This window comes from Micromonospora sp. NPDC048905 (assembly GCF_040649655.1).
In the GTDB taxonomy this organism is placed as follows: domain Bacteria; phylum Actinomycetota; class Actinomycetes; order Mycobacteriales; family Micromonosporaceae; genus Micromonospora.
The window spans coordinates 55930-113600 of the sequence record NZ_JBEZFV010000006.1; the positions used below are offsets into that span (position 1 = coordinate 55930).

Consider the following 57671-nt stretch of genomic DNA (forward strand, 5'->3'; position numbering starts at 1 on the left):
GCGGCCGTTCGGTGCTCACCACCAGAGCGACGCCGGCGACGATCACCGCACCGCCGAGCAGCACCTGCGCGGTGATCGGCTCGGCCACCAGCAGCGCGCCGAGCGCGACCGCGACCGCCGGGTTGACGTAGGCGTACGTCGACACCAGCGAGATGGGCGCGTTGTGCAGCAGCCAGACGTACGCGGTGAAGGCCACCAGCGAGCCGGCCACCATGAGGTAGCCCAGTGCCAGCCAGGACCGGGTGCTGACCGCCGCCGGGTGGAAGTCGGCCAACTCGCCCCGACCGGCGGCGACGACGGCCAGCACCAGCGCGCCGGCCACCATCTCGTACACCGTGGCCACGAACGGGTCGGCGGGCATCCGGATCCGGCCGGACAGGAACGACCCGACCGACCAGGCGACGGCCCCCACGACCACTGTCAACGCCCCGAGCAGCGGCACCGCGTCCGCGCTGCCGGCGGGCAGCACCAGCAGGACCAAGCCGACGAAGCCCAGGGTGACCCCGGCGAACGTCCAGATCGGCGGCCGGTCCCCGGTGCCGGTGCGCAACAGCACCACGAGCAGTGGCACGGTCGCCACCAGCAGCGCGGCGATCCCGGACGGCACCGCCACTCCGGGCGGCCCGGATTCGGCGAGCACCACCAGGCCGTTGCCGCCGGCGAGCAGGAGCACCCCGACCAACGCCGCCGAGCCGAGTTGCCGCAGGTCCACACGCAGTGCGCCTGGGCCTCGGCGCAGCCGCAGCACCACCGCCAGGATCAGGCCGGCTACGGCGAACCGCAGTGCGGCCGACAGCAGCGCCGGCAGCGTCTCCACGGCGATCCGAATGGCCAGGTAGGTGGAACCCCAGAGCAGGTAGACCACGATCAACGCGGTCCAGATCAGGGTCGGCGTGACGTTTGCGCGGCGGCCGACGACGCCTGCCGCGCTCGGTGGAGGTGAGCTCATCAGTGGACCACGCTACGGTGACGTCGGAGTCGGCGTCGCGTACCGGTGGCGGGACTCACCACTCGTGCAGGAGGGCGGCATGACCAACTACGGACCACCCGGGGGCGGCAATCCGGGACCGTGGCGCGGGCAGCGACCGGACGAGACGCCGGGCCGGCCGGTGCAGCAGCCCTACCCGCCGGCGCCCGAGCCCTATCCGCCGGCGGTCCCGTCGTACCCGCCGGGTCCGCCGTACCCGCAGGCGCCACAGGGACGACCCGGGCCGTACGGCCCACCGACCGCGCCCCACGAAGGCGGTCCGGGTACGCCCTACGGCGGCGCCCCCGGGGCGCCCTACGGCGGCGGGTACCAGCCCACCGGGGCGCATCCGGGGTACGACCGGCAGCCGTACCGGCCCGACGAGACCCCGTACGGCCCGGACCCCACACCGGCACCGGGCCGGCGCGGCCGGGGGCCGCTGATCGCCGTGCTGGCGGTGGTACTGCTGCTGGTGGTGGCTGCCGGGGGTGCGTTCTGGTTCGTTCGCGGGCAGGACGACCCGGCTCCGGTGACCGCACCGGCCAACTCGACCACCGCCGCGGAGCCCAGCGCGGACGCTGACGGGGCCGAGCCGCCACCGAGCGCCCCGGCCCCGGAGTCGTCGGCCGATCCCCGGTTCGCCAAGGTGGGTCAGTGCGTCCGCAACGACGCCGCGGCGGGCGGCAAGCCCAAGCTGCTGATCACCGAGTGCGCCGCGAAGTCGTACGAGGTGTTGAGCCGGATCGACGGGGCGACCAGCGGCGAACGCGACGCCGAGGCCAAGTGCGACAAGGTCCCGGGTTACACCAACTGGTACTTCTTCGACAGTGAGCTGGACACTCTCGACTTCGTCCTCTGCCTGAAGCAACGCTGAGACCACCCACCCCGGGAATTCCTGCGGAAGCGGCAGCTCCGATTGCCAAAACTAGGGCTGTCTAGCGTGGACGCTAGACAGCCTTAGTTTCTTGTCGACGGCTCCGACACGCCGGTAGCCCCATCTATCCATGTCTAGCCTCGCAGCTAGACGGCCCGATACTCTGCAATGCGTGGATCCGGTCCGCAACCCGTACGCGCCGGGCGCCGGCCAGCGTCCGCCCGAACTCGCCGGGCGGGGGCGGGAGCTGGACGTCTTCGACATCGTGCTCGAACGCATCGCACGGGGACGACCCGAACGCAGCCTGATGCTCACCGGGCTGCGTGGCGTCGGCAAGACGGTTCTGCTCAACACCCTCCGGTCGCAGGCGATCAACCATCTCTGGGGCAGCGGCAAGATCGAGGCACGACCGGATCAGTCGTTGCGCCGTCCGGTCGCCGCCGCGCTGCACATGGCGGTCCGGGAGCTGGCCCCCCGCCACCGTGCACCCGACCGGATCGACGCGTTCCTCGGCGTTCTCAAGGCGTTCGCCCAACGGTCCGCCCCGACCGGCCGGGCCGGTGCCGCCCCGAAGCTGCGCGACAGGTGGCAACCCGGCATCGACGTGCCAGCCGCGAGCGGCCGGGCCGACTCCGGCGACATCGAGATCGACCTGGTCGAGTTGCTCAGTGACGCCGCCGCGGTGGCCAGTGACGTCGGGACCGGCATCGCCATCTTCATCGACGAGATGCAGGATCTCGGCCCGGAGGACGTGTCGGCGCTCTGCGCGGCCTGCCACGAGCTGTCCCAACTCGGCGCGCCGCTGATCGTCGTCGGCGCCGGCCTCCCGCACCTGCCGGCGGTGCTCAGCGCGGCCAAGTCGTACTCCGAACGGCTGTTCCGCTACCAGCGCATCGACCGCCTCGACCGGATCGCCGCCGACCAGGCGCTCTGCGCGCCGGCCGAGCGCGAGGACGTCGAGTACGAGCAGAAGGCCCTCGACCTGCTCTACGAGAAGTCCGGTGGCTATCCCTACTTCGTCCAGGCGTACGGCAAGGCGACCTGGGACCACGCGCCGCGCTCGCCGATCACCGCCGCGGACGTGCGCGTCGCCGCACCCGAGGCGGAGGCCGAGCTGGCGGTCGGGTTCTTCGGTTCCCGGTTCGAGCGAGCCACCCCCGCCGAACGCGAGTACATGCGGGCGATGGCCATGATGTCCGCGGTCGGGGACGAGTCCGGGGCGGTGACCCGCGACGACATGGACGCCGCGGTGCCCACGGCCGAGATCGCCCGAGCACTCGGCCGCAAGCCCGCCAGCCTCTCCCCGGCGCGGGACGCGCTGATCAAGAAGGGGCTGATCTACTCCGGCGAGCGGGGCACCGTCGCCTTCACGGTGCCGCACTTCGGCAGGTACCTGCGCACCCAGCCAGCCTGACCGCCGATCGGGGTGACGACGCCCGTCAGACCTTCGACCAGGGCGGCGGAAAAAGCACCTCACCGCGCGGCGGGGGGCCTTCCTCGCTCGTCGACGGCGGCAGCACCAACGCCTGCCAGGGCTCACCGAGACCGGCCCACGGGCTGGTCAGGCCCAGCTCCGTCGCGGGGCTGAAGCCGAACCGTTGGTAGAAGGCCGGGTCGCCGAGAACCACGACCAGCCGCTCGCCCAGCTCGGTGGACGCGTCCAGGGCCGCCTGCACGACCGCCGTGCCGTGCCCGACGCGCTGTCGGTGTGGCGCGACCGCCACCGGACCGAGCGCCAGGGCGGGCACGTCCGAGCCCTGATCCGGCCGCACCCGCACCCGGGTGAGCAGCGCGTACCCGACCACCTCACCGCCATACTCGGCGATCATTGCCAGCCGCGGCAGCCAGGCGGCCGTGCCGCGCAGCTCGTCGACCAGGCTCACCTCCGGCGGCGTCGCCACGTCGGGGCGAGCGAAGGCGGTGGCCAGCACGCGGCGTACCGGACCGGCGTCGGCCGGGTCCTCGGGGCGTAGCCGCAGCGTGGTCACCCGCGCGACGTTACCCGTCGAGGCCGGTCCATCCGTGACGGTCGCTCGAATCGGCGTGGCGCACGTGTATGAACACCGATCCGATCCGACGGTTGCCGGGGTAGCAAACGCCGCGAGGGGGTATGACTGATCCATGACGCCCGTACGCTCCCTCGCCCGCGCCATGTTGAGCGGCATCTTCGTGGTCAGCGGGTATCGCAACATCCGCAACCCGGCACGGCTGGCGCAGGCCGCCGCGCCGGTCACCGACAAGATCGCGCCGCTGTTGAAGAAGGCGCACCCGAGCTTCCCCACCGAGACCGAGACGTTGATCCGACTCAACGCGGCGGTGCAGGTCAGCGCCGGACTGATGCTGGCCACCGGGCGGTTCAGTCGACCCGCCGCCCTGGTCCTCGCCGGCACGCTGGTGCCGGTGACCATCGCCGGCCATCCCTTCTGGAACAACGACGATCCGATCGCCAAGAACAACAACCAGATTCACGCCCTCAAGAACCTCGGTCTCCTCGGCGGTCTGCTGCTGGCCGCGGCCGACACCGGCGGCAAGCCGGGTCTGCGCTGGCGGACCGGCCATCGCATCGGCCACTCTCGACGTTCCATGCAGCGCGCCGTCCGTACCGCCCGACGGGAAGCCCGGATCGCCGTCCGATCCGCGTCCACCGCACGTCGACTGCCCGGCTGAACTGCATCGATGCCTCTCCGCGCCACCCCCACCCCCCGCTAAGGCCGCGAATTACCTGAACCACCCGGTAGGCGTTAACGCGGTGGAAATGTCAAAAACATGTGTGGGATCGGACACGGTCGCATAACGCGGGAGGCACTGACGTGAGGCGCCGTTCTAGGCTCCGTGCAGGACCTGGACGGGTAGGACGACCTTGGTATGGGGGTGGCCACGCCATGCCGACGGCTGTCGGTAGTCGGGCGGACCGCCTCGCCCCAATCCAACGCGTGACACGCGGCATCGACCGCGTGTCACGTCGGATCGATCGCAAGAACGTCATACGGGGCGCCATCGTGGCCGCCGTCGTCTACGCCGCATGGCTCGCCATCGGTGCTTTCGGGCGGCCGTACAACTTCTTCGACATGAAGATCTACCACGGCGCCGTGGTGTGGTGGGCGAGCGGGCATGAGCTCTACGAGTTCATCGCGCCCGGCACCACCCTCGGTTTCACCTACCCGCCGTTCGCCGGGCTGGTCATGCTGCCGATGGCGCAGCTTCCGATCGACACCGCCGGCATGGTCAACGCCGCCGCCAGCATCGCCGCGCTGGCGCTGGTGCTGGCCGGGCTGCTCCGCCCCATCGTGGACCGGCTGGGCTGGCCACTGTGGTTCACCGTGGCCGTGGCGGTGCCGCTCGCGGTCGCCATCGAGCCAGGTCGGGAGACTCTCGGCTACGGCCAGGTCAACATCCTGCTGTTCGCGTTGATCATGGCTGACCTGATCGGCCTGCGCTGGCGCTCCCGCCGGGGCACCCACTACGCCGCGACCGACGGCCCCCTGCTGCGCTTCCTCTACGGCGGAGCGTGGGCCGGCGCCGGCATCGGCCTGGCCACCGCGGTCAAGCTCACCCCGGCCCTCTTCATCGCCTACCTGCTGATCACCCGTCAGTGGCGGGTGGCGGCCACCGCGATCGGCACCGCGATCGGCGTGACGGTGGCGACCTTCGGGATCGTCGGTGACGAGTCGCGGACGTACTTCGGCAGCGTGCTCTGGCAGACCGAGCGGGTCGGTGCGGCGGACATGACGCCGAACCAGTCACTCGCCGGCCTGCTCGCCCGCCTGTACGACTCGATCGAGACCCCCGGGCTGCTCTGGCTGGCCTTCTCGGTGCTGATCCTGGCGCTGGGCCTGTCCCGGGCGGCCAGCTCCCGCGCCGACGGTGACGAGTTGACCGCGTTCACACTTGTCGGCCTCACCGCGAACGTGATCAGCCCGATCTCCTGGACGCACCACCTGGTCTGGGTGATCCCGGCGATCATCGTGCTGGCCGACGCCGCCGTACGTCGCCGGGAGGCGAGCCGGACGATGCCCTCGCGCACCGGCCAGGGAGCCGTGTTCGGCGGGTTGCCCGGGGTCAACGGGCTCCGCCCGCCGATCTGGTATCCAACGCTGACCGGGCTCCGGCACGGCGGTGCCGCGATCGGGCTCTACCTGCTCTTCCTGATCTCCCCGATCTGGCCGTACGAGCACCAACTGCCGGAGATGTCGCACTACCAGGACGGTCTCTTCGGAGCCCTGATGGAAAACTCGCTCGCGCTCGCGCTCATCGTGCTGGTCGCCGCACTGCCCTGGCGTCCCGGTGCCGAGCCGGCGTTTTACGGCGACCGGCTCGCCCGCACAGCGGCGGTCAACAGTCGCCGCTGAGCGGTCAGGGGCAGTTGACCCATTCCTCGGTGCCATCGGCGAAGACCTGCCGCTTCCAGATCGGCAGGCGCGCCTTCGCCTCGTCGACGAGCCGGGCGCAGGCCGCGAAGGCCGCCGCCCGGTGCGCGGTGCTCACCGCGGCGACGAGCGCCACGTCACCGATCGCCAGAGGGCCGACCCGGTGGGAGACCGCCACCGCGTACACGTCGGGCTCCGCGGCGATCTCGGCGGCCACCTCGCGCAGCACCTCCGCGGCACTCGGGTGCCCCTCGTACTCCAGGCTCGTGACCTGCCGGCCGTGATCGTGGTCGCGGACCACGCCCTGGAAGGAGACCACGGCACCGGCCCTGCGGTCGGCGACCGCCGCCTCGTGGGTGGCGAGGTCGAGTGGCTGGTCGGTGATCTCACCGAAGGTGATCGTCGGCGCGGTCATGACGAACGCTCCCCAGGAAGTAGTGGCAACGGCACGATCGGCACCCGGTCGCCCGGCCCGCCCCTGGTACCGGGCCGGATGACGGCGAACCCGTCCGCGCCGGCCAGGCCACGCAGCATCGCCGAACCGACGTGTCGCACCGGGTACGCCGTTCCGGCCTCCCGGTCCAGCCGGACCAGGGCCAGGTGGGTGTGGTCACCGCGACCGGGCACCGCCTCGGCCAACGTGGCGTGCGGCAGCACCGGCATCGAGCGGCCCTGCAGGCCGGCAAGCAGCGGCGCGACAAGCGAGACCAGCGCGACGATGGCGGACTGGGGGTTGCCCGGCAGCCCCGCCACGAACCGGATCCGCCCGTCGTGGCCGGCCAGCCGGGCCAGCAGCATCGGGAAACCCGGGCGAACCGCCACCGTGTTGACCACGTAGTCGGCACCGAGCGCTTCCAGGGTCGGGTGCAGGTGGTCGACCGGGCCGTTCATCGTACCACCGGTGGTGCAGACCAGGTCGGCACTTGTCAGCGCCGAACGCAGGGCCGCCACGTGCGCGGGCAGTGTGTCGGCCACCGGGCCGACCACGTCCGACGGGCGGACCTGGCAGCCGTAGCGCCGCAGCCACGCCGGCACCGCAGGACCCAGCGCGTCGCGGACCCGACCGGCCGCCGGTGGTCCCGCGGTCAGCAACTCGTCGCCGAAGACCAGCAGCGCGGCGCGCGGCGCCCGCCGGACCCGCAGCGTGTCGTGCCCGCAGGAGGCGGCCAGGCCGATCACCGCCGGGTCGACAGGCGTGCCGACCGGCAACAGCTCCTCATCGGCGTACGCCTCCTCGCCAGGCTCGCGCCACTCCGGCGTCTGCCGGGGGGTGCCGCGAACCAGACCGTCGACGGTCGTGGACTCCTCCACGCGCAGCACGGCGGTGGCACCCTCGGGCACCATGGCCCCGGTCGCGATCTCAACGGTCGTGCCGTCAGCGGTGAGCGGCGCGGGGGTGCTGCCGGCCAACACCCGGCCGACGATGCGCCACGGACCGGTGCCGCGCACCGCCCAGCCGTCCACGCTGGAGGTGGGGAAGGCGGGCAGGTCGGTGCGGGTGGTCAACGGCTCGGCCAGGGTCGACCCGTCGATGTCGGCAAGTGGCCGGGCGCCGGCGGGCAGCGCGGCGGCCAGACCGACCGCGTAGACCCGCGACCGCGCCTCCTCCCAGCCGGCAGGCGGAGGTGCGGTGACCCGATCCGCGGTGGGTGCGGTTTCCGTGCTCACCAACCGAGCCTATCGGCCCGGACCAACACCCGTCGGTGCGTGGCGTGGACCGATCGGCGGTCGCCGCGGCAGCTTCAGTGGTCGCCGCGGCAACGTCAGTGGTCGCCGCCGCGCAACTGGTCGACGGTGTGCCCGAGGATCGGCCCGAGCACGGCCAGGCCGTCCCGGGCACCGCCGGTCGAGCCGGGAAGGTTGACCACCAGCATCCGGCCGACCACCCCGGCCAGACCCCGGGACAGCACCGACGTGGGCACCCGTTCGCGGCTGTGCGCACGGATCGCCTCGGCGATGCCGGGAATCTCGTAATCCAACAGCTCCCGGGTGACGTCCGGTGTCCGATCCGTCGGCGTCACTCCGGTGCCACCGCTGGTCAGCACCACGTCGACACCGTCGGCGTGGGCGGCTCGCACGGCGGCGCCGACCGGCTCACCATCGGGCACCACGACCGGCTCGTCGACCTGGCACCCCAACTCGCCCAGCCCGGCGACGAGCAGCGGCCCGCTGGTGTCGGCGTAGACACCGGCCGCGGCCCGGTTGGACGCGACGATCACCCGGGCCCGGATCACGGTCGATCCTCCGGCCGGACCCACTCGCCGGTCTTGCCGCCCTCCTTGCGCAAAACCCGGACCGCCTCCACCGAGGCCGCCGGATCGACCGCCTTGACCATGTCGACCAGAGCGAGACCGGCGACGGCAACCGCGGTCAGCGCCTCCATCTCCACGCCCGTCCGGTCGGCTGTGCGGGCGGTGACTGTGATCTCCACGGTGTCAGCGGTCAGGTGCAGGTCGACCGTGACGCCGTGCAGGGCGATCGGGTGGCACAGCGGGATCAGATCGGGGGTGCGCTTCGCCCCCATGATCCCGGCCAGCCGACCGACCGCCAGCGCGTCACCCTTGGGTAGACCGTCACGATGCAGCAGGTCGATGACCTCGGGCGTGGTCCGCAGACGGCCGGCCGCGACGGCCAGCCGGCCCGTCACTGCCTTGGCGGAGACGTCGACCATGCGGGCCGCGCCAGCGCGGTCGACGTGGCTGAGCTGGGCGGGTTCGGTCACGGTCGTGAGCCTATCGGTGCGGTACGACGGCGATTGGAAGGAGCGGCGTCGCGCTGACCGCCACGCCGGGGTGCTGCCGGCGCTGCGGTCGGACGCCGCTCCTTCCTCACCGCCCCGCCGCCGAGGTCGCTGGGGGGACCTGACGGCGGGTACGTCTCGGCGACCTGGTTCTGCCCGCGGGCAGGACCTCCCCCGTTCGCCGATACGGCGGAAAAGCTACCGGGCCTGCCGATAAGAAATCGATAAGCGACGTTCGGGCTGGTCAGTGCTCCGCGACCGGGGTCACGGTCAACTCGGAGAGGCGGCGTTCGGCCTCGAAGCGTTCCGGCACGCCCATCCGTCGGAAGATCGCCAACGCCCGCTCCCAGTGCCGGCGGGCCTCGGCCGGGTCGGTGCGGGCGAAGTGTTCGGCGAGCCCGGCGAGGGCTCGACCCTGCTCGTGCGGGTGTGCGATCCGGGTGGCCAACCGCAACGCCTCCTGGTGCGCCTCGAACGCCTCGTCACCCCGCGCCTGTGCCAGCAGGGTGCGCCCGAGCTCGTTCAGCGCAGCCGCCTCGACGTGGCGTTCCCCCGAACCGATCGACAGGTTCCGGGCCAGCTCGTGTTCCCGCTGTGCCTCCATCAGACGACCCAGACTGCGGTAGGCGATCCCGAGGTCGTTGCGCACCTCGGCCTCGGCGTACCGGTGGCCGGTGCGATCCCGTAGCGCGAGTGAAGCCATCAGGATCCGGATCCCCTGTGGAAGATCACCCATGCGAACCCGCACTCCGCCGATGTGGCTTAGTGCGTTCAGCGTGTGGAACTCGTCGGAGTTCGTCCGGGCCCAGGCCAGGTGCAGGCGGTGTATCCGCAACGCTTCCTCGTAACGCCCGAGGGCCGTCAGCGCCAACCCGAGGTTCGGCAGCAGGAAGGGGCCGCCGACATTCGCGTAGACATTGTCCCGCAGACACTCGAGGCCGAGCTCCACCGACTCGGACAGGTGGCCGCTCCACCAGTAGACGGCGGCGAGGTTCGCGCGGTACCGGGCGGAGTTCAGTACGTCCCGCGAGTTGCGGGAAAGGTCGACCGAACGTGTCAGGTGATCGAGCGCCCCTTGCTTGTTGCCGGTACGGACGTAGGCGGAGGCCAGGTAGTTGTTCATGAGAGCCAGCGCGTCAGCGTCTCCGACAGTCTCCGCAGCCTGGAGCCCGTGGCGGTGGATCAGAATGATGTCCTCGAAGTACCCGCGGATGTAGCAGAATCGCCAGAGGCCACGGGCCAATTGCCAGCAGTGCCGGTAGAACCCTGACTCGAGCGCCGACACCACCATCGTCACCAGGTCCGTGCGCTCGGCCTCCAGCCAGTCAGCCGTCGGCTCTCCGACGGCCTCGACGAGCTCACGCTGCGCGGACGGGCTGTTCGGGATCTGGGATCTGATCACTTCGGGCTCAAGCAGCTCGGCGACGTTCAGAACCGCCTCCAGCGTGAAGTCGAACAGTCGAGCCAGACCGCGTTGGCGGTCGTCGGAGGAATCGGCGTGCGAGCAGAGTTCGATGGAGTACTGGCGCATGAGGTCGTGCAGCCGATACCGCGTCGAGTCCAGGTCCTCCACCAGGTTGCGGTCGACGAGGTCGTCGAGCGCGGCGTGCGCGTCCGCCAGGGTCAGACCGGTCAGTGCGGCGACCACCGGGGGGCTGAAGCGGTTACCGGGATACAGGCCCAGGAATCGGAAGACCCGCTTGGTCGAACCCGGGAGAGGCTCGTAGGAGGCGGCGAAGGCCCCGGTGACGCTGCTCTCCTCCTGAGCCAGGTGGTGCAGCACCAGAGGATCGCCGGCCAACTGTTCGACCAGTTCCGCCAACCGCCAGCCGCGCCGATGCGCCAGTCTGGCACCGGCCAGCCGAATCGCCAGGGGAAGGTGACCACACCGCCGGACCACCTCGGCGGCCGCCTCCGGCTCTGCCTCGACCCGGTCCCGGCCAACGCTCAGGCTCAGGAGATCCATGCTCTCCTGTGGGCTCAGGAGCGGTAGCGTCCGCGACGTTCCGACATCCGGGTGGAACAGACGTCGTCGCGAGGTCACCAGCACGACGGTGGTCGGCTCGGCCGGCAGCAGGGGCATTATCTGCTCGCTGCTCGCGGCGTTGTCGAGAACTATCACCGACCGCCGACGGGCCAGCTCTTGTCGCCACAGTTCCACCCTTGCCTCAAGCTCGACCGGAACGCGCACAGCTGGCACTTCAAGCTGTCGAAGCAGCGTGACCAGAGCGTTCGCCGCCTCTACCCGGTTCTTTTCGTCGTGCCCGCGTAAGTCGATGAACAACGCGGCGTCCGGGTATCGATCGGACAGCCGGCGGGCCAGGTGTACGGCCATGGTCGTCTTTCCACTGCCCGGCATGCCGTCGATGACGTGCACCGCCGGAACCCGCTCCTCGACCCGACGGGTCTCGGCGAGCAGCCGCGACATGACGTCCTCGCGACCAACGAAATCGGTTACCGCTCGAGGAAGATGATCTACCGGGTGGAGCCGACGCGGTTTCTCGAGGGCAAGGACACCCGCCGCATGCGGTGTGTTCGGGGCGGGGAGCGCACCCCGACCAGCCGGACGGGTTGCGCCGCCGATCGGCGAACGCCGGGGCAGACCCGCCCTCACGATCATGCGGTGGAGAGTATGGAGGTCAGAACTAGGAACGACTCCGAGCTCAGCCGCCAGCCTCGTCCGGACCTCGTCGTACGTGACGAGCGCGCCGGCGTGATCGCCGCGCTCGTAGAGTGCACGCACGAGCAGGGCGTATGCCGGTTCCCGGAGGGGGTGACGGACGATGACCTCCCGCAGCAGCGGAATCGCCAGGTCATCCCGCCCCGATCTCAGCTGTACGTCGGCGAGCAACTCCACGGCCAGCAGCCGCTCCTCTTCGGCCGCCGCCACGCGTGCGCTGAGCACGGGTCCGAGCGGAATACCGGCGAGCATTGCCCCCTGCCAGCGCGCCACGGCACGCCCCAGTAGTTCCGAGGCGCGGTCCAGGTGGCCGATCATCAGGGCTTGCCGGCCGGCGGAGCGCTCCAATTCGAACTGAAACACGTCGATACATTCCGGCCTCAGGACGAGCCGGTAACCGGTTTGCTGCCTAACGATGACACCCCGACCGCCTTCGAACGCTTCGAAGGTCCGCCGCAGATTGGCGGCATAGGTACGAACATTCGCCACCGCCGAACGCGGCGGACCATCGGGCCACAACTCATCAACCAGGTCGTGAACGGTCACCAACTGCCCAGGTTGGACTGCGAGCATCGAAAGGACGGCCTGCTGCTTAGGCGTTCCGAGGTGCAGTGTGCGAGCGGCCAGTTGCACCGAGAGGCCGCCCAGAAGTTGAATCTCCATCCGTCCCCCTGCTTCAGCGGGGTATTCAGCCGATCACGGACGAAGCTTACGGGCACCGAACGTGACGGGCCGATGTCAACGGGTCGGGCGGTCATCGACGGAAGCGGCGAGTGGCGCCGACCGCCGGCACGGCATGCCTGTTGCAGGTTGCAGCTTTCTTGTCCGAGCACGAGCTGCAGGATGCGCAACCCCTGCGGTCGACCATTGCCTGCGCCGACCGGCATTCCTGGCGTACGCGATGCCCAACCGGTGGTTACCGCTGGCCGAACTGCAGATGATGCAACGGGCCAGAAGCCGGCAGACTTGAGAGAATACGCAGGCTCAGCCCATCGCATTCGGCCCACAACAGCCAGCAACAACTCTTGGGAAGAAGCCGCGAACGTCAACGGTGCGCTCCCAAGTGGGGACAGAACGTTACAAACCATCGTTCAGTTGGCTAATGTTGCGCATAGCGACATATGGCGGGCGCTAACCACTCATATCTCCGCTACGCTATCCCTGTCAGCAAGTCGGTGCATTAATGGCTAATCCACGAGTTGCCACTAATGCCTGATCTACAGGGAGGCAGTCATGCGCGGCAACGAGTGGACCTGAGCACCCGAGGGCCTGCCGCTGGCCTCTCGTCGTGCGCTACGGTGCCAGGAGCGAACCGGGCACCCTCGGGAGCGGCATGCAAACCCAAGCGCAGAACGACCAAGAAGATCATCGACGACTAACTCTGATCATCGGCGTCATCGTCGTTGTAGCTTCGGTGGTTTGTGCGTTCTCCCTGGTGGCGGCGCTTACCGCGCTCCCGGCAACCGGGACCGAGGTTGCGACTGTAATAGCACTCATCCCCATGATCGCCGTTGCCACGATGGTCAATGCAAGGGTGAGAATCCGATCGACCACGCACCAGATCACCTGGAGTGAGACTGCGATCGTCGTCGGAGTGGCGATCGCTCCAGCGCCCTGGGTCGTGCTGTGCACGGCCGTTGGGGTGGCGGCGGCCTTCGCCGTCCAGCGCCTGGCGCCGATCAAGATGGCGTTCAGCATCGGAAAGAACACCATCGTTGCTGCCGGCGCGGGGCTGACCCTCGTAGCGCTGGACTGGACCTGGCCCCCCGCAAAGCTCACCGACTTCATTCGTCTCGTCGGCCCAATAGCCCTCGCCTATCTCGTCGCCACGGTGCTCGACGAGCTCATCGCGATCCCGGTCATCGCGATAGCCTCCGGCAGCAGCATTCGTCAGCAATTCCGCACAAACTGGGACCTACGAGGCGTCGGTGTGGCGCTGCGGTTCCTCGTCACCATCTGCACCCTGCTCCTCCTCCAAGCCGACCTGCGACTCCTGGTCGCCGTTCCACCGCTCGTGCTCAGCCTGCACCTGGCCTACTCCACGAGAATCCGTTCCAGGACGGAGCAGCAGGCGTGGCAGCGGCTCGCTCGCACCACCGACGCGCTCAACGTGGTCGACCTGGACAATGTCCTGACCACCGCCGTCACCCAGGCCGCCGAACTGTTCTCCGCCGACGAGGTCGAGATCGAGCTGCGCGACGGTGACCGCGCCGTGCGCGGCGGCACCGGCGGCATCACCTTCGACGGTCCCATCGGCACACCCAGCGACGTGCACCGCACCGTCATCCCCACCCCGCTCGAAGGGCACGACCGCACCGTCGACATCGGCATGCTCCGACTACGCTTCCGCGGCCCGGTGCAGCTCTCCGAACGGGAGCAGTACACCCTGCGCACCTTCGCCTCCGCGCTCTGCACCGCCGTCCGCAACGCCCAGGCGTACGCCGAACTGGCCCGGGTCGCCAACGAACACGCCTACGCCGCCACCCACGACGCACTGACCGGACTGGCCAACCGCCGGCACCTCCTCGACGAGGGCACCACACAGTTGAGCGCCCGACACGCCGACGGGGTCACCGCACTGGTGCTGATCGACCTCAACCACTTCAAGGAAGTCAACGACACCCTCGGTCACGCCGCCGGCGACCAGGTGCTGGTGCAGGTCGCCGACCGGTTACGAGGCGCCGCACGGGCGAGCGACCTGGTGGCCCGCCTCGGCGGCGACGAGTTCGCCGTACTCCTGCGCGGGCTGCCGGCCCCGGCGGTGGCCGCGCATCGCGCCGAGACGCTCCTCGCCGCCCTGCACGAGCCGTTCGAACTGGACGGCATGCGGATCAGCGTCGAAGCCAGCGGCGGCATCTCCGTCGCCCCGTCCAACGGTGGCATGACCGAGCTGCTGCGCCGCGCCGACGTGGCCATGTACCAGGCGAAGCGTGCCGGGCAGCGAATCTCCACCTACGCCACCACCCGCGACACCGCCGACCTGGGCCGCCTCACCCTCGGGGGTGACCTGCCCCGGGCGGTCGCCGACCACGAGTTCATCGTCAACTTCCAACCGATCGTCGACCTGGGCACCGGCGAGGTGACGAGTGCCGAGGCGTTGGCCCGCTGGCGCCACCCCACCCACGGCATGATCGACCCGCTGCGCTTCCTGGAGGCGGTGGAGCGCTCCGGTCTGCTGCCGGCCTTCGCCGAGGCGATCCTCGACCAGGCACTGATCGCGGCCACCACCTGGCGTGACGCCGGCTTCGACGTACCGGTCGCGGTGAACGTGTCCCCCCGCAGCCTGCTCGACGCGCGGTTCCCCGGCTCCGTGCTGGCCCGTCTGCGCGCTCACGACCTCCCCGCGGACCGGCTGGTGCTGGAGTTGACCGAGACGCTCACGCTCAGCCAACTCGACGTGGTCGACCGGGTACTCAGCCGGCTGCGCGACGAGGGCGTCCGGTTGGCGTTGGACGACTTCGGCACCGGCTACTCCTCGCTCTCGCTCCTCTCCCGCATCCCCGTGCACGAGCTGAAGATCGACCGAAGCTTCGTGACGACGATGGACAGCTCAGTGGAGGCCGCCGCTGTCATCCGCTCCACCCTCGACCTGGGTCGCAGTCTCGACCTGACGGTGGTGGCCGAGGGGGTGGAGAGCGAACCGCAACGGCGGGCCCTCTGGGAGTTGGGCTGCGTCGCCGGCCAGGGCCACCTGTTCTCGAGGCCGGTGCCCGCCGGCACCCTGCTCGCGGCAATGCAGCGCGGCTCCGGCGGACGTCCCGGCGCCCTCGTCGCACCACTGCACGACGCCGGCGCGGTGATCCGGCTGAGCCAGAACCGCCGCCAGGCCGCCCGCGCCCGCCTCCCGCACCTGCCCGCCTGACCGGGCACCGGCCGACCGCACCACACGGTCCGGTGCAGGTGCCACCCGGTCTGCCAGACTGGCGCCCGTGATCGCCGACGCCCCGACCGCCCGCCGTCCCTGGCACTGGCGGACGCTCGACACCGCCGCCGGCGGGCTCGCCGTCGACCTCAGCCTCTACGCCGTCTCGACCATCTTCGCCGCGATCACCGCGGTCACGTCGACCCTCCTCCCGCACCGGGCCTGGGGCGCGGTCGCCGCCGTCGGATACCTGGTGGCGACGCTGGCGGTGCTCACCCAACTCCTGCTCCGCCGACACCACCCGACCGCACGGCTGGTCGGTCTCGGAGCCCGCTGGACGATCACCGGCCTCACCTGGGCAAGCACCGCACTGCTCCCCCTGCTCTGGCAGAGCATCGAGCGGGCCAACGGACGCACCGACCGGGCACAGGAAGAAGTCCTGGTCGTGGAGCACGCCGGCAACCGCCTCCTGGAGCACGGCACTCCGTACCTCGGACCCGACGCGATCGCCGCCCTGCCCCCCGGCGACCAACTGCTCGGCTACACCCCGTACCAACCCGGCATGGCGATGTTCGGCCTGCCCAGGGCACTGGCCGACACCTGGTGGACCGACTCCCGGGTCTGGTTCGCGGTCGGCACCGCGCTGGCGCTCACCCTGGCCGTGACCGCCCTGCGCACCACACCGGCCACCGCCCTCCCCGCCCCGGCGGCTCACCGGCGAGACTCCGCGCTGCTGCGCGGCGTCCAGGCCGCCACCGTACTGCCCATCTGTGCCCTCACCCTCGCCACCGGCGGCGACGACCTCCCCGTACTCGCGCTCTGCCTGCTGGCCCTCGCACTCGCCGCCGCCGACCGACCCGGCCGGGCCGGCCTCGCGGTCGGGCTCGCCGGCGCGCTGAAGCTCTTCGCCTGGCCGGTGGCGCTGGTCCTGATCGTCTGGGGCCTCACCCGGCGCGCCGGCACCCGGGTCGCCGCCGGCGCGATCGGCCTACCCGTCGCCGCCCTGATCCCCGCGATCCTCGTCGACCGTGACGCGCTCACCGAGAACGTGCTGCGCTTCCCCCTCGGCCACGGCCTGGTCACCAGCCCCGCGCAGTCCCCCTTTCCCGGCTACCTGATCGCCACCGCGCTACCCGCCGGCCGGCTCGTCGCCGCCGCGCTGCTGGTCGCCGCCGGAGCGGCCATCGCCGTCCGGCTCGCCCGCCGCCCGCCCCGCACCGCCGTCGCCACCGCGCTCATCTGCGGGTACGGGCTACTCGCCGCCATCGCCCTGATGCCCTCGACCCGCTTCGGGTACCTGCTCTACCCCATGGCCCTGCTCACCTGGGCACCCGCCCTGCACCGCCCGGTCGACACGCCGGCCACCCCGCTTCCCGACCTGCCCGCTCGGACCACATCGGCGTAACTGCTGGGCGGAACGCCCCGCCAGGGCGTAGACCTGAAGGCATGACGACGTACCGCGACCGGGCCGACGCCGGCCGGGTGCTCTCCGAACGGCTCACCGCACTCGTCGGCGATCCGGACGTGGTCGTCCTCGGCCTCGTCCGCGGCGGCGTACCGGTCGCCCGGGTCGTCGCCGAACGACTCGGCGCACCACTTGACGTGCTCGTCGTCCGCAAACTCGGCATGCCGTGGGCCCGGGAGGTCGCCTTCGGGGCACTCGGGCCGGGCGGGGTCCAGGTCCTCAACGACGCGGTGGCCAGCCGACTCAGCAGCGACGACATCGCCGAGGTCAGCCAACGGGAACAGGCCGAACTGGCCCGGCGGGAACGGCTCTACCGAGGCGGTCGCGCACAACTGGACCTCACCGGCCGGACCGCGCTGATCATCGACGACGGCCTGGCCACCGGTGCGACCGCCCGCGCCGCCGTGGAGGTCGTCCGCCACCTCGGAGCACACCGGGTCGTGGTCGCCGTCCCGGTCGGCGCACAGGAGGCGTACGAACTTCTCGCCGCGGAGGCGGACCAGGTCATCTGTGCCCAACGCCCACCGGACTTCGGCGCGGTGAGCGTCTACTACGACGACTTCCACGAGGTCTCCGACGAAGAAGTCACCGAGGCGCTCACAGCAACTGCATAGGTCCACCAGGTACCGTCGGGCGATGAGTAGTCTCACCTGCCCCAAGTGTCACGGAGAAATGCGTCAGTACGAGCGCAGCGGCGTCGTGATCGACCAGTGCGGGGAATGCCGAGGCATCTTCCTGGACCGCGGCGAGTTGGAGAAGCTGTTCGAGGCGGAGGCCAACTGGAGCCGCCAACAGACCGGTGGCGCACCGCCGCAGCCCACCCACCAGCCGGCCGGCTACCCGCCTCCGCCGCCTCCGCACCAGCCCGGATACGGTGCCGTCCCGCCGCCGCCCCCGCCCGCCCACGGCTACCCGCCGCAGCCGGCCTACGGCCAGCAGCAGCAGCACCACGGCTACCACGGCCACTACCGGCAGAAGAAGCGCAAGGGCTTCCTCGACGACATGTTCGGCTGATCCAGAACGGCCTTCCCGCCCGGGTCGATCCACGTGTCGGCCCGGGCACACCACCCGGGCCGTCGAACGTTGGCGGGCGCGATGGTTCATGCGAGGCTGAATCGCATGACCACGATCCGACCGGACGAGGCGCTTGCCCAGGCGTACGACGGGATCACCGCGGTGGTCCGCGACCTGGACGACGCCGACCTGCAACGAGCCACCCGCTGCCGGGGCTGGCTGGTCGCGGACCTGCTCCTGCACGTACTCGGCGACGCCCAGCGTGCGCTTGTCGCACTCGCCAGCCCCGTTGACGGGCCGGCCGACGTCGACGACGTCAGCTACTGGCGCGACTTTCCGGCCGGCGACGAGAGCAACCGGCACGCCTGGTGGGTCCGCCGGTCGGCCGCCGCGTTCGACCGTCCGACCGGGATCGTCCAGCTCTGGCGGGACACCGCGCCCGCGGCGGTCCGCGCCGCCAGGTCGGCAAACCCCGAGGGGTACGTGACCACGCAGGGGCACGTGCTGCGCGTACCCGACTTCCTCGCCACTCTGACCACCGAGGCTGTCGTCCACCACCTGGATCTGACCCCGGAACTGCCCGCCGCGCCACCGCCCGGCCCGCTGGCCGCGCGGGTCGCGGTGACCACCATGGAGGGCCTGCTCAGCGACGACACGGTACGCCCCGTTGGTTGGGACGACCAGGACTTCCTGCTGAAGGCCACCGGGCGCGTGCCGCTCACCGATCGGGACCGGCTGGAGCTGGGCGAGTCGGCGGGCTGGTTTCCGCTGCTCGGCTGACCGACTGTGGGCGCCCCCGAGCGGCTTCCGCCTGCACTCTGAAGGTGGTCGATCTTGTCGCCTTGCCCCTGACGCTGCGGAAAGACCTCAGTCGGACGGACAGCAGCCCAAGAGTTTCTCTGCGACTTCCGCTTTGCGTGCCAAGGCAACGGGCGCCCCAGCGTAGAGCAGACTAATGATTCTCTCGGCAGGCCCACATGTTGTTCCGATCGTGTAGATCGATTTGTGTGGCCGAACGGAGAGGCCATGGATTCCATGACTCCTAAGAAATGCAGCGAAAGCGTCCAGCAGGCGCTGACTTCCCACTAATCTGAATTGCGCGACTTCCGACAGTCGAGGACCTGGCCGTCGGTAACTGCCGATCGAGCCATCTCCGTCGACGACGCCACGCCAGAAATCGCGCGACTCGTCCAGTCGTTCGCCGACCGCACCTTCGTACCTGCCCAGAACGATCAGGCGCTCCGCTAAGCGATTCGAGCGCACCGAGAACTGGCACGACCCCTGTTTGGGGTTGGGTTTTGAGATGCTGCTGCTCGAACCCAGGAACGTACGGAGCAAGACGAGGTGGTCGCGGTCGCGCTGGGCGAGCCCAACGGAGATCTGCGGGAGATGGCCTGCACGATACGTCACGCACCCGTCCGCGAAGAGGAACCCGAGCCAGTAGCAGGCCTCCGGCGTCAACAGGTCGAACGCGTCGTGCCGAAGCGTGTGAACGACCTGCCGAATTGCTACGCCACGCCGGATCAACAAGCCCCGCATTCCCGGCTGCGTGAGCCCAAAATTCTTCGCTACCTCTGCCAGAGGTAGGCCGTCGGTGTACTGCCTAACCGCCTCCACGCGTTCCGAATCGGTCAACTTGGCAACTGAGCGCGCCGGCACACCCCTCCGGCGCAATAGGCCCCGGATTGCCTGCCTGCTGACGCCGTACGAATGAGCGATGCGAGTGAGGCTCTCGCCCGTCGCCGCACGCTGCACGGCATCCGCGATTTGCGAGGGCGTCAGGCGGAAAGTCGTGTCTCTCATCCGATGGCCATGTCCACGAACCGCGACAGGTGCAACTGCGCAGCGACGGTTACGGTGTCAGTTGGTCCATTCCGATGCTTGGCAATTATGAAATCCGCCTCGCCCGCCCGCGGCGACTCCTTGTCGTAGTAGTCGTCGCGGTGCAAAAGAATAACAACGTCGGCATCTTGCTCAATTGATCCCGATTCACGCAAATCGGACAGCTGGGGTCGCTTGTCGGTGCGCTGCTCGGGGCCACGGTTCAGCTGGCTGACCGCGATCACCGGGCACTCGACCTCCTTGGCCAGCAGCTTCAGGCCACGGGACAGGTCCGCGACCTCTTGCTGGCGGCTCTCGGTGCGCTTCGGCGAGGTCATCAGCTGGAGATAGTCGACCACGATCATCTTGAGGTCGTGCCGCTGCTTCAACCGCCGGGCCTTGGCCCGGATCTCCATCAGGTTCATGCTCGGCGTGTCGTCGACGAAGAGCGGCGCCTCGCTGATCTCACCCATGCACCGGGCCAGCTTGGTCCAGTCGTCGTCGGAGAGCTGGCCACTGCGCAGCACGTGCAGCGGGACCCGCGCCTCGGCGGAGAGCAGTCGCATGACGATCTCGACCTTGCTCATTTCCAGCGAGAAGATCGCGGCAGCCTGGTTGGCGCGAATAGCAGCATTCCGGGCAAAGTCCATGCTGGCGGTGCTGTTGTGGGTGGGGATCATCGCCCGGCTGGCCAGGTACAGGTGGTCGTCGTTGTCGACGGTCACGCACCGCACCGGAACGCTGGGGACCGGTCGGACGTCGACGATGAACCGCGAGGTGGTTCGAACGTCGGAGGTGGTACGGCGACGTTCGGCGTGTGCGTCTTGCTTGCGCCTCAGCCGGAAGATGACATCGGGGGTGGAGAAGTTCAACGTGTACGCGATCGACGACTCGCGGGTGCGGCCGCGCACCGGCTTCGTGTTGACGGTGCAGCGGTAGCCGAGGCTGACGATGAGTTCGCGTACGTCGTCAGCCAGCCGCTTCGAGGTCGACGTGTACTGCAGGTTGCCGGAGGGAGCGACGGCTCCATCGGTGTCCATCAGCCCGGCGAGCAACGCCCTGCGCTGAGCCTCCGAGGCACGCAGATAGACGCCCGGGATGTGCTTGTTCCCCGCTACCCCGACCTGACGCAGGAGGCCGAGGAAGGAACCGTTCCGGTGACGGCAGTCGGCACACTTCCGGGTCGCTGAATTCTCCCGCAACGCCCTGGTGGAAACGCCGCAGTCCACGCAGACACCGTTCCCCGGAGCAGCGGACGTGGGCTGCGGCAGAATGGTGTAGACCATCGGTCCGTTGGGCCGCACGACGAAGCCGTCCGCCTCCACGTGCGTGACCATCTCCGGATCTGCCGTTGTGAAGCGGCTGGCGTCACTGTGCCCATCACCGAGCCACGTCCCCAAGGTGTAGGGCGGGACCAGCAGCTCACGGTCCGGAAGTTGGATGGGAGCGCAGTTCCGTACGGCATGGTTGAGCCGCCGCTGGGCGGTGTCGGTGCGCAGCGTGGCTGCGATCTCGGCAGTGGTGACGACGCCGTCGTGGTCGACCCGGCTGCCGGCGTTGACCTCCCGCTCGGCTCGTTCCAGGAGCGCGCCCAGGAGCGGACCAGCCGGATAGCCGGGCGCAGTCCAGTTCTGCGGCTTGCCGTTGCGAACGATGGGACGGCTGATCCGACCGACCGATCCGACCTCACGGGCCACGGTGTGCAGGACATGCCGAAACTCTGGGCCGACCTGTTCAATCGTGTCGAAGAGAGTGATCGGCTGATTCCGCAGGGAGCTCAGCCGCTCGTGTGCCGTGCGAACGTTGGTCAGCGCCGATTCGGACCAGTGCCGCCTTTGCCGCGCCGACCCCTGCCGCCGGCTGGCCCGACTGGTCGTCTTCCACAGGTGTTCCGCGTCGGCCACGATGACCGTGCCGTCGGAGAACTCCACCTCGTAGCAGGGGCGGTCGTGCATGACGTCGAAGGCGTGTGTGACCGTGGTGGGTCTGCCGTCCGCCGCCAGAAGTTGATCGCCGGCCTTGACCTCACCCATGGTGGTCCAGCCATCCGGGGTCGGCAGTGGGGTGTCGAGCGCGAGCGCCTTGCCCAGACCCGGCCTGCCGGCCACGATGATCAATTGGCCGGCGTGCAGGCCGTTGAGCAGTCGGTCCAGGTCGCTGAAGCCGGTGGGGACGCCGGTCATCATGCCGCCGGTCGCGCCCACCGCCTCGATCTCGTCGAGCGTCGGCTGCAACATGTCGGCCAGGATCGCGAAGTCCTCGCTGACCCGCCGTTCGGTGACGTCGTAGACGGCCTGCTGGGCGAGGTCCACGACGTCGTCGACGTCACGGCTGCCGCCGCTGGCGGTGCCGTAGCCCAGCTGCACGATCTTGGTGCCAGCCTCGACCAACCGGCGCAGCACAGCGCGTTCGCTGACGATGCGCGCGTAGTAGGCCGCGTTCGCGGCGGTCGGCACGCTGGCGATGAGGGTGTGCAGGTAGGGCGCGCCGCCGATGCGGGCCAGATCGCCGGAGTCGGTCAGGGCGGCGGCCACGGTGATCGGGTCGGCCGGCTCACCCCGCCCGTAGATGTCGAGGATGATGTCGAAGATGGTGGCGTGCACCGGCCGGTAGAAGTCGTTGGTCTTGAGGATCTCGACGACGTCGGCGATGGCGTCCTTGGAGAGCAGCATGCCGCCGAGGACGCACTGCTCCGCGGCGACGTCCTGGGGTGGAGTCTTGTCGAACTGACCGTCGCGCGGCGCGGATGTCTGGCCGCCGCCGGATCGTGACTCCGCCCGCCTGTCGTCGGTGACCGACACGGGTCCCCCTCCAGTGCGTCGGATCTGATTCCAGCTCTACCGCTGGGGTCTGACACTTCCGTCCGACCGGGCCGGTCGATCGGGGGCCATCGCGCCGGCGGTCGGGGGCCAACCATACGGACCCCGAGGTCAGAGACTCAACAACGGCGGTGGACGAGCCTCGGGACAACCTGTGGATGCCGGGGGACATGATGTGCGCAGGGTGTGCACAGCCTGTGGATAACCATTGGGGAATTCTCGGCCCTAGGCCGTTGACCTGCTGGAACATACTCCCCAGCCTGTGGAGGAGAATATTTCGGTCGGGCCTGTGACACGATCGTCCCGTACTATCTCCAGCGAACGGCTACACCTGGACAGCGGATTCCGCTTTCGGTTCAGAAGGGTCACACTCCGGCCGTGAGTTACCGGGACTGGGGACGCGGGGATGGCAGCCCGCGCGAGCGCCAGCCGACCGCCTCGTGGGGTGAGCGCGCGGCGTCTCTTCCGGTTGATCCGTACGACGAGGACGGTCGCTACCGCACCTCCAGTCGACGGCGCGCATTGGACCGCGGCCAGGACGAGCCCGTCGACGCCTACCTGCCCCGGTGGGCTCTGGAGTCGGGTGTCCGGCACGCTGACGGCGGCGGTCGCCACGCGGCACCGGACGAGGATGAGGCCGAGCCCGAACGCGAGGCCGAGCCCCCGATTTCCGGTGCCGGAAGGCGGTCCATCGAGTCGTCGGGCAGTCGTCGGCGGGGCAGCGAGACGAGTTGGCGGGAGCAGGCGGCGATCGGCGCGGCCCCCGAGTCGGACCACACCCGGGAGTGGACGCTCGACCGTCCGCAGGACCAGGGGTACGCGGGCCGCCGACGCGCCAACGCCGGGGAGGACGAGCCGGTTTCCGGCGTTTTCCCGGACCGCCGTCCCCGCCGCGCGCCGGCTGGCCGTCCGCAGGTGATCTGGTCGGGCGGGGAGTTGGAGTCCGCTCCGAGCAAGCCGGTGCCGGATCCGGAGCCGACCCGACCCACCCGGCGCAGCCGTCGCGCGGCGGAGGAGTCGTGGTCCCGGCCGGCGGCCGACCCGTGGGCACGGGGGTCGGATCGGGTGGTCGAGCCGGAGCCGTCGTACCCGCCCGCGGTGGATCCGTGGGACGCCTCGGGGGTGCACGCGTGGCCGCCCGGTGCCGGTGCTGACGGCACGGATCTGAGCGAGCAGTGGTCGGCGGTGGAGAGCGTCGGTGGTTGGGAGCGGTCCGACCGCACCGGTCAATGGGAGCGGTCCGTCGTCGAGGACGACAGTTGGGACCGTACGCTGCCGCCGCGCTCCGATCGGGCTGCCGAGGCGGAGGGTTGGCCGGCCCGGGACGACAGCTTCTGGCCTGGCACCCGGCTGGCCGGCGATGACCCCCGCTGGACTGATCCGCTGCCGTCTGCGCCCCGCTCGCCGGTGGTGGGCTACACGGCCCCGAGGCCGCGCAGCGCGGCTGTGCCACCTGTGGGTGCGCCACGGCGTCGGGCGGACCGGCCGGCGGCCGGGGCGGCGTCGGTGCGTCGGCGGGTCGAGTCGGCGGCCACGGGCGCGTGGGCTCGCCGCTTGGAGGACGACCTGCTCGACCCGGATCCGGGTGGGCCGTTCCGGCCGTTGCTGTACACGGCGGCCTGTTACCTGACGCCGGCGGTGCTGATCTTCGTGTGGCTGTTGACGTTGGACAGTCAGGCGCCGGCTGGTTGTGTGACCGACATCAGCGGGGGCGGGTGTGACTCACCTCGGTCCCGTGCGTTGGGGTCGCTGCTCGCCGGCTCGCCGCGTTTCGGGTTGGCGCTGGTGAGCAGTCTGGTGGTGGCGGCGCTGCTGCGTCGGGTGGGCACGACGTGGCGTTCGGCGACCATCGCGTTGGCCGCGGCGGTGGTGGGTGGTGGCCTGTCCACGGTGCTGATCAGCGTGGTGACCGGTCAACCGATCGGGTGAGCGGCTGAGAGTCGGGGCCGTGTCGCGCGGGGACAGCACCTGAGCGTGGTGCGGACGACGTACGCACGAGGGCCCGCACCGATCGCTCGGTGCGGGCCCTCGTGGTGGTGTCGCGGACGTCAGCCCTGAAGGACGTTCAGGTTGAACGACGCGGTCACGTCGGGGTGCAGCTTGATCTTCACCGGGTAGGTGCCGGTCGACTTGATGTGACCGGGCACCTCCAGCCGGCGACGGTCGAGGACCGGGCCGCTGGCCGCCTTGACGGCGTCGACGATCTCGGCCGGAGTGACCGAGCCGAAGAGCCGCCCGCCGTCGCCGGCGCGGACCTTCAGGTTGACCTTGAGACCCTCGAGCTGAGCCTTGACCTCGTTGGCGTGGTCGAGGTCGCGGATCTCGCGGGCCCCACGGGCCCGCTTGATGACCGTGACCTGCTTTTCCGCGCCCTTGGTCCAGGCGATCGCGAAGCCCTGCGGCAGCAGGTAGTTACGGCCGTAGCCGTCCTTGACCTCGACGACGTCGCCCGGGGCACCGAGGCCGGACACTTCCTGAGTCAGGATGATCTTCATATCGGTGCCTCCTCTCAGCGGGTGGTGGCCGTGTAGGGCAGGAGCGCCATCTCACGGGCGTTCTTGACCGCACGGGCGATCTGCCGCTGCTGCTGCGAGGTCACGCCGGTCACCCGACGAGCGCGGATCTTGCCGCGATCGGAGATGAACTTGCGCAGCAGCGCGGTGTCCTTGTAATCGATGTAGGCGATCCCGTCCTTGTCGAGCGGGTTCACCTTCTTCTTCGGCTTGCGCAGTGCCGCAGCCTTGGCCGTTGCACGTGCTCCTGGTTTGCGATCGCGAGCGCTAGGCGCCATTAGAACGGTGGCTCCTCGTCAAAATTGGCGCCCGAACCGGCACGCGCGGGAGAAGGAGCAGCCGAAGCCCAGGGGTCGTCGAAGTTGCCTCCGCCGCCGCCCTGGTTGCCACCGCCACCGCCGCCACCGAAGCCGCCGCCACCGCCGCCGGAGCGGGACATCTTCTGCACCTTCGCCGTGGCGTAGCGCAGCGACGGGCCGATCTCGTCGACCTCAAGCTCGATGACAGTGCGCTTCTCACCCTCGCGGGTCTCGTACGACCGCTGACGCAGCCGGCCCGACACGATCACCCGAGCGCCACGCTGCAGCGACTCGGCGACGTGCTCGGCGGCCTGCCGCCACACGGTGCATGCGAGGAACAGCGGCTCGCCATCCTTCCATTCGTTCGACGCCTTGTCCATGAAACGGGGCGTCGAAGCGACTCGGAACTTGGCGACCGCAGCCCCGGAGGGGGTGAACCGCAACTCGGGGTCATCGGTCAGATTGCCGATGACCGTGATGGTGGTGTCTCCTGCCATGACCATCTCCTCGCGCACTCAGCGTCTCGTCGTACAGGCTCGCAGAGCCGTACGACAGAGTCGCGGAGGCTGATCCGGACGAACCGGGGTTGGATGCTCTAGCGCATTTCCGGTCGGATGACCTTGGTGCGCAGCACGGACTCGTTGAGCCGGAGCTGACGGTCCAGCTCGGCCACCGCAGCAGGCGTGGCCTGCAGGTCGATGACGGCGTAGATGCCTTCGGCCTTTTTGTTGATCTCGTACGCGAGGCGCCTGCGGCCCCACACGTCGGTCTTCTCAACCGAGCCACCCGCGGTCCGAATCACGTTCAGGTACGTGTCGAGCGACGGTGCGACGGTGCGCTCCTCGAGGCTGGAATCGAGGATGACCATTAGTTCGTAGTGACGCAAGACGTGCTCACCTCCTGTGGGCTAAGCGGCCACGGTCCTTCCGTGGCAGGAGGTCTTGTGTCGTTGCCCGCACGCGCCGAGGGAACCCGACCGGACGCGGACAACCTGACCAGGATACCCGGTCCGAACGATCATGCCCGGGGAGGTCGGGTCGGCACCCGGACAGGCTGACGGGGGTCCACCGTCCGACCGTGCACCGGTCGGTGGTGGACCCCCGTCCTACGAGGCCGCGGGGCGTCCCGTCCGCATTCCTTGGGTGGGACCTGGGGAGGAACGACCACACCGATGAGGTTGGACCGGAGACGCCCCGCGGAGCTTTATCGTGTTGTTATCTGACGATACAACAGCACTCGTACCTTGTCGGAGGAAAAAGCACAAATTTCCGAGATTCTTCAACGGTCGGAATCTGCCGGACGAGGGGGCCGCCCCCGCCGCGCCGGGCCGCGTGGCGGAGGCAACCTCGCTGTCGGCCGTCGACCCCGGTCGCCGTACGCGGCGCTCGCGCCGCCTGCTGACCGGGCAGTGGTCGCCGGTTCAATCCCATCAACGACCGTCGGTCCGAGCGGTGACGTCGACGACCCACGACACCGCCCCGACCGTCGCGGCGGCGGTCAGGGTCGCGACGTAGGCTCGCTCGCATGCGTATCGGAGCCCACGTCGATTCGACCGACCCGCTGGCGGAGGCGGCTGCCCGGTCCGCCGACACCGTGCAGTTCTTCCTCGCCGACCCGCAGGGGTGGAAGGCGCCCAAGCCTCGGGAAGACGCCGAGCGGCTGCGCGCGGCCGAGGTCGACCTCTACGTGCACGCGCCGTACGTCATCAACGTGGCGACCCTCAACAACCGCATCCGGATTCCGAGCCGGAAGCTGCTGCTCGGGCATGCCAACGCCGCGGCCGCGATCGGCGCCAAGGGCCTGATCGTCCACGGCGGGCACGTCAACGCCGGGGACGACCTGGCCGTCGGCTTCGACAACTGGCGCAAGACCTTCGCGTACGCCGCCGACTCCGGCGGCTTCGGCCTGCCGGTCCTGATCGAGAACACCGCCGGGGGCGACAACGCGTGCGCCCGACGACTGGACGCACTCGCCCGACTCTGGGACGCCATCGGTGATCACGAGGTCGGCTTCTGCCTGGACACCTGCCACGCGTACGCGGGCGGTGAGGAGTTGCTCGGGCTCGTCGACCGGGTCAAGGCGATCACCGGACGGATCGACCTGGTCCACGCCAACAACTCCAAGGGCGCGTTCAACTCCGGCCAGGACCGGCACGACAACCTGGGCGGCGGAACGATCGACCCGGAACTGGTGGTGGCGGTGATTCGGGCGGCCGGGGCGCCGGTGGTCGTCGAGACACCGGGAGGCGTGGCCGGTCAGGCCGCCGACATCGACTTCCTCCGTCAGCAGCTCGGGACGGAGAGCCGGGCAGCATGACGACCGGACAGCCCGGGACCGGTAAGGCCCAGCCCTCCTCCGCCGGCCCGGATGCCGGGAAGCAGCCCGCCACCGCGTCCACGACGGGCAGCCCGACCCGGCCGACCGGCACCTCCGACGCCGACAAGACGCCCGCCTCCACCACCACCGCTGCGACGACCGCGGACAATCCCGGGCGACCCCCGCGATCGACCGACGGTGCGAAGCCCGCACCGGCGACGAACGGCAGGCCCACGGGTGCCAGCGCCGCCACCGGCGACATCGAACCCGGCCCCGCGAAGGACGACACGACCAAGACCGGCGGTACGGGCAAAGCCAGCGACGCGGCCGAAGCCAGCGGTACGGCCGAAGCCAGCGGTACGACCCCGGACGTCGCCGGCACGGACGCGCCCAAGCGGGGCTGGATCAACCGCCTGACCCGACGCGGCAAAGCGGCCAAGGGGGAGAGCGCCAAGGCCGGTACCGTCAACGACGGCGACCCGGTCAAGGACGGCGACACCAAGGCAGACGCCGCCAAGGTCGGTGACGCGGTCAAGGACGGCGATACCAAAGCAGACGCCACCAAGGTCGGCGACCCAGTCAAGGACGGCGCCACGAAGGACGACGCGACCAAGACCGGCGGTACGGCCAAGAGTGGCAAGGTGGGCGACGCCGACGGTCCGGCACAGGCCGATGGCAAGACGAAGCCGGCCGACCCGGATCGTTGGGAGGCGTTCGCTTCCGCTCCGGAGCCGAAGCCCTCCATCCTCACCCGGTCCAGCCGCGCCGTCGGCCGGTTCCTGATCCACGAGTGGACCCTGGCCGCCCTCGGCGCGCTGGCACTGGCCGTGCTGATGACCTGGCCGACGTTGCGCTACCCGCGCTACACACTCCCGCAGGACTACTGGGATCCGAGCCTGCAGGCCTGGCAGATGGCCTGGTCGGGGCACATCCTGCTGACCGACCCGGCGCACCTGTGGCAGTCCAACACGTTCTTCCCCGAGCTGTGGAGCTTCGCGTTCTCCGACACGCTGCTCGGGTACGCCCCGGCGGGGATGCTCGGCAGCGGCCCCGAGGACGCGATCCTGCGCTACAACATCATGTTCGTGCTGGCGCACGCGCTCGCCACGTTCGGGGCGTACGCCCTGGCTCGGCAGCTCGGCGCCGGCCGGATCGGCGCCGCTGTCGCCGGCGTCACCTACACCTACGCGCCGTGGCTGCTGTCCCAGGCCGGGCATCTGCACGTGCTCTCCAACGGCGGGATTCCGCTGGCGTTGGCGATGCTGGCGCGCGGGCACGGCTGGTCACTGCGGCACGGTTACCGACCCGAGCAGCGGCACGACGGGTGGGTCTACGGCGGCTGGCTGGTGGCGGCCTGGCAGCTCAGCCTCGGCTTCGGCATCGGGCTGCCGTTCGCGTACTTCCTCGGCGGCACGGTGCTGGTCGCCGTCGTCCTCTTCGTCGTGCGGCGGCTGCGCACCCGCCAGGCCGTGCCCTTCGGTCGCCGGTTGATCGTCGCGAACGTGCTCGGTGGGGTGTTGTTCGCCGGTGTGGGTGTGCTCCTGGCGTTCCCGTTCTTCCGGGTCACCGAGCTGCACCCGTACGCCGAGCGCACCATCGACGACGTCAGCATCTTCTCGCCGCCGGCGTCGGGTTTCGTGACGGCGCCGGCGGAGTCGCGGATCTGGGGTGGACTGCACGAGGGTGCCCGTGCGGCGCTGCCATGGCACCCGGAGATGACCCTGTTGCCGGGCTACGTGCTCTACGCGCTCGCCCTGGGTGGGCTGTTCTTCTCGGTCTGGCGGCTGCGGCACCGGCTGCTGCTGCTCGCCGGGGTGCTGGTGACGATGGCCTTCGCGATGGGCACCCGTTTCTTCGACGGCACCTTCACCTACGTGCCGCTCTTCGAGCACGTGCCGGGCTGGAGTGCTCTGCGTACCCCTGGTCGGTTGATGTTGTGGACCACGTTGTTGCTGGGCCTGCTCGCGGCGGGAGCGGTCACCGCGCTCACCGACCGGGTTCGTGAGCTGACCGCGCAGCGGATCCCGTCGTGGCCGGGGCCGTGGCTGCGGATGGCCACGCTGCTGCCGCTGCTGCTGGTGACCGTCGAGGGCCTGAACAGCACCCCGCATCCGGTGGTGCCGACCCAGCCGGCCGCGCTGCGTTCGGCCGAGGGACCACTGCTGGTGCTGCCCAGCAGCCAGAACCTGGATCAGCACGTGATGCTCTGGTCGACCAGCGGGTTCCCCGATGTGGTCAACGGCGGCAGCGGCTTCACACCCCGTCAGCTTGACGACGTCCGTCGGGTGAGCCAGTCGTTCCCCAACCAGACAAGCGTCGACTACCTACGCACGCTCGGCGTCCGGACGGTGGTGCTGCTGCGCGACCAGGTGCCCGGCACGCCGTGGGAGATCACCATCGACGCGCCTGTCGAGTCGCTCGGCATCACCCGCCAGGAAGTCGGGGACGCGGTCGTCTATCGCCTGTGAAGCTTTAGGGCGGGTTTTCGGGGGAGCCCACCCGGCTCCGGGCGGTCAGGCTTGATCCCTGCGCCGGGCGGGCTCCCCCGAAAAACCCCGACGTGGTGCAGGCCGCGTTCGGCCTAATTGTCAGGTAGCTGCGGCGGGCTCGGGTCGGGGTTCGCTGCTCGTCTCTCTGCGGCGCCAGCGGTCCAGCCACGGCGCATCCGGTGCGCCGTCGAGGACGCCGCCGTCCGGGTCGTCCGGGTAGGTGGCCCGCACCACGTCCCGCTCGGGGTGCAGGATCTCCTTGATGACGAACACGCAGAGCACGACCACGGTGGTCAGCCGCAACGTCGAGGCCAGCACGAACACCCCCTCCGGAAAGACCGGGCGGGTGGTGGCCGCGCCGAGCAGCTCACCGTAGAAGGCGACGAAGTAGCAGACCTCGGCGATCTGCCAGGCCAGGAAGGCACCCCACTTGGGTCGGGCCAGCACCACCAGCGGCAGGAGCCACAGCACGAACTGCTGCGACCAGACCTTGCTGAAGATGAGGAACGCCGCGACCACCAGGAAGGCGAGCTGACCCAGCCGCGGTCGGCGCGGCGCCCGCAACGCAAGCACGGCCACACCGAGGCAGGCCAACCCGAACAGCGCGTACGAGAGGTTGTTGAGGGTGGGGATGTTGGCGTTCAGCCACTCGAACGGGCCGAGTTGGCCGGGGTCGTTGCCGACCTTGCCGTCCAGGTAGCGCCCGATGTACCAGAGGGTGCCCCAGTCGATCGGCCGGGTGGTGTTCAGCTCGAAGAACCGGTCCCAGTTGTCCGGGTAGGCCCGTGCGGCGGGCAGGTTCACCAGCACCACGGCGGCGACCGCCGTACCGGTGGCGGTGAGCGCGGCGCGGAGCCGGTCGGCCCGCAGCGCGAGAACGAGGATCGGCCCGAGCAGGAACAACGGCCACAGCTTCGCCGCGCCGGCCAGTCCGAGTAGTACGCCGGCGAGCGCGGGTCGTTTTCGGGCCCAGGCCAGCAGGCCGAAGGCGGCCAGCCCGATGGCCAGCAGGTCCCAGTTGACGGTGGCGGTGAGCACCAGCGCCGGGGCGAGTGCGAACAGCGCGGCGTCCCAGGGTCGTCTGCGGCGCAGCGCCAGGAGCACCGCCACCGTGGCCACCGCCAGCGCGCCCAGCACCAGCGCGTTGAGGTTGTAGAACCACTGGCCCTGGTTGATGCTCGGGTCGCCGGCACCGACGGCGTGCACCGGCAGGCCCAGCGCGCCCATGAAGTAGCCGGTCAGCACCGGGTACTCCACCGGGTGGTCACGGTAGGGCACCTTGCCCTCGTTGAGCCCTTCGGCGTAGTACAGGGCGAGGACGTCGGTGTAGCAGAACCGGTTGTACTGGACGTTGTTCTGCCAGGCACCGTCCTGGCAGGGCGACTTCTGCACCCAGTGCAGCGCAAGGGTGAGGCAGGCCAGGGCCAGCACGATCCGGACGGCGGTCCAGAAGCGACGCTCCTGGCCGGCCGGCTGGTCCAGCGCGGTCGCGTGGTCGCCCAGTGGGCCGCCGATGGCGCCGGAGAGGCCGCGGACGAACCCGTCGGATCGGGACGGGTGGTCGGTGGTTCCGGCGTCGTCGATGCCGGGCGTCGACTGGGTGCTCATGGGAAGGCATCCTGCCGTATGACCGGGGTGGTCGTCCCGTCCCGACGCGGAGAGATCTGGGTACGGAAACGCCGCCGCCGGCCGAACAGATCGTCCGGCCGGCGGCGGCGTCGTGCGAAGTTGCGGGTCAGTCCCGGTTTGGTGGCACGCCGGGCAGCAGTCCACCACCGCCGCCGCCACCTGGTCCACCGGGTCCGCCTGGCCCACCGGGACCGCCGGGATTACCGCCCGGGTTGCCACCAGGATTGCCGCCGGGGTTACCACCCGGGTTACCGCCGGGGACCGTGCAGAACGGGTCGGTCAGCGGGTCGCAGCCCGGTTGGCCCGGGAGACCGGGCAGGCCCGGAGTGGGGGGCGGCGGCTCCTTGCCGTTGCCCTTCGTGACGTCACCCTCGCCGGTGACGCTGGGTAGGGGGATCTCCTCCAGGCCCTTGAGGGCGGAGTTCATGTACTTCTCCCAGATGGGGCCGGGGAGCGTCGAACCACCGATGTCCTTGCCGCTGGCGAGCTTGATCTGCGGCTTCTTCGGGTCCCGGCTGCCCACCCACACCGCGGTGGCATTCTGCGGGGTGTAACCGACCGTCCAGGCGTGCGAGTTGTCCTCGTCGTCGTACTCCCAGGTGCCGGTCTTGGCGGCGGCCTGACGGCCGTCTTCCAGGGAGATGTCGTTGGGGCGCGGGATCTGCTTCAGGACACCTGTGACCTCGTCGGTGATCTTCTTGGGGATCCGCTGTTCCGGCTTGATGCGCTCGCTGCCGACGACCTTCCACTTCCCGGTGTCCGTGTCCTGCTGCTCCACCTTGATGACGAAGTGGGCCTTGATGTACTTGCCGTCGTTGGCGAAGGTGGCCATCGCGTTGGCGTGGTCGAACACGGTGATCGGGTACTTACCGAAACCGGTGTAGTTGTCGAACGGGTTCGGCCCCTTCTTCGACAGGTCGAAGGCCTGCGGCGGGTCGACGCCCCACATGGTGGTCACGCCAGCCTTGTGGGCCATGTCGACGACCTTCTCGACGCCGATTTCCTTGGTGACCCAATAGAAGGGCACGTTGTACGACTGGACCGTCGACTCCTCGAGGGTGCAGTACTTGCCGCACTTGAGGTTGGTGCGGCCCGCGTTTCCGATCGCCACCTTGGAGCCCTCGGGCTTGTACGGCGTGGGGTCCCAGTGCGACTTGACCGAGATGCCCGCCTCGATGGCCGCGGCCAGGGTGTACACCTTCATCGACGAGCCCGGCTGGTGGCCACCGGTCAGGTCGCCGTTCTTGTCGACGTTCTTGCCGGCGTAGTCGAAGTCGGCGCCGCTGTCACCGCCGTAGTAGGCGAGCACCCGACCCTTCGACGGGTCGATCGACACCACCGCCGCCATCAGGTTCTTCGGCTGGTCGTTGAGCTCGGAGCCCTTCTTGGACTGCATCGCCGTGTTCTCGGCGGCGGCCTGGAGCTTCGGGTCGATGGTGGTGGTGATCCGGTAGCCGCCGTCCCGCAGCGCGTCCACGCAGCTCGTCTTGCCCTCCGCGCCGCTGTCGGAGCAGAGGCCCATCGCGTCCATCTCTTCGCGGACGTAGTTGATGACGTTGCCCCGCGGGCTGTCGACACCGAACCCGTTCCCGCCCTTCTTCGGCGGCAGCACCTTCGGGTAGGCGGTCGGCGACGCGGGCTCCCCCGGGGCGTCGACCCAGCCTTCCTTCTTCATGCCGGAGATCACGTAGTCCCACCGTGACTTGGCGTCGGGCATGTTGACCGCGGGATCGAAACCCTTGTGGCTGCTGCTCGCCACCGGCTGCTTGATGACCGCCGCGAGCACCGCGCCCTCGCCCACGGACAGGTCCTTCGCCGCCTTGCCGAAGTACGTCTGTGCCGCGGCCTCGATGCCGTAGGCGCCGCGTCCGAAGTAGATGACGTTGAGGTAGTGCTGCATGATCTCCGGCTTGTCGTACTGCTCGCTCAGCTTGGAGGCGAGGATGGCCTCCTTCACCTTGCGGCCGTACGAGTCGTCCTGGAGGTTCTCGAACGCGTTGCGGGCGTACTGCTGGGTGATGGTCGAGGCACCCTGCTTGTCGCCACCGGTGATGTTGTTCCATCCGGCCCGGACGATGCCCTTGTAGTCGACGCCGGAGTGCCGGTAGAAGTTGCGGTCCTCGGCGGCAGCCACCGCGTGCTGCACGTGCACGGGGATCTGGTTGATGGTGACGAAGGTGCGGTTCTCGCTGCCCAGCTTGGCCAACGGCGTCCTGCCGTCCTTGGCGTACACCGTGGTGGACAGCGGCAGCGGCAACTCGTTGGGCATGACCACGTTCGTCGAGTAGTAGGTGAACCCGACCACGCCGACGCCAGCCAGCATGATGAAGATCGCGACGCCGGCGATCAGCAGGTTCATCCGCTTGCGCTTCTTCGAGCGCGCCGCGCCCGCGCCGCCCGCACCACGACCGCCCCGACCCGGGCCGTTGGGTCCACCGGGACCGTTGGGCCCACCCGGCCCACCTGATCCACCGGAGACCGGAGAGACGCTCGCCCGGGCGACCGCGGCCCGGCCACCCACCGACGCGGAGCCGACGCTGGCTCGACCCGCCGAGGCGGTACCGACCGAGGCGGCACCGACCACCGCCCGACCCGCCGGCGCTCCGGGTGCCGGGGACACCGGCACCGAGGCCCGTCCGGCGCCGGCACGTCCGGCAGCCGCGCCAGGTCCGGGCGACACCGGCACCGAGGCGCGTCCCGGTGCCGGCGACACCGGCACGGAGGCACGTCCTGATCGGCCCGGGGTCGCCGAGCCCACCGAGGCGGATCCGGCTGCCGCGCCACCCCGCGGCGGCACCGACGCCGATCCGCCCACCGTGGCCCGCCCGCCGGCGGCCGGCGGCGTCACCGAGGCGCGAGCCGGTGCTGCCGCTCCGCCCCCCGAAGCCGACCAGCCACTTCCGCCGGAGTCACCGCCGGGCCGGCGGCGCGCGTCGTCCGCGCCCGGCCCGGGGTCGCCCGCCGGGGCCGGGTACTGGGCCCGGCCGCGCGCAGAACTGGGATCGCCGTACGAGTTCATTCCTCACACCCTGCCGGTCGCGGTGGGGCGCGACTGCGCCGCCACCGGGTTGCCGTGAGTTGCTTCACCCGCGACGACGGCACAGGGGTGCCGCCTCGCCGAGGTCAATGCTGTATCAATCGGGCCAATCGGACCAACGAGCGGTCGGCCGTCCCGGGTTTCGTCGATGGCCCCGAGGCCGGTCCAACCTGCTGCGATCACCGTTGCGCCTCTCGCCTCCGCCGACCCGCACCTTCGGCGGCCGCGACACTCTGCTCGCCGGCACCGTCGCTGTCGCCGGTCAGACCATCCCGGCCGAGCAGGTACTGCTCGACGAGATGGTTCCAGTCGCAGCCGAGGCACACCTCCACCACGAAGACCTGAAACTCACGCAGTGTCATCGCCAGCACGGGCAACTCGGTGAGCGTCCGTGCCTGCCCGGCGGACTGCTTGAGCTCGTCGCCATAAATGTAGTGGACGAGGGTCAGGTTTTCACTGCGGCAGATCGGGCAGCGCCGGTCCGTCGGCTCTCCGTGGAACCGGGCGGCGTTCTTCAGGTACGGCGACGCGTCGCACACGTCGTACGTGCCGACCCGGCCGGCCAGGAGCTCACGCAGCACTGCTCGCTTCTGAAGCGAGTAGTCGACGACCTGGCGCTGCGTACGCATGCGAAGAAGGGTACGCGGTCCGGCCCAAGCAGGCGACCATGCTCACGATCCGTGACGACAGGGTCTCAGATTGGGGGGTTTGCCCTGGCCGGCGCAACCCGCTAACGTGCGATGTATCGGTCCGATACATCGCGGCGGTCACCGCTCCACGCCGGAGGGGAAAGAGAGGGTGGCACGTGCTCGAGTTCGCCATCCTCGGCCTCCTGCAGGAGTCTCCGATGCACGGCTATGAGCTGCGCAAGGAGCTGACCGCCAAACTCGGCGCGATCCGGGCGGCGATCAGCTACGGCTCGCTCTACCCGACCCTACGCAGGCTCCAGGCGGCGGGTTGGATCACCGAAGCTGCTGAGACACCCGCCACTGCCGAGGAGGTTCCCGCGCTGACCAGCCGACGAGGTCGGGTGGTCTACAAAATCACCGCGGACGGCAAGGAACGCTTCGCCCAGCTGATCGCACAGGCCGGACCCGAGACGTACGACGACACGGGCTTTGGGGTGCACTTCGCGTTCTTCGCCCGGACCGACCAGGCGACCCGACTGCGCATTCTGGAGGGTCGCCGCCGCAAGATCGAGGAGCGTCGCGAAGGGCTTCGTGACGTGCTGGGCCGGGCAGCCGAGCGCCTCGACGCTTACACCTTGGAATTACAGCGCCACGGCCTTGACGCCTGTGAGCGCGAGGTCCGCTGGCTGGAGGAGCTCATCGCCAACGAGCGCTCCGGCCGAGCCCCGACGGTCCCGCACACCGGGACGGCCGGTGGCCGACGAGAAGACAACAGCCCGCCTCCGCCTGGAGAGACCAGGAATGAGCGGCCGTGACAGAAAAGAAGGAGGCAGACGCTATGGGCTCCGTCCGCGTCGCCATCGTCGGTGTGGGTAACTGCGCCTCGTCCCTGGTTCAGGGCGTCGAGTACTACCGGAACGCCAACCCGAACGACCGCGTCCCGGGTCTCATGCACGTCGCCTTCGGCGACTACCACGTCAACGCCGTCGAGTTCGTCGCGGCATTCGACGTGGACGCCAAGAAGGTGGGCATGGACCTCGCGGAGGCGATCGTCGCCAGCGAGAACAACACCATCAAGCTCTGCGACGTGCCGCCGACCGGCATCACCGTCCAGCGCGGTCCGACCTTCGACGGTCTGGGCCAGTACTACCGCGAGATCGTCGAGGAGTCCGACGCCACCCCCGTCGACGTGGCGCAGGCGCTGCGCGACGCGCAGGTCGACGTCGTCGTCTGCTACCTCCCGGTCGGCTCCGAGCAGGCCGCCAAGTTCTACGCCCAGGCCGCGATCGACGCCGGCTGCGCGTTCGTCAACGCCCTGCCGGTCTTCATCGCCTCCGACCCGGAGTGGGCCCAGAAGTTCACCGACGCGGGCCTGCCGATCGTCGGTGACGACATCAAGAGCCAGGTCGGTGCCACCATCGTGCACCGCGCGCTGGCGAAGCTCTTCGAGGACCGCGGTGTCGAGCTGCTGCGCACGTACCAGCTCAACTTCGGCGGCAACATGGACTTCATGAACATGCTGGAGCGCAAGCGGCTGGTCTCGAAGAAGATCTCGAAGACCCAGTCGGTCACCTCGCAGATCCCGCACGAGATGAGCAAGAGCGACGTGCACATCGGCCCGTCGGACCACGTGCCGTGGCTGGACGACCGCAAGTGGGCGTACATCCGCCTGGAGGGCCGCTCGTTCGGTGACACGCCGCTGAACGCCGAGCTCAAGCTCGAGGTGTGGGACTCTCCGAACTCGGCCGGCGTCATCATCGACGCGGTCCGGGCCGCGAAGATCGCGCTGGACCGGAAGATCGGCGGCCCGATCCTGTCGGCCTCGTCGTACTTCATGAAGTCCCCGCCCGTGCAGTACGCCGACCACGACGCCCACCAGGCCGTCGAGGAGTTCATCGCCGGCGAGGTCGAGCGCTGACCCGCTGAGCGGCAAGTACGGCCGAGGGCCGGGTCCGTCGGGACCCGGCCCTCGCCGCGTTCGATGCCTCGCCGTCCGGTACGGCGGTCGAGCTACGCCCCGCTCGGCCTGTTCTTCATGGCCCGGGCCATCCGCTTCGCCTTGCGATCGGCCAGCGACTCGGCGCTGCGCCCCGTCGCGTTGACGGAGTACGGCAGGAAGTCCGTCTCGACCCAGCCGTAGCCGACCACGAACGCCGTGACGTCGAGGACGACGTGTGTGGTCTGGAGCGCGTAGATGGAGATGGCGTCGGCGTCGTACCCGATGCCCGACATGAACGCGTTCGAGTAGACCCCGTTGGCCTCGTGGTTGAGCGACGCGAAGCTCGGCGGACGCGGGGTGCCGTACGGGAAGATCTGCAGGAAGCCCGGGCCGGCCGCGGACGTCGCGGTGACGATGCCGAAGAGCGCGTCACCGGCATGCACGAAGTCATCCAGCGCGACGTGAATCGTCTGACCGCCCCGCAGGCGGCCGGCCGAATCCAGGGTGGTCGCCGAGGCATTCGTGATCCGGCCGCGCCGACCCGCCTCACGGGTGTCGATGACCCGCTGCGGCACGACCGGCACGATCTGGTTCGAGTTGCCGGTGGTGAACACGTAGTCCGGGATGGAGATGTCGCCGTCCCGGAAGGAAATCACCTGGAAGTTGCCGCGCCGGTCCACGCCCATGGAGCCGACCGGCGCTTGTTCACTCAGAAAGTCACCGCTGGGGGTCAGCACGAGCGGCGGGCCGGCGAACTCGAATTCGCCGCTCGCCGCGAGGTTCGTGTTCTCCAACCGCAGGGTCGGTCCGACCGCCGGGTTGACCAGCGCGGTGGTGCCACCGCCGTTGACGACGTTGTTGGCAGCCTGGATCACCGGCTGACCCGGGTCGGCCTGAGCCTGGCCGGCGACTGCCGCACCGACCACCGTGGTGCCGGCGACGCCGGCGGCCACGGTGCCCGCGCGGCGCAGCAACTGCCGCCGGCCGACGGTCTTGTCCTGGTTTTCGGTCATGGGTACCCCCGCGAAAGTGGAAATGACGCCCGATCATGACCGTTCCAGTGACGTACCGACATCGACCGGTCGGCCGATAGTCAGGATCTGGCCCGCGACACCGTGGGCCGGTCGGCCGATCAGGACCAGGCGTGACGCAGGGCGACCACGGCCTCCAGCTCCAACAACTTGACCTTGCGCGGCAGCCCTCCACCGAAGCCGACCAGCTTGCCGCCCGCGCCGACGATCCGATGACAGGGCACGATCACCGGCACCGGGTTGCGGTTGCAGGCCACGCCCACCGCCCGGGCCGCCCCGGCATCGCCGACCCGCCGCGCCACCTCGCCGTAGGTAAGCGTCTCGCCGTACGGGATGCGCGTCATCTCCCGCCACACGGCCCGCTCGAAGGTCGAGCCGCGCGGCGTCGACACCGGAACGGTGAACGCGGTCAGCTCGCCGGCGAAATAGGCCCGCAGCTCGGCGACGACCTGCCGGGACAGCAGGTCGTCCGGCTCCTCGGTGGCTGCCTCGACCCGACCGAAATGGGTGCCGCAGACGCTCGTGTCGTCGGTGGCGACGGAGAACTCGCCGATCGGCGAGTCGAGCACGGTCCAACGCATCGCACCATTCTCCCCGACCCGGACGACACCGGGCGGACCCGTCGCCCGGCGGCGGGACGCGTTGCGTGACGTCGATACCGTGCAGGTCGTGGCAACGGGGACGCTCATCTTTCTGATCATCGGTGGGGCGGGCATCGGGGTGCTCGCGCTCGCGCTGCTCGGCACCGAACTGTTCCAGTTCGGGCACGCCGACGTGGACGGTCCGATCTCGGTTGAAACGGTTGCCGGCTTCGCCGGGGCGTTCGGGTTCGGCGGGGCCATCGTCAACGAACTGCTCGGTGCGCGTACCCCCGGCATGGTGGTCGGTGCGGCAGCCGGCGGCGTGCTCGCGGCCGTGCCCACCGCGTGGTTGGCGTCCCGACTGAGCCGGGCGGCGCGGAACATGCGCACCGACCCCACCCCCACCCGCGACGACCTGGTCGGCGCGCTCGGCCTGGTCGTGACCCCGGTGCCGGCGCAGGGCTACGGCGAGGTCCGGGTACGCCTCGCCGGCCAGCCGGTGAAGCTCAGCGCCCGCGCGGACCAGCCGATACCGATCGGCGCCCAGGTCTTCGTCGTGCAGGCGCTCAGCGAGACCAGCGTGCACGTCGAGACCTACTGATCTCCTCCTCGTAGACGGGACTCCTCATATGGCCCTGCTCATCGCCATCGGCGGCGCGGTTCTCCTCGCGCTCATCCTGGTGCTCTTCGTGCTCTCCCGGATCAAGGTGGCCGGGCCGAACGAGGCGTTCATCGTCACCGGCCGCAAGGGCCGCACCACGCAGACCGCCGACGGCGGCCGGTCGACCGACAACTCCGGGCAGAAGGTCGTGCTGGGCGCCTCGGTCTTCGTGCTGCCGGTGGTGCAGAAGCTTCAGTCCCTCGACCTGTCCAGCCGCCGGATCGACGTCGGCATCCGGGGCGCGGTCAGCAAGCAGGGCATCCGCGCCGATCTGCACGGGGTGGCGATCGTCAAGGTCGGCGGGACCGAGGACGCGATCCGGGCCGCCGCCCAGCGGTTCCTGCACCAACAGGACGAGATCGACAACTTCACCCGGGAGGTGCTGGCCGGCGCGCTGCGTTCGATCGTCGGCCGGCTCACCGTCGAGGAGGTCATCCGGGACCGGGCGGCGTTCGCCAGCGCGGTCGCCGAGGAGGCCGAGCACTCGATGACCAACCAGGGTCTCGTGCTGGACACGTTCCAGCTCCAGGACATCCTCGCCGAGGGCTCCTACCTGCAGGACCTGGGCCGGCCGGAGGCCGCCCGGGTGCTCAAGGACGCGGCCATCGCCGAGGCGCGCGCCCGCCAGCAGGCGGAGCAGGAACGCCTGCTCGCCGAGGAGGCCATCGCGGAGGCCAACCGGAACCTGTCCCTGAAGCAGGCCGGCATCCAGGCCGAGATCGACGCGGCGAAGGCGAAGTCCGCCGCCGCCGGGCCGCTCGCCCAGGCGGAACGGGATCAGGCGATCCTCTCCGAGCAGCAGAAGGTCGCCGAGCGCAACGCCGAACTCAAGCAGCGCCAACTGGACACCGAGGTGCGCAAGCCCGCCGATGCGGCCCGGTACAAGGTGGAGCAGGAGGCCGAGGCGTCCCGCGCGGCGGCGGTGCTGCACGCCGACGCGCAGCGGCAGTCGGTCATCGCGGCCGCGCAGGCTTCCGCCGAACAGGCGCGGCTCACCGGTGAGGGCGAGCGGGCCCGGCGTGCCGCGCTCGCCGAGGCGAACGCGATCGAGGGCGCCAAGGAGGGTGAGGCCGAGCAGCGCCGCCGTTCCGCGATCGCCGAGGCGGTGGAGCGGGAGGGTCAGGCCGAGGCAGCGGCCATCCTGGCCAGGGGTGAGGCCGAGGCGGACGCGATGGCGCGCAAGGCCGAGGCGTTCGCCGCGTACGGGGAGGCGGCGGTGTTGGACCTGCTGGTCAAGGTGCTGCCGCAGGTGGTGGAGGCGGCCAGCGCGCCGATCGGGGCGATCGACAAGATGACTGTCATCTCGACCGACGGCGCGTCGTCGCTGACGAAGTCGGTGGCCGGCAACGTGGCCCAGGGGCTCCAGCTCGGCAGTGACCTGACCGGGATCGACCTGGCCGGCCTGCTGGCTCGGCTCGGCTCGGCGTCGACCCCGGCCGGCAACGGCGCGTCCGCCGGCAAGGGCACCGTCTCCGTCGACGGGACGGCAGTCGAGACCCGCTGACGACGAACGCCGACGGCGCCGCTCCCGGTCCGGGAGGGGCGCCGTCGGCGTACGCCGTGGTGATCCACTCGGTCTCCTGGAAGTCGGGCCATCCGGAGTGCCGGGATACCGCGACTTCACTGAAACCGAGTCGATCATGGCGCGGGTCGCGACGCGACCCGGCGGGGTTAGGTGATCAGGCCCTCGGCGCGGGCCCACCGCAGCAGCTCCGCCTCGGCGGCGTCGCGGTCCAGCGGGCCGTGCTCGAGGCGCTGCTCCTTGAGGTGCTTCCACGCCCGCCCGACGACCGGCCCCGGCGGTACGCCGAGCAACTCCATGATCGCGTTGCCGTCCAGGTCGGGGCGGACCCGGGCCAGGTCCTCCTCGGCCTCGATCCGGGCGATCCGCTCCTCCAGCGCGTCGTAGTCCGCCGCGAGCTGGGCGGCCTTGCGCCGGTTACGGGTCGTGCAGTCCGAGCGGGTCAACTTGTGCAACCGGGGCAGCAGGTCACCGGCATCGGCGACGTAGCGACGCACCGCCGAGTCGGTCCACTCGCCCCGCCCGTACCCGTAGAAGCGCAGGTGCAGCGCGACGAGGGCGGTCACCTTCGCGGTGACGTCCTTCGGGTATCGCATCGCCTTCATCCGGGCCTTGGTCAGCCGGGCGCCAACCACCTCGTGGTGGTGGAAGCTGACCCGACCGTCGGACCCGACCGCCTTCGTCGCCGGCTTGCCCGCGTCGTGCAGGAGGGCGGCCATCCGCAGGATGAAGTCGCAGCCCTCCTCCTCGTAGGAGACGGCGTTCTCGACGACCGTCAGGGTGTGCTCGTAGACGTCCTTGTGCTGCGCGTGCTCGTCGATCTCCAGCTTCAGGCCGGTCAGCTCCGGCAGGAACCGCTCGGCGAGGCCGGTGTCGACAAGCAGCCGCAGACCGGTGATCGGGTCGGTGCCGCAGAGCAGCTTGGTGAACTCGTCCCGGATCCGTTCGGCGGTGATCCGGTCCAGGTCGGCGGCCATCTCACTCATCGCCAGGTGCACGTCCGGGTGCACGGCGAAGCGCAACTGGGCGGCGAACCGGGCGGCCCGCAGCATCCGCAACGGGTCGTCGCCGAACGACTCACCCGGGGTGCTCGGAGTCCGGATCACCTTGGCCGAGATGTCCTCCAGGCCACCGTGCGGGTCGGTGAACCGGTGCTCCGGCAGGCTGACCGCCATCGCGTTGATCGTGAAGTCGCGCCGCTTGAGGTCCTCGTCGAGGCTGGTGCCGTACACCACCACCGGATTGCGACTGACCTGGTCGTACGACTCGGCCCGGAAGGTGGTGACCTCCAGCCGGAGGCCGTCGCGCTGCGCGCCGATGGTGCCGAACTCGCGACCGGTCTCCCAGATCGACTCGGCCCAGCCCTTGAGGATCCGCAGCGTCTCGTCGGGGTGCGCGTCGGTGCAGAAGTCGAGGTCGTCACCGAGTCGGCCGAGCAGGGCGTCCCGCACCGAACCGCCCACCAGGTGCAGCTCGTGACCGGCGCGGACGAACCGGCGGCCCAACTCGTCGGCGACCGGAGAGACCCGGAGCAGTTCGGCGACGGCGTTGCGCTGCGCGGCGGTGAGTTCGCGGCGGTCGGCGGCGTGGGGAGCGGAGGCGTCGGACATGGGATCGCCAGCTTATCGGGCCGGGGTGTGATCCGATCCGCCGGGCGCGGGGTAACGGGTGGGGGTTGACTATGGTCTGTGGCGTGCGGGTCGGTGTCCGGCTCGACGTACCCCTGGGAGGCTGGAGATGAGCGGCGGGCTCTACCGCAGCGCCAACGCCACGCCGGACGGTAACGTGCCGCCGGCTGACGGGGCGATCTTCATCTCCGCGGAGCCGCTGAACCAGCCTGGGGTGGAGGCCACGGCGCCCCCGCCCGAGGTCGTCGGCGAAACCAGCGCCGCCGCGAACAGCGCGGTCATGGCGATCGGCAGTCTGGTGAGCCGGGGCACCGGTTTCATCCGGAACCTGATGATCGGTGCCGCCCTCGGCAACCTGATCGGCAACGCCTACACGACAGCCATCTTCCTCCCCAACCAGGTGTACGAGTTCCTGCTCGGCGGGGTGCTGACCAGCGTGCTGATCCCGGTGCTGGTCCGTCGACGCAAGAGCGACGCCGACCGGGGCGAGGCGTACGCCCAACGGTTGCTCACCCTCGCGGTGCTGGCGCTGGCCGCGGCAGCCCTGATCGCCGTGGTGTCGGCGCCGGTGCTGACCGCCATCTACGCCAGCGGCAAGGACGAGGCCTACACCAAGCTGATCACGCACCTGTCGTGGCTGATCCTGCCGATGCTGTTCTTCACCGGCGTCAGCGCGTTGATCGCCGCGGTCCTGAACACCCGGGGGCACTTCGCCGCGCCGATGTGGGCGCCGATCCTCAACAACCTCGTGGTGATCGGCGTCTTCGGTCTCTACATCCTGGTCTACGGGGCGAAGGGACTACAGCCGTCGGAGATGGGCCTCGGCCGGATTCTGCTGGTGGGTGGCGGCACCCTGCTCGGCGTGGCGGTGCAGACCGCCGGCCTGCTGCCGGCACTGCGCAAGGTCGGCTTCCGCTGGAAGTGGCGGTTCGACTTCCGCGAGCTGGGGCTGCGCGAGCTGGCCAAGCTCGGCGCCTGGATGTTCTGCTACGTGGCCGTCAACCAGCTCGGTCTCTTCGTGGTGGTCAACCTCCTCACCCGCGCCGCGGGCACGGACCAGGCCGGCATCCTGATCTACAACAACGTCTTCCTGTTGCTGATGATGGCGCACGGCATCATCGCCGTCTCGATCATCACCGCGCTGATGCCCCGGATGGCCGCCGCGGCAGCGGACGGACGGTTCCACGACGTCACCGCCGACCTCTCGCGGGGTGTCCGGATGGTGACAGCGGTGCTCGCGCCGATCGCGGTCTGCTACGCCGTGCTGTCCACCCCGATCTCGGTCGTGGTCTTCCGGTACGGCGCGTTCACCGCCGAAAACGCGACGGCGACGTCCACCGTTCTGCTGGCCGCCGCGCTCGCCCTGGTGCCGTTCGCGATCAGTCAGCTCTTCACCTTCGCCTTCTACGCGCTGCCGGACACCCGCACCCCAGCCCTGATCAACATCCCGGTGGTGGCGCTGCGAGTGGGCGTACAGATCGTGCTGTTCGCCGCGTTCGCCGCGCACTTCGCGGCCGCCGGCATGATGATCGGCAACGCGGTCTCGTACGTGGCGGCGGCGGTCGCCTCCGCCTGGTTGCTGCGGCCCCGGGTCGGCCGGATCGGGCTGGGCGCCATCATGCGCACCCTCGGCCGGGTCGTGGTCGCCGCCCTCGGCGCGGCACTTGTCGGATGGTTGGTGATCAGCCTGCTGCCCGGCGGCGACCGGCCAAGTTGGATCGAGGCGGCGATCCAACTCGTCATCGGCGGCGCGGTGGTCGGCGGCAGCTACCTGGGCCTGGCCATGCTGCTGCGGATCGGCGAGATCACCGAGGTGGTCGGCATGGTCCGCCGCCGCCTTGGTCGCTGACCGACAGTGATCGATTACAAAAGTTTGCGAACACACGGAATGTGACCACGGATCACCAGGCTGGGGACACAGCTGTGGATAACTCCGCGATTCGCCGGTCAACCACCGCATCAGCCTGTGGATAACCAACCGTACGGCTGAGGGTGGCCAGCCAATCGGCGGGAACAGGCACGGTGGCGGGAGCGCCACACCAGTCCAGCCCCGGCGTCGGTTACTTGCGGTGAAGCCGTAGATTAGCTAGTACATGTGCCAGCAACGTGGCTGACAACGGTCGTAACCGGACGAGTTCTTCGACTGCCGGAAGCCCGTCGGGTACGGCGGGAAGATGACATGTCGGGGAGACGGGCAACCCGGGTAAGGTCGCTCTCGACGGGTACGGCAGGGGCCGACGCTGCGCGTCGACACCGGTCGGCCGGTTCCTTCAACGGCAGAGCGGGAAGCCACATGCCCAGCAGTGCGGGTCCATCGATCGACACGATCACCGAGGGAGGACGGGTGACCCAGGTCGGCGAGGGTCAGGAGGCGGACGAAAGCGCTCCTCCGGTCATGACCTTCGGTGCTCCCACGGCCGGTGAAGTCCTCGCCGAGCGATACGAGCTGGTTGAGCACATCAACAACGACAGCGCGGGTCGGCTGGTCTGGCGCGGGGTCGACGTCATCCTGCGCCGTCCCGTCGCGGTGGTGCTGCGCTACCCGGGTGGCGACTCCGCCACCGAGATGCTCCAGGCCGCCGTCGCGGCGAGCCGGGTCATCCACCCCAACCTGGTCGGCGTCTACGACGCGATCGACGAGGCCGAGCGGGCGTACGTGGTGCGCGAGTGGGTCGACGGGCAGTCCCTGCGCGACCTGGCGGCCGACGGCCCCCTGGACCCGGCCCGCGCCACCGCGATCGGCAACGCCGTCGCGAGCGCCCTCGCCGCCGTGCACGCCACCGGCATGGTCCACGGCAACGTCCACCCCGGCACCGTCATGATCAGCGACGAGGGCCGCGTGGTCCTGGCCGACGCACGCACCGATGGCGCAGACAGCCAGGAGAACGACATCCGGGCGGTCGGCGGCATCCTCTACTTCGCCCTCACCGGCTCGTGGCCGCACGCCGAGGCACCGCTGCACGGCGCCACCGCCGGTCACGGCCGGGCCGCCATTCCGGACGCCGTTCGGGACGCCGGTGGTGGCATCGCGGCACCACGTCAGGTCCGGGCGGGCGTGCCCGCGTACCTGGACGACCTGACCATGGATCTGCTCGACGCCGAGATCGCGCCGCCGTCCTCCGATGTGCTCGCCGCCGAGTTGGCCCGACTGGACGTGCCGGCCGAGGAGGAGCACTACCTCGACAACAGCGGCCCGCTGCGGTTCGCCGGCGAGACCGGAGAAGAGCCGTCGCCGTTGGCCGCGGCCGGCGGTCGTAAGGTCGCCATCGGCATCGCCGGCCTGCTGGCGGTGGCCCTGGTCGGTCTGCTGATCGGGATCAGCACGCTCGGCGACAAGGAGCCGCAGGCGGGCCAGAGCCCCGTTCCGTCGGCGAGCGCCCCGGCCAGCGGTCCCACTCCGGCCGCCGTCGCGGTCCGCAAGCTCCCTGTGAAGGATGTTCGGATCATCGACCCGGACAGCCAGGTGCGCGACGAGCTGGACGGCGCCAAACAGGTGACCGACGGCGACCCGGACAAGGTTTGGGGCACCGACACGTACACGACCGCCAAGTTCGGCAACAAGAAGCAGGGCATGGGGGTCTGGCTGGACCTCGGCGCGCCGCACACGGTCAAGTCGGTGCAGGCCGTCCTCTCGGCCCGCGGCGCGTCCGCCCAGCTCCTCACCGGCACCATCAACCCGCCGTCGACCTCCGACGGCGACAAGCAACTGATCACCAACTACAAGACCGAGAAGACCACCATCGGGCAGCCCTTCCAGGACCACGACGGCACCACGATGGCGTTCGACGGCTTCGACGCCGATGCGAAATACCAGTACCTGCTGTTCTGGATCACCGAGTTGCCGGCCAGTGAGCGGGGCTTCCAGGTCGACGTCCAGGAGATCACGGTCCAGGGGTCGTGATCCTGGCAGCTCCGTCGTGGCACCGCATCCGCAGGACGTGGTGATGGACGGGCGCGCCGACGCTTCGGATCTGGAGCTGCTGCGCGCCCACGTCGACGGCGACCGGCAGGCCTTCGCCGAGCTGTTCCACAGGCACCGCGACCGGCTCTGGGCGGTCGCCCTCCGTACGCTCGGCGATCGTGAAGAGGCCGCCGACGCACTCCAGGACGCGCTGCTCAACGCGCACCGGGCCGCCGCCCGCTTCCGTGGTGACTCCGCCGTCACCACCTGGTTGCACCGGATCGTGGTGAACGCCTGCCTGGATCGGATCCGTCGCAGGCAGGCGCACCCGACCGTGCCGCTGCCGGACGGCAACCGTGCGGGGGACGGCTCGGGCACCGGCGGGATCGAGCCGGTCGCGCCCGCACCGGACCACGACACCGCGCTCGTGGTCCGCGAGGCGCTTGCCGCGCTGCCCCTCGAGCAACGTGCCGCGCTGGTGCTGGTGGACGTGCAGGGCTACCCGGTCGCCGAGGTCGCCCGCATCCTCGGTGTCGCCGAGGGGACGGTGAAGAGCAGGTGCGCCCGGGGGCGGGCGCGGCTGGCCGTGCTGCTCGGGCATCTTCGGCCCGCCGGCACCTCGCCGCCGTCGGCCCGCCCGGACCCACCCGGCCCGACCGGGGAGGTGCCGGGCGTCACGCCGGGGAACCCGGGCCTGGCCGAGGGCGTCGGATCGGGGTCGGGCCGATTCCGGCGGGACGCCAACCAGGAGGACACGTGACGACCGAGGGGTTCCGGGAGGTCGACGACGACCTCCTCGCTGACTACCTCGGCGGGGCGTTGGACGGCACCCCGCAGCAGGAGGAAGTCGCCCGGCTGGTGTCCACGGACCCGGCCTGGGCCGAGGCGTACGCCCTGCTGGCACCCGCGCTCGCGGAGGTCCGCGCGGACCTGGACCGCTGGGCCGAGCCGTCGCCGCGGATGCCGCAGGCGATCTTCGACCGTCTCGCCACCGCGCTTGTCGACGCGGGGCCGCTGGTGGAAGACACCACGACCGACGAGGCTGCCGACGTCGACCGCCCTACGACATCGCCTGTCGTACCCGTGCAGGGCGGGTCCGGTCGATGGGCAGCCATCCCCGCACCGGTCCGTTCTGGTCGCCGGGCATCCACCGGCCCAGGTCGCCGGACCGGTTGGCTCCGCCGTGGCGCGCCGGTGGCCGCCGCCGCGATCGCCGTCGTCGCGCTCGCGCTGGGCCTCAACCAGCTGTCGATGCGCGCGGGCGACGACTCCGGCACCAGCGCTCTGGAAGAACCGGTCCGCGCGCCCGCGGACGCCGCGGCGGCCCGCACCATCGGCCCGACACTGCGCAGCGGTACGGACTACACCCCGCAGACCCTCGCCAACGCGCCGAACGCCGACCGGCAGACCACACCCGGCCGGACGAGCGGTGCCGCCCCCGGCTCGCAGCCGGGCGTGGCCACCGAGCAGGAGCGACGCTCGTCGCCCGACGGGCTGGACCAGTTGGCCCGGCTGACCACCGAGGCGGCACTGAGCACCTGCCTGGCCGAGGTGGCGGCGGAGCACAGATCCGCTCCGCTGGCGGTCGAAGTGATCGACTACGCGCGTTTCCAGGGCGAGCAGACGCTGATCATCCGTTTCACCGACGCGACCGGGGCCCGCTGGGCCTGGGTGAGCGGCCCGGAGTGCGGAGTGCCGGGGTCCGGCGCGGACAGCCGGTATTCGGCGCGGGTAGGGTGAATCCACGGTCATCGGCACGATGACCACCCACGTGACCTGACCCACCAGATGCCCGTCTCGGGAATCCCCGCTTCGTACGATGACGTTCTGGAAGTCAGCTGTCGACCCCACCCAGGCGTCGGCAACTCGGATCAGCACCGGTGCGCTCACCGACGCTGAACACACACACTCGGGAGACGGCAGTGGACGAGGTCCGCAACCTGATCATCATCGGCTCCGGGCCGGCCGGCTACACCGCGGCGGTCTACGCCGCACGCGCCAACCTGAAGCCCCTGATCATCGAGGGCGTGCAGTCCGGTGGTGCCCTGATGACCACCACCGAGGTGGAAAACTTCCCCGGCTTCGCCGACGGCATCCTCGGCCCCGAGCTGATGGACAACATGCGCAAGCAGGCCGAGCGGTTCGGTGCCGAGTTCCTCACCGACGACGTGACCCGGGTCGAGCTGGTGGACACCGGCGACGCCGGTTCCGGCGCGGTGAGCACCGTGTGGGTCGGCGAGACCGCCTACCGGGCCCGATCCATCATCCTCTCCACCGGTTCGGCCTGGCGTCCGCTGGGCGTGCCCGGTGAGCAGGAGTTCCTCGGCCACGGCGTCTCCTCCTGCGCCACCTGCGACGGTTTCTTCTTCCGCAACCAGCACATCGTGGTCGTCGGCGGCGGCGACTCGGCGATGGAGGAGGCCAGCTTCCTCACCCGCTTCGCCGAGTCGGTCACCATCATCCACCGCCGCGACTCGTTCCGGGCCAGCAAGATCATGGCCGAGCGGGCGTTGAGCAACGAGAAGATCAAGGTCGAGTGGAACAGCGCCGTCGAGGAGATCCTGGGCGACGACGGCAAGGTCACCGGCGTACGGGTCCGCAACGTGCACACCGGTGACACCAAGGTGTTGGACGTGACAGGTGTGTTCGTGGCCATCGGTCACGACCCCCGCAGCGAGCTCTTCCGTGGTCAGGTCGACATGGACGACGAGGGCTACGTGAAGGTCCAAGCCCCCGGCACCCGCACCAACGTGCCCGGCGTCTTCGCCGCCGGTGACCTGGTCGACCACACCTACCGTCAGGCGATCACCGCGGCCGGCACCGGCTGTGCCGCCGCGCTCGACGCCGAACGGTTCATCGCGACGCTCAGCTGAACCAAGTAACACATCCCGGAGGAGGGGCACAGTGGGAAATACCAAGGCGGTCACCGACAAGAGCTTCGTCGCTGACGTACTGCAGGCCGACAAGCCGGTTCTGGTGGACTTCTGGGCCGAGTGGTGCGGCCCCTGCCGCAAGGTGTCGCCACTGCTCGAGGAGATCGCCGGCGAGATGGGCGACCGGGTCAGCATCGTCAAGCTCAACATCGACGAGAACCCGGAAACCGCACGCGCCTACCGGGTCATGTCGGTGCCGACGCTCACCGTGTTCAAGAACGGCCAGCCGGTGCAGTCGATCGCTGGTGCCAAGCCGAAGGGCGAGCTGGTCCGGCTCATCGAGTCGGCTCTCTGACCAGCAGAAACATTCACCGAACCCCGTACCCGCTTGTCGGGTGCGGGGTTCGGTGTCTTTCCGGCCGACGTTTTTCCCGGCCGTGCCACCTCGCCACCCCGGAACGCATAGCCTCAACCCTGGGCCGCCCGGCCAGCCAGTGTCGTGCAGAGGGGGTCGTGCCGTGCGTCCGATCCGATCCGGTGACCGGGGACCCGCGGTCACGGAGATCCGCAGCATCCTGACCGGCCTCGACCTGCTCACCGCCGCCGGACCGGCCGCCGACGAATTCGACCTCGACACCGAGCGGGCGGTCCGCGCGTTCCAGCAGTCCCGGGGCCTCAGCGTGGACGGCCGGGTCGGGGCGGAGACCTGGCGCGCCCTGGACGCCGCCCGCTGGCGGCTCGGCGCCCGCACCCTCTACCACGCGGTCCCCGACCCGCTCACCGGCGAGGACGTCCGGTCACTGCAGGAGCGGCTGCTGGAGATGGGGTACGACGTGGGCCGGGCCGACGCCATCTACGGCATCCGGACGTCCCGGGCGGTCGCCCAGTTCCAGCGTGAGGTCGGCCTCACCCCCGACGGATCCTGTGGCCCGCACACCATGAACGCGTTGCGCCGGATCGGCCGCAAGGTGGTCGGTGGCCGACCGCAGTGGCTGCGCGAGTCCGACGCGATCCGGCAGTCCGGGCCGGCGTTGGTCGGCAAAACGGTGGTCGTCGACCCCGGGCACGGCGGCACCGACCCCGGGATGGTGGTGCCCGACGGGTCGCTGCGCTGGACGGAGGCGGACCTGATGCACGACCTGGCCAGCCGGCTGGAGGGACGACTCGCCGCGACCGGGGTACGGGTGCAACTCACCCGCGGCCCGTCGCCCGACAGGTGCCTGCCGGACACCGACCGGGCGCTGCTGGCCAACTCGCTGGGTGCCGACGTGTTCATCTCGCTGCACCTGGACGGCCACGCCAACCCCGACGCGGAGGGTGTCGCCACCTACCACTACGGCACCGACAACGGCGTGACGTCGGCGACCGGTGAACGCCTGGCCGGACTGGTGCAGCGGGAGATCGTGGCCCGCACGGGGCTCCGGGACTGCCGTACCCACGCCAAGACCTGGGACCTGCTGCGGCTGACACGGATGCCGGCCGTCCGGGTCGAGGTCGGCTACCTCACCTCGCCCACGGACCGCGCCCAACTGGTCGACCCTCGTTTCCGCGACCGGGTGGTGGAGGCGATCGTGGCGGCCGTGCAGCGGATGTACTACCCGATCGAGCGGGACGTGCCCACCGGCTCGCTCGACGTCAGCGAACTGCGGGCCGTCGTCACCGCCGGCACGGTGGTCGACTGATCCGCCGGTTCGGCGATCAGGTGTTGGTGGAGCGGGTGGCCGGAGCGGGCCGGACCGGGCGGAGCAGCGTCTCCGGGCTCATCGAGCCGAGCAGCTTCTCCAGCGCGTACTCGACGTCGGACTTCCAGCTCAGCGCGGTCCGCAGCTCGAGGCGCAACCGGGGGAAACGCGGATGCGGACGGACGGTCTTGAACCCCACGGAGAGGAAGAAGTCGACAGGTGCCACGCAGCCGCCAACGGGGTCGTCCGCGTCGCCGAACTTGGCGTCGCCGAACGCCTCGATGGCCTTGATCCCCCGCTTGGTCAGGTCCCGGGCGACGCCCTGCACCAGCATCCGGCCCAGCCCGCCACCGGCGAACGCGGCGACCACGTTGGCGGTCATCAGCAGTGCCGCGTCAGCGGAGACCGGCGAGGTCGGGAACGCCATCGAGCGGGGCACGTAGGCGGGCGGCGCGTACGTCACGAAACCCGCCGGCATGCCGTCGACGTACGCGAGTTTGCCGCAGGAGCCCCACTCCAGCAGCGTCTGGGAGACCCACGCCTCCTTCTCCAGGCCCGGATCGCCAGCGGCGCAGGCCCGGTCCGCGGAGACCGGATCAAGCTCCCAGTAGACGCACTGCCGGCACGGGCGAGGAAGGTCTTCCAGGGTGTCGAGGGTCAGGCTGACCAGACGTCGCGACATATGGCGCATCCCCACAATAGGCTCGGTGGTAGGAGCGGCACGCAACGACAGCGCCGCCTTCCTGCTCCGACGAGCGATCGTACGCCGCCGATCGGCGATCCGGGAGGGGACGCGCAGATGCCCACCACATCGGGGGACGCCGACGAGGGTCCGCCATGTGGTCGATCCGCTTCGGTACGGCGACGACGCGACACCGGCGGATTAGGATCGACAATCGGTGTCCCTTCCGCCATGGTCATCAGGGGATGGGGTACCCCGGGGCGGCAGCCACCCGAGCAGCGATCGAGGTGAGGTCATGACCGGCACGACACTCGACGACTACACCGACCGGTACGCCCGGCGGGTACGCGGAATGACCGCCTCCGAGATCCGAGCACTGTTCGCGGTCGCCAGCCGTCCAGAGGTCGTCTCGCTCGCCGGTGGCGCACCGTACATCGCCGCCCTTCCGCTGGACGCGGTCGGTGAGATGCTCGGCCGGCTCGGCTCGGAGCACGGCGTGACCACCCTCCAGTACGGCATCGGCCAGGGCACCCTCGAGCTGCGCGAGCGGATCTGCGAGGTGATGTCGCTCTCCGGGATCGACGCCGCGTGTGGTGCCTCCCCCGAGGACGTCGTGGTCACCGTCGGCGGGCAGCAGGCACTGGACCTGGTGGCCCGACTCTTCCTCGACCCGGGTGACGTGGTGCTCGCCGAGGGGCCGACGTACGTCGGTGCGCTCGGGGTGTTCCAGGCCGCCCAGGCGCAGGTCGTGCACGTGCCGATGGACGCGGACGGGCTGATTCCGGAGGCGCTGGAGGCGGCCATCGCCGACCTGGCCCGCGCCGGGCGGCGGGTGAAGTTCCTCTACACGATCCCCACCTACCAGAACCCGACCGGCGTGACGCTCAGCGAGGAACGCCGCGAACGGGTGCTCGACATCTGCGAGAGCGCCGGCCTGCTCGTCGTCGAGGACGACCCGTACGGTCAGTTGGGGTTCGAGGGTGACGCGCCGGCGCCCCTGCGGGCCCGCCGCCGGGACGGGGTCTTCTACCTCAGCACCTTCTCCAAGACCTTCGCCCCCGGCCTGCGGGTCGGCTGGATCCTGGCGCCGCACGCGGTCCGCGACAAGCTGGTCATCGCCAGCGAGGCGCAGATCCTCTGCCCCAGCGTCTACGCCCAGACCGCCGTCTCCACGTACCTGGGCACGATGCCCTGGCGGCAGCAGCTCAAGGTCTACCGCGAGGTCTACCGGGAACGCCGGGACGCGCTGCTCGACGCGATGACCGACCTGATGCCCGAGGGCACCAGCTGGACCACGCCGGCCGGTGGTCTCTTCGTGTGGGCCACCCTGCCCGACGGGCTCGACTCGAAGGCGATGATGCCCCGCGCGGTCGCCGCCCGGGTCGCCTACGTGCCCGGCACCGGCTTCTACGCCGACGGCACCGGCACCGGCGCGATGCGCCTGAACTTCAGCTTCCCGCCGCCGGAGCGGATCCGCGAGGGCATCCGCCGGCTGGCCGGTGTGATGGAGCAGGAGATCGCGATGCGCCGGGTCTTCGGCGCTGTGGGTGGCGGCGCCGCCGGCCGACGCGGCCAGGCCGGCTCCGACGTGCCAGGACCCGACTTGGCATGATGCCGGCATGGGTACGACCGCCGCCGAGCGCCTCCTCGTGACCGATCCCGCCGTTCCGGCCGACCTGCGGGTCGTCGTGCTCGCCGGTGGACTCTCCTACGAACGGGACGTGTCACTGCGTTCCGGTCGCCGGGTGCTCGACGCGCTGCGCGCCATCGGTGTGGAAGCCGAACTGCGGGACGCCGACGTGGCCCTGCTGCCGGCGCTGGCCGCCGACCCGCCGGACGCGGTCGTCATCGCACTGCACGGCGCCACCGGTGAGGACGGATCGCTGCGCGGCGTGCTGGACCTGTGCGACATCCCGTACGTCGGTTGTGACGCCCGCGCCTCCCGGGTCGCCTGGGACAAGCCGTCGGCCAAGGCGGTGCTCCGCGAGAACGGCATCCCCACCCCGGACTGGGTGGCCCTCCCACACGACCGCTTCTCCGAGCTCGGCGCGGTCGCCGTACTGGATCGGATCGTCGACCGACTGAGTCTGCCGCTGATGGTGAAGCCCGCGCAGGGCGGATCGGGGCTGGGAGGCGCGGTGGTCCGAGACGCCGCGGCGCTGCCCGCCGCGATGGTGGGTTGCTTCGCGTACGACTCCACCGCCCTGGTGGAGCGGTACGTGCCCGGGATGGACGTCGCGGTCTCCGTGATCGACCTGGGCAACGGACCACAGGCGCTGCCACCGGTGGAGATCGTGCCGCGCAACGGGGTGTACGACTACGCGGCCCGCTACACGGCCGGGCGCACCACCTGGCACGCTCCCGCCCGGTTGGACCCGGAGGTGTCCGCCACCGTCGCCGACGTGGCCCTCGCCGCGCACACCGCGCTCGGTCTGCGGGACCTCTCGCGGGTCGACGTGATCGTGGACGCTGCCGGGCAGCCGCACGTGTTGGAGGTCAACGTCTCGCCGGGCATGACCGAGACGTCGCTACTGCCACTCGCCGTGCAGGCAGCGGGGCTGGACTTCGGCCGGCTCCTCGGCACCCTGGTCGCCCGAGCGGCGGCCCGCGTCACCGCTGCCTGACCCACTCGCCACCGCCTCGGTGCGACCCGCGCGCGGGCCGAACCGTCTCGGTGTGCGACACCGCGCGCGGGCCGAACCGTCTCGGTGTGCGACACCGCGCGCGGGCCGACCACGAGGTTTCTTGCCCGGCTGCCGCGAGCCCGGACCGCCGCGCCACCCTCATGGTCGGTCCCCGCTCAGGGAGCCTTACGTACGTCGGATGCGTCCGGGCCGTTGCCGTGGGCGGGTTCGGCAGGTGAAGCACCCGCAGTGCCGCCGTCCGCAGCCCCGCTGTCCGGGTCGCCCCTGTCCGGGTCAACCTCTGGGGCGGTCTCGTTGACCGCGTTGGGGGCGGCTTCGACATCGGTGTTGCCCGCCCGCTGACGAAGGGCTGCGGCACCGCCGAGGTTTGCGGACCCGCCGGGAGCCGACTCGTCGGTACCAACGGCGCCGGCCGCTGAGGTGCCGGATGTGGCCTCGCCGACTGCTCGGGAGCCGGCTGCTGAGGTGCCGGCTGCTGAGGTGCCGGCTGCTGGGTCGGTGGTTGCACCGGTTGGCTCGTTGCTGGCGGATGCCGGTCGAGTGGATCCACCCGTCGATTCGGTATCGACCGACGAGCCGGCGTCCGAGCCCAGGACGACGGGACCGGCTGCGGATGCTCCGTCACCACCGGTCCGATCGGCACTGGCGTCGGGCTCCGGCGCTGGTTCCGGGATTTCCTCTGCTGCCTCGATGACAGAGGCAGCCAAAGCTGCCTCCGCCGATGCTGCCTGCGCGGCGGCAGCGGCGTCTGCAGCGGCGGACTGGGCCAGCAGACTGGACGGTGCCTGCCACTGAATCCGGGGTGGCTCGGCAAGCGGACGGCCACCGAACTCGGCAAGCCAGGCCGCGACGAGCGCCAGATTCTCCCGCCACTGCGCCTCGGAGATCGGCGGCAGGATCGAATCCCACAGTGACAGGAAGGTGCCCCGCAACTGGAGGCGACCGTACGGCCGGGCGAGGAACCACATGTGCAGGTGGGCCGAGCCGTCTCCCCACCGGTTGACGTGCACCCGCGCCACACCGTCGAGCGACCGGATGGCCCGTTCCAGCCGTACGGTCATCACGCCCAGCTCGGCGGCGAGCAGGTTCGGCAGGTCGCCGAGGTCGAGGTGGGTTCGCGATTCCAGGATGAGCACCATGGGCAGACCGGTGGGCCGGTCCATGGCACGGACCCGCCACCGCTCGCCGACCCAGATATAGGCCTCGTCGGGTGCGTTGCAGGCGGTGCATTCCCGGAGACCCTCGCCCTTCCGGGGCGGCTCGACCGGGACCGGATCATCGAGTTGCTTCACGTGGAGGTCCCCCTCGAAGGGAAACGACGGCCACTGCGTGAAGTCCGGGACTGAGGGAGGGGTGTCGTGCACGACGCTGACCCTAACCGAGTCTGGCACCGCTGTCCCTACCTGTTTGATCGCTCCCTGACCGACCAGATCAGTGGCCTCGGTCGGCCACGTGTGCCACGTCACCACCGAGCGGTGAACCGATATCCACAGGCTGCCGAGATCCCCAACACAGGCCGTCATCCACAGGCTCACACCCGCTCTCACGCGCTGTTTCACGTGAAACAGGGGGTGCCTGTGGACAAAGGGTGTGGATAACTTTTCGGCCGGTCGGTCGTTGTCCGCGGGTTGCTGAGCGAGCGGCAGCAACTGCTCGACAGCGCCGGCCGGATCCGGCCGAACTGCCGTCCGTCGCCGCTGCGGAAGCTGACCTGAGCAACCGCCTACGCCGGGCGCTGTACGCCGGCAGTCCTGGTGTTGGTATCGGCAGCGGGTAGACCGTCGACACCCATGGGAAGGACGGGGGTCACGGCGGGCGTCCTCCGGAGACGATCTCCGTGCCGTGCCGTCACCCCCGGGGGTAATTCCACGCCGACACGTCGCTGCGAGGTTGCCGCGCTTCCGCTCGGCGAGCGCCGCGGAGTGAGGGCGAGTGCCGCGTTGGACCGAGGCCGTGGTGCAGCGCCGGTCGCCCGACGCCGCGTCCACCCCTCGGGGAGAGGAGGCCCGCGATCACGGGCGTGGAACGAGCCGCCTCCGCAACCGACCGATGATGCGTGGCCCATCGGCAGACGTCGGAAGCCGCCGGAGAGCGGGGAAGCGCGCGGCAGCACCCGGACGGCGATGGAGGTGCCGGCCGAACGTCAAGCACCAACGATCGGAGCCCTCCGCCGAACCTCGGGCACCAACGGGCCGAAAGCTCCCATCCAGGGTTCATGCACCGACGACCGGATGCCCCCGCCGAGCCTCAGCGCACCGGCGACCGCATGCCTCTGCCGAGCCTCAGCGGTCGGGCACCACCTTGCCGGAGCACCTCGCGGCCGTCGGACAACCACCGGAGGACTCGTCCACCGTCAGGAACCGACGACAGGCGTACGACGCCAACTGTCAGACACCAACGGCCGGCGACCCCCGGCCTACCTCAGACCGACCTGGAGCCACCCCCGCCGAGCACCGGAAGGAACGATCGGTGGCAGCAGCCAAACGTCGAGCAGTAGAGCGGGGAGTCACGGCAGAGCTCTCTGAGGCCGCATTCGCGTCGAGAGGCCCGCGCGGCGGCGCGGGCCGACGGGAGGTCACCCTGCGGCACGCGGGGCCGCAGCGAGCCACTCAGCGGCCGCAACGACGCCTCATGGTCATTCCCGGGTGGGCCCGAGGGCGTTCCTGTCTAGCAATCCCCGTTTCACGTGAAACGAGCCCGGCCTGGTCCGCTCCGGGTCGACGCCGCACCCTGCACGCCGAGCCGCAGCCCTACCTCGCCCGGATCCGCCGAGCGCCGACTGCTGGCTGGTCCGGGGGGAGCGCTGACAGGTGGCGGCGCGGGGTATCGCGGTCGGTCTCGCGGCGGGGGGCCGACAACGACCAGCACAGCAGAGACCCGCGTCCCGGAAGCGCGTGAAAAGGCGGCCGTTTCACGTGAAACGCGGTGAGCCGGATACGGAACGGCCGCGCTACCCGGAGGGGTGCGCGGCCGTCGGTGGAGAGGGCGCACTCAGTCGCCGTTCT

Annotated in this window: 47 protein-coding genes and 1 pseudogene (2 of these 48 only partly in view); 26 read left to right on the forward strand and 22 right to left on the reverse strand. The window is 70.3% G+C overall.

Translation table 11 applies throughout. The annotated features are described in order from the left end of the window. On the reverse strand, nucleotides 1-949 hold the 5' portion of the coding sequence (locus AB0C01_RS17210; protein ID WP_357571577.1) for an EamA family transporter. 56 nt of this gene lie to the left of the window's left edge; 949 of the gene's 1005 nt are visible here — the first part of the coding sequence; it begins with the start codon at nucleotides 947-949; the stop codon falls past the left edge of the window. Between the two features lie 427 nt (nucleotides 950-1376). Between AB0C01_RS17210 and AB0C01_RS17215 the strand changes: the two are divergent. Together AB0C01_RS17215 and AB0C01_RS17220 are read left to right on the forward strand one after the other, a co-directional pair. Further along, nucleotides 1377-1841, forward strand: a pseudogene (locus tag AB0C01_RS17215) (flagellar basal body protein FliL); the annotation flags it as partial. A 172-nt stretch (nucleotides 1842-2013) separates the two neighbouring features. Beyond that, complete coding sequence (locus AB0C01_RS17220; RefSeq protein WP_357242868.1) at nucleotides 2014-3255, forward strand: ATP-binding protein; 1242 nt, start codon at nucleotides 2014-2016, stop codon at nucleotides 3253-3255. A gap of 25 nt (nucleotides 3256-3280) precedes the next feature. Here AB0C01_RS17220 and AB0C01_RS17225 read toward each other — a convergent pair whose 3' ends face one another. Next, nucleotides 3281-3829, reverse strand: a complete 549-nt coding sequence (locus tag AB0C01_RS17225; protein WP_357571578.1) for an N-acetyltransferase — start codon at nucleotides 3827-3829, stop codon at nucleotides 3281-3283. Between the two features lie 133 nt (nucleotides 3830-3962). On the opposite strand from AB0C01_RS17225, the gene AB0C01_RS17230 reads away from it, so the two are divergent. Then, nucleotides 3963-4508, forward strand: a complete 546-nt coding sequence (locus AB0C01_RS17230) for a DoxX family protein (protein WP_357242874.1) — start codon at nucleotides 3963-3965, stop codon at nucleotides 4506-4508. Nucleotides 4509-4723: 215 nt separating this feature from the next. Then, complete coding sequence (locus tag AB0C01_RS17235; protein ID WP_357571579.1) at nucleotides 4724-6190, forward strand: glycosyltransferase 87 family protein; 1467 nt, start codon at nucleotides 4724-4726, stop codon at nucleotides 6188-6190. Nucleotides 6191-6194: 4 nt separating this feature from the next. Here AB0C01_RS17235 and AB0C01_RS17240 read toward each other — a convergent pair whose 3' ends face one another. From AB0C01_RS17240 to AB0C01_RS17260, 5 genes are all read right to left on the reverse strand, one after another. Then, entirely contained in the window at nucleotides 6195-6623 is a 429-nt protein-coding gene (locus AB0C01_RS17240; protein WP_357571580.1) for a molybdenum cofactor biosynthesis protein MoaE, read from the reverse strand. Continuing rightward, nucleotides 6620-7876 carry a molybdopterin molybdotransferase MoeA gene (locus tag AB0C01_RS17245; RefSeq protein WP_357571581.1) on the reverse strand — a complete coding sequence of 419 codons (1257 nt, stop codon included), beginning with the start codon at nucleotides 7874-7876 and terminating at the stop codon, nucleotides 6620-6622. The genes AB0C01_RS17240 and AB0C01_RS17245 overlap by 4 nt, the downstream gene beginning before the upstream one ends. A gap of 95 nt (nucleotides 7877-7971) precedes the next feature. Continuing rightward, a complete protein-coding gene (locus AB0C01_RS17250) occupies nucleotides 7972-8442 on the reverse strand; it encodes a MogA/MoaB family molybdenum cofactor biosynthesis protein (protein WP_357571582.1) in 471 nt (156 codons plus the stop codon). Continuing rightward, nucleotides 8439-8930, reverse strand: a complete 492-nt coding sequence (gene moaC, locus AB0C01_RS17255; protein ID WP_357571583.1) for a cyclic pyranopterin monophosphate synthase MoaC — start codon at nucleotides 8928-8930, stop codon at nucleotides 8439-8441. The genes AB0C01_RS17250 and moaC overlap by 4 nt, the downstream gene beginning before the upstream one ends. A 262-nt stretch (nucleotides 8931-9192) precedes the next feature. Further along, complete coding sequence (locus AB0C01_RS17260; protein WP_357571584.1) at nucleotides 9193-12291, reverse strand: BTAD domain-containing putative transcriptional regulator; 3099 nt, start codon at nucleotides 12289-12291, stop codon at nucleotides 9193-9195. A 670-nt stretch (nucleotides 12292-12961) separates the two neighbouring features. Between AB0C01_RS17260 and AB0C01_RS17265 the strand changes: the two genes are divergently transcribed. The 5 genes from AB0C01_RS17265 to AB0C01_RS17285 all read left to right on the forward strand — a co-directional run bounded on the left by AB0C01_RS17265 (nucleotide 12962) and on the right by AB0C01_RS17285 (nucleotide 18749). Beyond that, nucleotides 12962-15490 carry a bifunctional diguanylate cyclase/phosphodiesterase gene (locus AB0C01_RS17265; RefSeq protein WP_357571585.1) on the forward strand — a complete coding sequence of 843 codons (2529 nt, stop codon included), beginning with the start codon at nucleotides 12962-12964 and terminating at the stop codon, nucleotides 15488-15490. 67 nt (nucleotides 15491-15557) lie between these two features. Continuing rightward, entirely contained in the window at nucleotides 15558-16895 is a 1338-nt protein-coding gene (locus tag AB0C01_RS17270) for a glycosyltransferase family 87 protein (protein ID WP_357571586.1), read from the forward strand. Between the two features lie 41 nt (nucleotides 16896-16936). Next, complete coding sequence (locus tag AB0C01_RS17275) at nucleotides 16937-17569, forward strand: phosphoribosyltransferase (protein WP_357571587.1); 633 nt, start codon at nucleotides 16937-16939, stop codon at nucleotides 17567-17569. A 22-nt stretch (nucleotides 17570-17591) separates the two neighbouring features. Continuing rightward, complete coding sequence (locus AB0C01_RS17280; protein WP_357571588.1) at nucleotides 17592-17969, forward strand: zf-TFIIB domain-containing protein; 378 nt, start codon at nucleotides 17592-17594, stop codon at nucleotides 17967-17969. 105 nt (nucleotides 17970-18074) lie between these two features. Continuing rightward, nucleotides 18075-18749, forward strand: a complete 675-nt coding sequence (locus AB0C01_RS17285; RefSeq protein ID WP_357571589.1) for a maleylpyruvate isomerase N-terminal domain-containing protein — start codon at nucleotides 18075-18077, stop codon at nucleotides 18747-18749. Between the two features lie 87 nt (nucleotides 18750-18836). Here AB0C01_RS17285 and AB0C01_RS17290 read toward each other — a convergent pair whose 3' ends face one another. Together AB0C01_RS17290 and dnaB are read right to left on the reverse strand one after the other, a co-directional pair. Then, entirely contained in the window at nucleotides 18837-19772 is a 936-nt protein-coding gene (locus AB0C01_RS17290) for a hypothetical protein (protein WP_357571590.1), read from the reverse strand. Beyond that, on the reverse strand, nucleotides 19769-22591 hold the full coding sequence (gene dnaB, locus AB0C01_RS17295; RefSeq protein WP_357571591.1) for a replicative DNA helicase: 2823 nt from the start codon (nucleotides 22589-22591) through the stop codon (nucleotides 19769-19771). Before dnaB ends, AB0C01_RS17290 begins: the two co-directional genes overlap by 4 nt. 396 nt (nucleotides 22592-22987) lie before the next feature. Here dnaB and AB0C01_RS17300 point away from each other — a divergent pair, with 396 nt between their 5' ends. Then, the gene (locus AB0C01_RS17300) at nucleotides 22988-24538 is read left to right on the forward strand and encodes a hypothetical protein (protein ID WP_357242913.1); all 1551 of its coding nucleotides are present in this window, start codon (nucleotides 22988-22990) and stop codon (nucleotides 24536-24538) included. Between the two features lie 119 nt (nucleotides 24539-24657). On the opposite strand, the gene rplI is transcribed toward AB0C01_RS17300, so the two are convergent. The 4 genes from rplI to rpsF form a co-directional block, all read right to left on the reverse strand. Continuing rightward, complete coding sequence (rplI, locus tag AB0C01_RS17305; RefSeq protein ID WP_357242916.1) at nucleotides 24658-25104, reverse strand: 50S ribosomal protein L9; 447 nt, start codon at nucleotides 25102-25104, stop codon at nucleotides 24658-24660. A 14-nt stretch (nucleotides 25105-25118) separates the two neighbouring features. Next, nucleotides 25119-25400 carry a 30S ribosomal protein S18 gene (rpsR, locus tag AB0C01_RS17310; protein WP_051723758.1) on the reverse strand — a complete coding sequence of 94 codons (282 nt, stop codon included), beginning with the start codon at nucleotides 25398-25400 and terminating at the stop codon, nucleotides 25119-25121. Continuing rightward, a complete protein-coding gene (locus tag AB0C01_RS17315) occupies nucleotides 25400-25936 on the reverse strand; it encodes a single-stranded DNA-binding protein (protein ID WP_181518404.1) in 537 nt (178 codons plus the stop codon). Before AB0C01_RS17315 ends, rpsR begins: the two co-directional genes overlap by 1 nt. An 80-nt stretch (nucleotides 25937-26016) precedes the next feature. After that, nucleotides 26017-26307, reverse strand: a complete 291-nt coding sequence (gene rpsF / locus AB0C01_RS17320) for a 30S ribosomal protein S6 (RefSeq protein WP_036391391.1) — start codon at nucleotides 26305-26307, stop codon at nucleotides 26017-26019. 638 nt (nucleotides 26308-26945) lie between these two features. On the opposite strand from rpsF, the gene AB0C01_RS17325 reads away from it, so the two are divergent. Beyond that, complete coding sequence (locus tag AB0C01_RS17325) at nucleotides 26946-27737, forward strand: deoxyribonuclease IV (RefSeq protein ID WP_357242919.1); 792 nt, start codon at nucleotides 26946-26948, stop codon at nucleotides 27735-27737. Next, complete coding sequence (locus tag AB0C01_RS17330; protein ID WP_357571592.1) at nucleotides 27734-30205, forward strand: hypothetical protein; 2472 nt, start codon at nucleotides 27734-27736, stop codon at nucleotides 30203-30205. Before AB0C01_RS17325 ends, AB0C01_RS17330 begins: the two co-directional genes overlap by 4 nt. Nucleotides 30206-30325: 120 nt before the next feature. On the opposite strand, the gene AB0C01_RS17335 is transcribed toward AB0C01_RS17330, so the two are convergent. Beyond that, a complete protein-coding gene (locus AB0C01_RS17335) occupies nucleotides 30326-31834 on the reverse strand; it encodes a glycosyltransferase 87 family protein (protein WP_357242925.1) in 1509 nt (502 codons plus the stop codon). A gap of 127 nt (nucleotides 31835-31961) precedes the next feature. Further along, nucleotides 31962-34214, reverse strand: coding sequence for a transglycosylase domain-containing protein (locus tag AB0C01_RS17340; protein WP_357571593.1), 2253 nt, complete (start codon nucleotides 34212-34214; stop codon nucleotides 31962-31964). Here AB0C01_RS17340 and AB0C01_RS17345 point away from each other — a divergent pair. Next, nucleotides 34177-34932 carry a hypothetical protein gene (locus AB0C01_RS17345; RefSeq protein ID WP_357571594.1) on the forward strand — a complete coding sequence of 252 codons (756 nt, stop codon included), beginning with the start codon at nucleotides 34177-34179 and terminating at the stop codon, nucleotides 34930-34932. The genes AB0C01_RS17340 and AB0C01_RS17345 overlap by 38 nt on opposite strands. Before the next feature lie 139 nt (nucleotides 34933-35071). On the opposite strand, the gene AB0C01_RS17350 is transcribed toward AB0C01_RS17345, so the two are convergent. Continuing rightward, nucleotides 35072-35521, reverse strand: coding sequence for a DUF5318 domain-containing protein (locus AB0C01_RS17350; protein ID WP_357242934.1), 450 nt, complete (start codon nucleotides 35519-35521; stop codon nucleotides 35072-35074). Between the two features lie 176 nt (nucleotides 35522-35697). On the opposite strand from AB0C01_RS17350, the gene AB0C01_RS17355 reads away from it, so the two are divergent. Next, nucleotides 35698-36336: a PadR family transcriptional regulator gene (locus tag AB0C01_RS17355; protein WP_357242937.1), complete on the forward strand. Its 639-nt coding sequence runs from the start codon at nucleotides 35698-35700 to the stop codon at nucleotides 36334-36336. Nucleotides 36337-36359: 23 nt separating this feature from the next. Then, the gene (locus AB0C01_RS17360; RefSeq protein WP_357242939.1) at nucleotides 36360-37439 is read left to right on the forward strand and encodes an inositol-3-phosphate synthase; all 1080 of its coding nucleotides are present in this window, start codon (nucleotides 36360-36362) and stop codon (nucleotides 37437-37439) included. A 92-nt stretch (nucleotides 37440-37531) separates the two neighbouring features. Here AB0C01_RS17360 and AB0C01_RS17365 read toward each other — a convergent pair whose 3' ends face one another. Both AB0C01_RS17365 and AB0C01_RS17370 read right to left on the reverse strand, forming a co-directional pair. Then, nucleotides 37532-38473, reverse strand: a complete 942-nt coding sequence (locus AB0C01_RS17365) for a hypothetical protein (RefSeq protein ID WP_357571595.1) — start codon at nucleotides 38471-38473, stop codon at nucleotides 37532-37534. Nucleotides 38474-38592: 119 nt separating this feature from the next. Beyond that, entirely contained in the window at nucleotides 38593-39072 is a 480-nt protein-coding gene (locus AB0C01_RS17370) for a methylated-DNA--[protein]-cysteine S-methyltransferase (RefSeq protein WP_357571596.1), read from the reverse strand. Between the two features lie 79 nt (nucleotides 39073-39151). Here AB0C01_RS17370 and AB0C01_RS17375 point away from each other — a divergent pair, with 79 nt between their 5' ends. After that, a complete protein-coding gene (locus AB0C01_RS17375) occupies nucleotides 39152-39673 on the forward strand; it encodes a hypothetical protein (protein ID WP_357571741.1) in 522 nt (173 codons plus the stop codon). A gap of 28 nt (nucleotides 39674-39701) precedes the next feature. Then, complete coding sequence (locus tag AB0C01_RS17380; protein WP_357571597.1) at nucleotides 39702-41237, forward strand: SPFH domain-containing protein; 1536 nt, start codon at nucleotides 39702-39704, stop codon at nucleotides 41235-41237. 167 nt (nucleotides 41238-41404) lie between these two features. On the opposite strand, the gene AB0C01_RS17385 is transcribed toward AB0C01_RS17380, so the two are convergent. After that, on the reverse strand, nucleotides 41405-42865 hold the full coding sequence (locus AB0C01_RS17385; RefSeq protein WP_357242951.1) for a CCA tRNA nucleotidyltransferase: 1461 nt from the start codon (nucleotides 42863-42865) through the stop codon (nucleotides 41405-41407). 127 nt (nucleotides 42866-42992) lie between these two features. On the opposite strand from AB0C01_RS17385, the gene murJ reads away from it, so the two are divergent. The 7 genes from murJ (at nucleotide 42993) to AB0C01_RS17420 (ending at nucleotide 51339) form a co-directional block, all read left to right on the forward strand. Continuing rightward, nucleotides 42993-44732, forward strand: a complete 1740-nt coding sequence (gene murJ, locus AB0C01_RS17390) for a murein biosynthesis integral membrane protein MurJ (RefSeq protein ID WP_357571598.1) — start codon at nucleotides 42993-42995, stop codon at nucleotides 44730-44732. Between the two features lie 444 nt (nucleotides 44733-45176). Then, on the forward strand, nucleotides 45177-46784 hold the full coding sequence (locus AB0C01_RS17395; RefSeq protein WP_357571599.1) for a protein kinase family protein: 1608 nt from the start codon (nucleotides 45177-45179) through the stop codon (nucleotides 46782-46784). Nucleotides 46785-46827: 43 nt separating this feature from the next. Further along, entirely contained in the window at nucleotides 46828-47544 is a 717-nt protein-coding gene (gene sigM / locus AB0C01_RS17400) for an RNA polymerase sigma factor SigM (RefSeq protein WP_357571742.1), read from the forward strand. Further along, nucleotides 47541-48524, forward strand: a complete 984-nt coding sequence (locus tag AB0C01_RS17405) for a hypothetical protein (protein ID WP_357571600.1) — start codon at nucleotides 47541-47543, stop codon at nucleotides 48522-48524. Before sigM ends, AB0C01_RS17405 begins: the two co-directional genes overlap by 4 nt. 182 nt (nucleotides 48525-48706) lie before the next feature. After that, nucleotides 48707-49657, forward strand: coding sequence for a thioredoxin-disulfide reductase (trxB, locus tag AB0C01_RS17410; protein ID WP_357242963.1), 951 nt, complete (start codon nucleotides 48707-48709; stop codon nucleotides 49655-49657). A 31-nt stretch (nucleotides 49658-49688) separates the two neighbouring features. Further along, nucleotides 49689-50012, forward strand: coding sequence for a thioredoxin (gene trxA / locus AB0C01_RS17415; RefSeq protein WP_053651673.1), 324 nt, complete (start codon nucleotides 49689-49691; stop codon nucleotides 50010-50012). A gap of 163 nt (nucleotides 50013-50175) precedes the next feature. Continuing rightward, nucleotides 50176-51339: an N-acetylmuramoyl-L-alanine amidase gene (locus AB0C01_RS17420; protein WP_357571601.1), complete on the forward strand. Its 1164-nt coding sequence runs from the start codon at nucleotides 50176-50178 to the stop codon at nucleotides 51337-51339. A 16-nt stretch (nucleotides 51340-51355) separates the two neighbouring features. Here the strand turns inward: AB0C01_RS17420 and AB0C01_RS17425 are convergent, their stop codons facing one another. Then, complete coding sequence (locus tag AB0C01_RS17425; RefSeq protein ID WP_357242969.1) at nucleotides 51356-52021, reverse strand: GNAT family N-acetyltransferase; 666 nt, start codon at nucleotides 52019-52021, stop codon at nucleotides 51356-51358. A gap of 295 nt (nucleotides 52022-52316) precedes the next feature. Between AB0C01_RS17425 and AB0C01_RS17430 the strand changes: the two genes are divergently transcribed. Then, a complete protein-coding gene (locus tag AB0C01_RS17430) occupies nucleotides 52317-53633 on the forward strand; it encodes a PLP-dependent aminotransferase family protein (protein ID WP_357571602.1) in 1317 nt (438 codons plus the stop codon). 7 nt (nucleotides 53634-53640) lie between these two features. Next, nucleotides 53641-54645 carry a D-alanine--D-alanine ligase gene (locus tag AB0C01_RS17435; RefSeq protein ID WP_357571603.1) on the forward strand — a complete coding sequence of 335 codons (1005 nt, stop codon included), beginning with the start codon at nucleotides 53641-53643 and terminating at the stop codon, nucleotides 54643-54645. A gap of 176 nt (nucleotides 54646-54821) precedes the next feature. On the opposite strand, the gene AB0C01_RS17440 is transcribed toward AB0C01_RS17435, so the two are convergent. Both AB0C01_RS17440 and AB0C01_RS17445 read right to left on the reverse strand, forming a co-directional pair. Continuing rightward, nucleotides 54822-55805 (reverse strand): hypothetical protein, encoded by a 984-nt coding sequence (locus AB0C01_RS17440; RefSeq protein WP_357571743.1) that lies wholly within the window; start codon nucleotides 55803-55805, stop codon nucleotides 54822-54824. A gap of 1852 nt (nucleotides 55806-57657) precedes the next feature. Further along, nucleotides 57658-57671, reverse strand: the 3' end of a protein-coding gene (locus tag AB0C01_RS17445) for a ParB/RepB/Spo0J family partition protein (RefSeq protein WP_357571604.1). The gene runs 1000 nt beyond the window's last position; 14 of the gene's 1014 nt are visible here — the last part of the coding sequence; its start codon lies beyond the right edge, outside the window; it ends in the stop codon at nucleotides 57658-57660.

Coding starts and splice junctions, on each gene's coding strand:
- AB0C01_RS17230 (WP_357242874.1), top strand. CDS start 3,963: ATGACGCCCGTACGCTCCCTCGCCCGCGCCATGTTGAGCGGCATCTTC.
- AB0C01_RS17235 (WP_357571579.1), top strand. CDS start 4,724: ATGCCGACGGCTGTCGGTAGTCGGGCGGACCGCCTCGCCCCAATCCAA.
- AB0C01_RS17240 (WP_357571580.1), bottom strand. CDS start 6,623: ATGACCGCGCCGACGATCACCTTCGGTGAGATCACCGACCAGCCACTC.
- AB0C01_RS17260 (WP_357571584.1), bottom strand. CDS start 12,291: ATGGAGATTCAACTTCTGGGCGGCCTCTCGGTGCAACTGGCCGCTCGC.
- AB0C01_RS17265 (WP_357571585.1), top strand. CDS start 12,962: ATGCAAACCCAAGCGCAGAACGACCAAGAAGATCATCGACGACTAACT.
- AB0C01_RS17275 (WP_357571587.1), top strand. CDS start 16,937: ATGACGACGTACCGCGACCGGGCCGACGCCGGCCGGGTGCTCTCCGAA.
- AB0C01_RS17280 (WP_357571588.1), top strand. CDS start 17,592: ATGAGTAGTCTCACCTGCCCCAAGTGTCACGGAGAAATGCGTCAGTAC.
- AB0C01_RS17285 (WP_357571589.1), top strand. CDS start 18,075: ATGACCACGATCCGACCGGACGAGGCGCTTGCCCAGGCGTACGACGGG.
- AB0C01_RS17290 (WP_357571590.1), bottom strand. CDS start 19,772: ATGAGAGACACGACTTTCCGCCTGACGCCCTCGCAAATCGCGGATGCC.
- rplI (WP_357242916.1), bottom strand. CDS start 25,104: ATGAAGATCATCCTGACTCAGGAAGTGTCCGGCCTCGGTGCCCCGGGC.
- rpsR (WP_051723758.1), bottom strand. CDS start 25,400: ATGGCGCCTAGCGCTCGCGATCGCAAACCAGGAGCACGTGCAACGGCC.
- AB0C01_RS17325 (WP_357242919.1), top strand. CDS start 26,946: ATGCGTATCGGAGCCCACGTCGATTCGACCGACCCGCTGGCGGAGGCG.
- AB0C01_RS17330 (WP_357571592.1), top strand. CDS start 27,734: ATGACGACCGGACAGCCCGGGACCGGTAAGGCCCAGCCCTCCTCCGCC.
- AB0C01_RS17335 (WP_357242925.1), bottom strand. CDS start 31,834: ATGAGCACCCAGTCGACGCCCGGCATCGACGACGCCGGAACCACCGAC.
- AB0C01_RS17345 (WP_357571594.1), top strand. CDS start 34,177: ATGATGAAGATCGCGACGCCGGCGATCAGCAGGTTCATCCGCTTGCGC.
- AB0C01_RS17340 (WP_357571593.1), bottom strand. CDS start 34,214: ATGAACCTGCTGATCGCCGGCGTCGCGATCTTCATCATGCTGGCTGGC.
- AB0C01_RS17350 (WP_357242934.1), bottom strand. CDS start 35,521: ATGCGTACGCAGCGCCAGGTCGTCGACTACTCGCTTCAGAAGCGAGCA.
- AB0C01_RS17360 (WP_357242939.1), top strand. CDS start 36,360: ATGGGCTCCGTCCGCGTCGCCATCGTCGGTGTGGGTAACTGCGCCTCG.
- AB0C01_RS17365 (WP_357571595.1), bottom strand. CDS start 38,473: ATGACCGAAAACCAGGACAAGACCGTCGGCCGGCGGCAGTTGCTGCGC.
- AB0C01_RS17370 (WP_357571596.1), bottom strand. CDS start 39,072: ATGCGTTGGACCGTGCTCGACTCGCCGATCGGCGAGTTCTCCGTCGCC.
- AB0C01_RS17380 (WP_357571597.1), top strand. CDS start 39,702: ATGGCCCTGCTCATCGCCATCGGCGGCGCGGTTCTCCTCGCGCTCATC.
- AB0C01_RS17385 (WP_357242951.1), bottom strand. CDS start 42,865: ATGTCCGACGCCTCCGCTCCCCACGCCGCCGACCGCCGCGAACTCACC.
- murJ (WP_357571598.1), top strand. CDS start 42,993: ATGAGCGGCGGGCTCTACCGCAGCGCCAACGCCACGCCGGACGGTAAC.
- AB0C01_RS17395 (WP_357571599.1), top strand. CDS start 45,177: ATGCCCAGCAGTGCGGGTCCATCGATCGACACGATCACCGAGGGAGGA.
- sigM (WP_357571742.1), top strand. CDS start 46,828: ATGGACGGGCGCGCCGACGCTTCGGATCTGGAGCTGCTGCGCGCCCAC.
- AB0C01_RS17425 (WP_357242969.1), bottom strand. CDS start 52,021: ATGTCGCGACGTCTGGTCAGCCTGACCCTCGACACCCTGGAAGACCTT.
- AB0C01_RS17430 (WP_357571602.1), top strand. CDS start 52,317: ATGACCGGCACGACACTCGACGACTACACCGACCGGTACGCCCGGCGG.
- AB0C01_RS17435 (WP_357571603.1), top strand. CDS start 53,641: ATGGGTACGACCGCCGCCGAGCGCCTCCTCGTGACCGATCCCGCCGTT.
- AB0C01_RS17440 (WP_357571743.1), bottom strand. CDS start 55,805: ATGGTGCTCATCCTGGAATCGCGAACCCACCTCGACCTCGGCGACCTG.